The sequence below is a fragment of the Pseudomonas sp. TH31 genome (assembly GCF_016650815.1).
Taxonomy (GTDB): Bacteria; Pseudomonadota; Gammaproteobacteria; order Pseudomonadales; family Pseudomonadaceae; genus Aquipseudomonas.
The window spans coordinates 365,513-423,183 of the sequence record NZ_JAEKEZ010000038.1; the positions used below are offsets into that span (position 1 = coordinate 365,513).

At 55.9% G+C, this 57,671-nt stretch carries 47 protein-coding genes and 14 pseudogenes (1 of these 61 cut by a window edge); 15 read left to right on the top strand and 46 right to left on the bottom strand.

Annotated features, from left to right (window positions below):
• Window positions 1-159: 159 nt before the first annotated feature.
• From JFV26_RS35100 to JFV26_RS32125, 10 genes and pseudogenes are all read right to left on the bottom strand, one after another.
• Window positions 160-282, bottom strand: a pseudogene (locus JFV26_RS35100) (hypothetical protein); the annotation flags it as partial.
• Window positions 283-423: 141 nt separating this feature from the next.
• Window positions 424-546, bottom strand: a pseudogene (locus tag JFV26_RS35105) (hypothetical protein); the annotation flags it as partial.
• Window positions 547-687: 141 nt separating this feature from the next.
• Window positions 688-810, bottom strand: a pseudogene (locus JFV26_RS35110) (hypothetical protein); the annotation flags it as partial.
• Window positions 811-951: 141 nt separating this feature from the next.
• Window positions 952-1,074 (bottom strand): annotated as a pseudogene (locus JFV26_RS35115) (hypothetical protein); the annotation flags it as partial.
• A 141-nt stretch (window positions 1,075-1,215) separates the two neighbouring features.
• A pseudogene (locus JFV26_RS35120) lies at window positions 1,216-1,338 on the bottom strand (hypothetical protein); the annotation flags it as partial.
• 141 nt (window positions 1,339-1,479) lie between these two features.
• Window positions 1,480-1,602, bottom strand: a pseudogene (locus JFV26_RS35125) (hypothetical protein); the annotation flags it as partial.
• 141 nt (window positions 1,603-1,743) lie between these two features.
• Window positions 1,744-1,866 (bottom strand): annotated as a pseudogene (locus tag JFV26_RS35130) (hypothetical protein); the annotation flags it as partial.
• 147 nt (window positions 1,867-2,013) lie between these two features.
• Window positions 2,014-3,515: pseudogene (nhaB, locus tag JFV26_RS32115) on the bottom strand (sodium/proton antiporter NhaB).
• Between the two features lie 72 nt (window positions 3,516-3,587).
• On the bottom strand, window positions 3,588-4,877 hold the full coding sequence (locus tag JFV26_RS32120) for a hypothetical protein (protein WP_201197547.1): 1,290 nt from the start codon (window positions 4,875-4,877) through the stop codon (window positions 3,588-3,590).
• 273 nt (window positions 4,878-5,150) lie between these two features.
• Window positions 5,151-5,417, bottom strand: a complete 267-nt coding sequence (locus JFV26_RS32125; protein ID WP_201197548.1) for a hypothetical protein — start codon at window positions 5,415-5,417, stop codon at window positions 5,151-5,153.
• Window positions 5,418-5,758: 341 nt separating this feature from the next.
• On the opposite strand from JFV26_RS32125, the gene JFV26_RS32130 reads away from it, so the two are divergent.
• Complete coding sequence (locus JFV26_RS32130; protein WP_201197549.1) at window positions 5,759-7,084, top strand: sigma-54 dependent transcriptional regulator; 1,326 nt, start codon at window positions 5,759-5,761, stop codon at window positions 7,082-7,084.
• 150 nt (window positions 7,085-7,234) lie between these two features.
• On the opposite strand, the gene JFV26_RS32135 is transcribed toward JFV26_RS32130, so the two are convergent.
• The 9 genes and pseudogenes from JFV26_RS32135 to JFV26_RS32175 all read right to left on the bottom strand — a co-directional run bounded on the left by JFV26_RS32135 (window position 7,235) and on the right by JFV26_RS32175 (window position 15,416).
• Window positions 7,235-8,545 (bottom strand): hypothetical protein, encoded by a 1,311-nt coding sequence (locus JFV26_RS32135; RefSeq protein ID WP_201197550.1) that lies wholly within the window; start codon window positions 8,543-8,545, stop codon window positions 7,235-7,237.
• Window positions 8,546-8,627: 82 nt separating this feature from the next.
• Window positions 8,628-9,365, bottom strand: a complete 738-nt coding sequence (locus tag JFV26_RS32140) for a hypothetical protein (RefSeq protein ID WP_201197551.1) — start codon at window positions 9,363-9,365, stop codon at window positions 8,628-8,630.
• Window positions 9,366-9,409: 44 nt separating this feature from the next.
• Complete coding sequence (locus JFV26_RS32145; protein WP_201197552.1) at window positions 9,410-10,090, bottom strand: C39 family peptidase; 681 nt, start codon at window positions 10,088-10,090, stop codon at window positions 9,410-9,412.
• Between the two features lie 65 nt (window positions 10,091-10,155).
• Window positions 10,156-11,118, bottom strand: coding sequence for a heme utilization protein (locus tag JFV26_RS32150; RefSeq protein WP_201197553.1), 963 nt, complete (start codon window positions 11,116-11,118; stop codon window positions 10,156-10,158).
• 61 nt (window positions 11,119-11,179) lie between these two features.
• Entirely contained in the window at window positions 11,180-11,758 is a 579-nt protein-coding gene (locus JFV26_RS32155; protein WP_201197554.1) for an adhesin, read from the bottom strand.
• The gene (locus tag JFV26_RS32160) at window positions 11,755-12,219 is read right to left on the bottom strand and encodes a hypothetical protein (protein WP_201197555.1); all 465 of its coding nucleotides are present in this window, start codon (window positions 12,217-12,219) and stop codon (window positions 11,755-11,757) included. The genes JFV26_RS32155 and JFV26_RS32160 overlap by 4 nt, the downstream gene beginning before the upstream one ends.
• Window positions 12,220-12,578: 359 nt before the next feature.
• Window positions 12,579-13,102, bottom strand: a pseudogene (locus JFV26_RS32165) (AAA family ATPase).
• Window positions 13,099-13,662, bottom strand: a complete 564-nt coding sequence (gene pnuC, locus JFV26_RS32170; protein WP_201197556.1) for a nicotinamide riboside transporter PnuC — start codon at window positions 13,660-13,662, stop codon at window positions 13,099-13,101. The pseudogene JFV26_RS32165 and the gene pnuC overlap by 4 nt, the downstream one beginning before the upstream one ends.
• 119 nt (window positions 13,663-13,781) lie before the next feature.
• A complete protein-coding gene (locus tag JFV26_RS32175; protein ID WP_201197557.1) occupies window positions 13,782-15,416 on the bottom strand; it encodes a methyl-accepting chemotaxis protein in 1,635 nt (544 codons plus the stop codon).
• Window positions 15,417-15,707: 291 nt separating this feature from the next.
• Between JFV26_RS32175 and JFV26_RS32180 the strand changes: the two genes are divergently transcribed.
• Together JFV26_RS32180 and JFV26_RS32185 are read left to right on the top strand one after the other, a co-directional pair.
• Window positions 15,708-16,538 carry an undecaprenyl-diphosphate phosphatase gene (locus JFV26_RS32180; protein WP_201197558.1) on the top strand — a complete coding sequence of 277 codons (831 nt, stop codon included), beginning with the start codon at window positions 15,708-15,710 and terminating at the stop codon, window positions 16,536-16,538.
• The gene (locus JFV26_RS32185; protein WP_201197559.1) at window positions 16,535-16,963 is read left to right on the top strand and encodes a DUF1294 domain-containing protein; all 429 of its coding nucleotides are present in this window, start codon (window positions 16,535-16,537) and stop codon (window positions 16,961-16,963) included. Before JFV26_RS32180 ends, JFV26_RS32185 begins: the two co-directional genes overlap by 4 nt.
• A gap of 777 nt (window positions 16,964-17,740) precedes the next feature.
• Here the strand turns inward: JFV26_RS32185 and JFV26_RS32190 are convergent.
• Together JFV26_RS32190 and JFV26_RS32195 are read right to left on the bottom strand one after the other, a co-directional pair.
• Window positions 17,741-18,103, bottom strand: coding sequence for an MmcQ/YjbR family DNA-binding protein (locus tag JFV26_RS32190; protein WP_201197560.1), 363 nt, complete (start codon window positions 18,101-18,103; stop codon window positions 17,741-17,743).
• Window positions 18,100-19,007: pseudogene (locus JFV26_RS32195) on the bottom strand (LysR substrate-binding domain-containing protein). The gene JFV26_RS32190 and the pseudogene JFV26_RS32195 overlap by 4 nt, the downstream one beginning before the upstream one ends.
• 131 nt (window positions 19,008-19,138) lie before the next feature.
• On the opposite strand from JFV26_RS32195, the gene JFV26_RS32200 reads away from it, so the two are divergent.
• Window positions 19,139-19,750: an FMN-dependent NADH-azoreductase gene (locus JFV26_RS32200; protein WP_201197561.1), complete on the top strand. Its 612-nt coding sequence runs from the start codon at window positions 19,139-19,141 to the stop codon at window positions 19,748-19,750.
• A gap of 278 nt (window positions 19,751-20,028) precedes the next feature.
• Window positions 20,029-21,066 carry an alpha/beta hydrolase family protein gene (locus JFV26_RS32205; RefSeq protein ID WP_201197562.1) on the top strand — a complete coding sequence of 346 codons (1,038 nt, stop codon included), beginning with the start codon at window positions 20,029-20,031 and terminating at the stop codon, window positions 21,064-21,066.
• Between the two features lie 96 nt (window positions 21,067-21,162).
• Here JFV26_RS32205 and JFV26_RS32210 read toward each other — a convergent pair whose 3' ends face one another.
• Together JFV26_RS32210 and JFV26_RS32215 are read right to left on the bottom strand one after the other, a co-directional pair.
• A complete protein-coding gene (locus JFV26_RS32210; RefSeq protein ID WP_201197563.1) occupies window positions 21,163-22,350 on the bottom strand; it encodes an MFS transporter in 1,188 nt (395 codons plus the stop codon).
• 335 nt (window positions 22,351-22,685) lie between these two features.
• Window positions 22,686-24,274, bottom strand: a pseudogene (locus JFV26_RS32215) (ABC-F family ATPase).
• A gap of 483 nt (window positions 24,275-24,757) precedes the next feature.
• Here JFV26_RS32215 and lpxO point away from each other — a divergent pair.
• A complete protein-coding gene (gene lpxO / locus JFV26_RS32220; RefSeq protein WP_201197564.1) occupies window positions 24,758-25,657 on the top strand; it encodes a lipid A hydroxylase LpxO in 900 nt (299 codons plus the stop codon).
• A gap of 113 nt (window positions 25,658-25,770) precedes the next feature.
• Here lpxO and ligD read toward each other — a convergent pair.
• Window positions 25,771-28,279 (bottom strand): annotated as a pseudogene (gene ligD / locus JFV26_RS32225) (DNA ligase D).
• A 35-nt stretch (window positions 28,280-28,314) separates the two neighbouring features.
• Window positions 28,315-29,205: a non-homologous end joining protein Ku gene (gene ku, locus JFV26_RS32230; protein ID WP_201197565.1), complete on the bottom strand. Its 891-nt coding sequence runs from the start codon at window positions 29,203-29,205 to the stop codon at window positions 28,315-28,317.
• Window positions 29,206-29,390: 185 nt separating this feature from the next.
• On the opposite strand from ku, the gene JFV26_RS32235 reads away from it, so the two are divergent.
• Entirely contained in the window at window positions 29,391-29,714 is a 324-nt protein-coding gene (locus JFV26_RS32235) for a hypothetical protein (protein WP_201197566.1), read from the top strand.
• 66 nt (window positions 29,715-29,780) lie between these two features.
• Window positions 29,781-30,932, top strand: a complete 1,152-nt coding sequence (locus JFV26_RS32240; protein ID WP_201197567.1) for a PQQ-dependent sugar dehydrogenase — start codon at window positions 29,781-29,783, stop codon at window positions 30,930-30,932.
• A gap of 134 nt (window positions 30,933-31,066) precedes the next feature.
• Here the strand turns inward: JFV26_RS32240 and rimI are convergent, their stop codons facing one another.
• Window positions 31,067-32,164 (bottom strand): ribosomal protein S18-alanine N-acetyltransferase, encoded by a 1,098-nt coding sequence (gene rimI, locus JFV26_RS32245; protein WP_201197568.1) that lies wholly within the window; start codon window positions 32,162-32,164, stop codon window positions 31,067-31,069.
• A 92-nt stretch (window positions 32,165-32,256) separates the two neighbouring features.
• Between rimI and JFV26_RS32250 the strand changes: the two are divergent.
• From JFV26_RS32250 to JFV26_RS32255, 3 genes and pseudogenes are all read left to right on the top strand, one after another.
• Window positions 32,257-33,356: pseudogene (locus JFV26_RS32250) on the top strand (RimK family protein).
• A complete protein-coding gene (locus JFV26_RS33970) occupies window positions 33,353-33,829 on the top strand; it encodes an ATP-grasp domain-containing protein (protein WP_342215507.1) in 477 nt (158 codons plus the stop codon). The pseudogene JFV26_RS32250 and the gene JFV26_RS33970 overlap by 4 nt, the downstream one beginning before the upstream one ends.
• Before the next feature lie 7 nt (window positions 33,830-33,836).
• Window positions 33,837-34,759 (top strand): annotated as a pseudogene (locus tag JFV26_RS32255) (magnesium transporter CorA family protein).
• Window positions 34,760-34,831: 72 nt separating this feature from the next.
• Here JFV26_RS32255 and JFV26_RS32260 read toward each other — a convergent pair.
• Window positions 34,832-35,167, bottom strand: coding sequence for a DUF2834 domain-containing protein (locus JFV26_RS32260; RefSeq protein ID WP_201197569.1), 336 nt, complete (start codon window positions 35,165-35,167; stop codon window positions 34,832-34,834).
• Window positions 35,168-35,514: 347 nt separating this feature from the next.
• Here JFV26_RS32260 and ilvA point away from each other — a divergent pair, with 347 nt between their 5' ends.
• Window positions 35,515-36,531, top strand: coding sequence for a threonine ammonia-lyase, biosynthetic (gene ilvA, locus JFV26_RS32265; RefSeq protein WP_201197570.1), 1,017 nt, complete (start codon window positions 35,515-35,517; stop codon window positions 36,529-36,531).
• A gap of 6 nt (window positions 36,532-36,537) precedes the next feature.
• Here ilvA and JFV26_RS32270 read toward each other — a convergent pair whose 3' ends face one another.
• Both JFV26_RS32270 and eco read right to left on the bottom strand, forming a co-directional pair.
• Window positions 36,538-36,843, bottom strand: coding sequence for an NIPSNAP family protein (locus JFV26_RS32270; protein ID WP_201197571.1), 306 nt, complete (start codon window positions 36,841-36,843; stop codon window positions 36,538-36,540).
• A 186-nt stretch (window positions 36,844-37,029) separates the two neighbouring features.
• A complete protein-coding gene (eco, locus tag JFV26_RS32275) occupies window positions 37,030-37,512 on the bottom strand; it encodes a serine protease inhibitor ecotin (RefSeq protein ID WP_201197572.1) in 483 nt (160 codons plus the stop codon).
• A gap of 384 nt (window positions 37,513-37,896) precedes the next feature.
• Here eco and JFV26_RS32280 point away from each other — a divergent pair, with 384 nt between their 5' ends.
• A complete protein-coding gene (locus JFV26_RS32280; protein ID WP_201197573.1) occupies window positions 37,897-38,166 on the top strand; it encodes a DUF1652 domain-containing protein in 270 nt (89 codons plus the stop codon).
• Here JFV26_RS32280 and JFV26_RS32285 read toward each other — a convergent pair.
• Together JFV26_RS32285 and JFV26_RS32290 are read right to left on the bottom strand one after the other, a co-directional pair.
• Complete coding sequence (locus JFV26_RS32285; protein ID WP_201197574.1) at window positions 38,163-38,558, bottom strand: hypothetical protein; 396 nt, start codon at window positions 38,556-38,558, stop codon at window positions 38,163-38,165. The genes JFV26_RS32280 and JFV26_RS32285 overlap by 4 nt on opposite strands.
• Before the next feature lie 91 nt (window positions 38,559-38,649).
• Window positions 38,650-38,919: a DUF2790 domain-containing protein gene (locus tag JFV26_RS32290; RefSeq protein WP_201197575.1), complete on the bottom strand. Its 270-nt coding sequence runs from the start codon at window positions 38,917-38,919 to the stop codon at window positions 38,650-38,652.
• A 366-nt stretch (window positions 38,920-39,285) separates the two neighbouring features.
• Here JFV26_RS32290 and JFV26_RS32295 point away from each other — a divergent pair, with 366 nt between their 5' ends.
• Window positions 39,286-39,570, top strand: coding sequence for a hypothetical protein (locus JFV26_RS32295; protein WP_201197576.1), 285 nt, complete (start codon window positions 39,286-39,288; stop codon window positions 39,568-39,570).
• Between the two features lie 110 nt (window positions 39,571-39,680).
• Here JFV26_RS32295 and JFV26_RS32300 read toward each other — a convergent pair whose 3' ends face one another.
• From JFV26_RS32300 to JFV26_RS32360, 15 genes are all read right to left on the bottom strand, one after another.
• Window positions 39,681-40,661, bottom strand: coding sequence for a sel1 repeat family protein (locus tag JFV26_RS32300; protein ID WP_201197704.1), 981 nt, complete (start codon window positions 40,659-40,661; stop codon window positions 39,681-39,683).
• Window positions 40,661-41,695 carry a tetratricopeptide repeat protein gene (locus tag JFV26_RS32305; protein WP_242487962.1) on the bottom strand — a complete coding sequence of 345 codons (1,035 nt, stop codon included), beginning with the start codon at window positions 41,693-41,695 and terminating at the stop codon, window positions 40,661-40,663. The genes JFV26_RS32300 and JFV26_RS32305 overlap by 1 nt, the downstream gene beginning before the upstream one ends.
• The gene (locus JFV26_RS32310; RefSeq protein ID WP_242487963.1) at window positions 41,641-42,675 is read right to left on the bottom strand and encodes a tetratricopeptide repeat protein; all 1,035 of its coding nucleotides are present in this window, start codon (window positions 42,673-42,675) and stop codon (window positions 41,641-41,643) included. The genes JFV26_RS32305 and JFV26_RS32310 overlap by 55 nt, the downstream gene beginning before the upstream one ends.
• Complete coding sequence (locus JFV26_RS32315; protein WP_201197707.1) at window positions 42,621-43,601, bottom strand: tetratricopeptide repeat protein; 981 nt, start codon at window positions 43,599-43,601, stop codon at window positions 42,621-42,623. Before JFV26_RS32315 ends, JFV26_RS32310 begins: the two co-directional genes overlap by 55 nt.
• Before the next feature lie 154 nt (window positions 43,602-43,755).
• Complete coding sequence (locus JFV26_RS32320; protein WP_201197708.1) at window positions 43,756-44,724, bottom strand: tetratricopeptide repeat protein; 969 nt, start codon at window positions 44,722-44,724, stop codon at window positions 43,756-43,758.
• Window positions 44,725-44,826: 102 nt separating this feature from the next.
• Window positions 44,827-45,378 carry a tetratricopeptide repeat protein gene (locus tag JFV26_RS33975; protein ID WP_242487964.1) on the bottom strand — a complete coding sequence of 184 codons (552 nt, stop codon included), beginning with the start codon at window positions 45,376-45,378 and terminating at the stop codon, window positions 44,827-44,829.
• Between the two features lie 53 nt (window positions 45,379-45,431).
• Window positions 45,432-45,869, bottom strand: a complete 438-nt coding sequence (locus JFV26_RS33980) for a hypothetical protein (RefSeq protein WP_242487965.1) — start codon at window positions 45,867-45,869, stop codon at window positions 45,432-45,434.
• A gap of 2 nt (window positions 45,870-45,871) precedes the next feature.
• On the bottom strand, window positions 45,872-46,891 hold the full coding sequence (locus JFV26_RS32330; RefSeq protein WP_342215509.1) for a tetratricopeptide repeat protein: 1,020 nt from the start codon (window positions 46,889-46,891) through the stop codon (window positions 45,872-45,874).
• 35 nt (window positions 46,892-46,926) lie between these two features.
• A complete protein-coding gene (locus JFV26_RS32335; protein WP_201197577.1) occupies window positions 46,927-47,892 on the bottom strand; it encodes a sel1 repeat family protein in 966 nt (321 codons plus the stop codon).
• 5 nt (window positions 47,893-47,897) lie between these two features.
• Window positions 47,898-48,842, bottom strand: coding sequence for a tetratricopeptide repeat protein (locus tag JFV26_RS32340; RefSeq protein ID WP_242487966.1), 945 nt, complete (start codon window positions 48,840-48,842; stop codon window positions 47,898-47,900).
• Between the two features lie 41 nt (window positions 48,843-48,883).
• Window positions 48,884-49,867, bottom strand: a complete 984-nt coding sequence (locus JFV26_RS32345) for a tetratricopeptide repeat protein (RefSeq protein WP_201197579.1) — start codon at window positions 49,865-49,867, stop codon at window positions 48,884-48,886.
• A gap of 12 nt (window positions 49,868-49,879) precedes the next feature.
• On the bottom strand, window positions 49,880-51,922 hold the full coding sequence (locus JFV26_RS33985) for a hypothetical protein (protein WP_242487967.1): 2,043 nt from the start codon (window positions 51,920-51,922) through the stop codon (window positions 49,880-49,882).
• On the bottom strand, window positions 51,880-53,223 hold the full coding sequence (locus tag JFV26_RS33990; RefSeq protein WP_242487968.1) for a hypothetical protein: 1,344 nt from the start codon (window positions 53,221-53,223) through the stop codon (window positions 51,880-51,882). The genes JFV26_RS33985 and JFV26_RS33990 overlap by 43 nt, the downstream gene beginning before the upstream one ends.
• 29 nt (window positions 53,224-53,252) lie before the next feature.
• Window positions 53,253-54,119 (bottom strand): DUF4123 domain-containing protein, encoded by an 867-nt coding sequence (locus JFV26_RS32355; protein WP_201197580.1) that lies wholly within the window; start codon window positions 54,117-54,119, stop codon window positions 53,253-53,255.
• Window positions 54,110-56,158, bottom strand: coding sequence for a type VI secretion system Vgr family protein (locus JFV26_RS32360; RefSeq protein ID WP_201197581.1), 2,049 nt, complete (start codon window positions 56,156-56,158; stop codon window positions 54,110-54,112). Before JFV26_RS32360 ends, JFV26_RS32355 begins: the two co-directional genes overlap by 10 nt.
• A gap of 373 nt (window positions 56,159-56,531) precedes the next feature.
• Here JFV26_RS32360 and JFV26_RS32365 point away from each other — a divergent pair, with 373 nt between their 5' ends.
• Window positions 56,532-57,671: the 5' portion of an OprD family porin gene (locus tag JFV26_RS32365; protein WP_201197582.1), read on the top strand. 162 nt of this gene lie beyond the right edge of the window; the window shows 1,140 of its 1,302 coding nt (coding positions 1-1,140); it begins with the start codon at window positions 56,532-56,534; its stop codon lies off the right edge, out of view.

Below are 57,671 nucleotides of genomic sequence, written 5' to 3' on the forward strand. Positions count from 1 at the left end.
CAGGCGATCGAGCGATACATCCTTCCTCGCTGATAGAGATCGCTCCTCATGCACTGATCCCTATGTAGGAGCTGCCGAAGGCTGCGATCTTTGATCTTGATCTTTAAAAACAAGATCAAAAGATCGCAGCCTTCGGCAGCGCCTACAGATCGTTCGGGGTTACAGCCAGAAACTCACTGCGTACCAGCCCAGCGAGCCCATCACCACGGTGTATGGCAACGCCATCCACACCATCCGCCCGTAAGACAAGCGAATCAGCGGTGCAATCGCCGAACACCGAAGATGGCGCGGCGCAGGCGATTGAGCGATACATCCTCGGGCACTGAGTCCTGAGTAGGAGCTGCCGAAGGCTGCGATCTTTTGATCTTTAAAAACAAGATCGAAAGATCGCAGCCTTCGGCAGCTCCTACAGGTCGTTCGGGGTTACAGCCAGAAACTCACTGCGTACCAGCCCAGCGAGCCCATCACCACGGTGTACGGCAACGCCATCCACACCATCCGCCCGTAAGACAGGCGAATCAGCGGTGCAATCGCCGAACACCGAAGATGGCGCGGCGCAGGCGATTGAGCGATACATCCTCGGGCACTGAGTCCTGAGTAGGAGCTGCCGAAGGCTGCGATCTTTTGATCTTTAAAAACAAGATCGAAAGATCGCAGCCTTCGGCAGCTCCTACAGGTCGTTCGGGGTTACAGCCAGAAACTCACTGCGTACCAGCCCAGCGAGCCCATCACCATGGTGTACGGCAACGCCATCCACACCATCCGCCCGTAAGACAGGCGAATCAGCGGTGCAATCGCCGAACACCGAAGATGGCGCGGCGCAGGCGATTGAGCGATACATCCTCGGGCACTGAGTCCTGAGTAGGAGCTGCCGAAGGCTGCGATCTTTTGATCTTTAAAAACAAGATCGAAAGATCGCAGCCTTCGGCAGCTCCTACAGGTCGTTCGGGGTTACAGCCAGAAACTCACTGCGTACCAGCCCAGCGAGCCCATCACCATGGTGTACGGCAACGCCATCCACACCATCCGCCCGTAAGACAGGCGAATCAGCGGTGCAATCGCCGAACACCGAAGACGGTGCGGCGCAGGCGATTGAGCGATACATCCTCGGGCACTGAGTCCTGAGTAGGAGCTGCCGAAGGCTGCGATCTTTTGATCTTTAAAAACAAGATCGAAAGATCGCAGCCTTCGGCAGCTCCTACAGATCGTTCGGGGTTACAGCCAGAAACTCACTGCGTACCAGCCCAGCGAGCCCATCACCATGGTGTACGGCAACGCCATCCACACCATCCGCCCGTAAGACAGGCGAATCAGCGGTGCAATCGCCGAACACCGAAGATGGCGCGGCGCAGGCGATTGAGCGATACATCCTCGGGCACTGAGTCCTGAGTAGGAGCTGCCGAAGGCTGCGATCTTTTGATCTTTAAAAACAAGATCGAAAGATCGCAGCCTTCGGCAGCTCCTACAGGTCGTTCGGGGTTACAGCCAGAAACTCACTGCGTACCAGCCCAGCGAGCCCATCACCACGGTGTATGGCAACGCCATCCACACCATCCGCCCGTAAGACAAGCGAATCAGCGGTGCAATCGCCGAACACCGAAGATGGCGCGGCGCAGGCGATTGAGCGATACATCCTCGGGCACTGAGTCCTGAGTAGGAGCTGCCGAAGGCTGCGATCTTTTGATCTTTAAAAACAAGATCGAAAGATCGCAGCCTTCGGCAGCTCCTACAGGTCGTTCGGGGTTACAGCCAGAAACTCACTGCGTACCAGCCCAGCGAGCCCATCACCACGGTGTATGGCAACGCCATCCACACCATCCGCCCGTAAGACAAGCGAATCAGCGGTGCAATCGCCGAACACCGAAGATGGCGCGGCGCAGGCGATTGAGCGATACATCCTCGGGCACTGAGTCCTGAGTAGGAGCTGCCGAAGGCTGCGATCTTTTGATCTTGATCTTTAAAAACAAGATCAAAAGATCGCAGCCTTCGGCAGCGCCTACAGATCGTTCGGGGTTACAGCCAAAAACTCACTGCGTACCAGCCCAGCGAGCCCATCACCACGGTGTACGGCAACGCCATCCACACCATCCGCCCGTAAGACAGGCGAATCAGCGGTGCAATCGCCGAGGTCAGCAGAAACAGAAACGCCGCCTGACCATTGGGTGTCGCCACGCTCGGAAGGTTGGTCCCGGTATTGATGGCAATCGCCAGCGTCTCGAAATGCTCGCGGCTCATATGGCCGGAGATGAACGCCTGTTTCACTTCAGTGATGTAAATGGTGGCTACGAACACGTTGTCGCTGATCGCCGACAACAGCCCGTTGGCCATAAACAGCATGCCCGGTTGTTGATCGGCCGGCAGGGCCAGCACCCACTGAATCAACGGCGTGAACAGTTGCTGATCGTGTATCACCGCCACCACCGCGAAAAACACCACCAGTAACGCCGTGAACGGCATGGCGTCTTTAAACGCACTGCCGATGTGATGCTCCTCGGTGATACCGGTAAATGCGCTGATCAACACAATCACCATCAAACCGATCAGCCCGACTTCAGCGATGTGAAACGCCAGCCCGGCAATCAGGATCAACGCGGCCGCGCCCTGTACCAGCAGCGCTGCACGTTGGCGCGAAGTGCGTCCGGCATTGTCTTCGGCTGCATAGTTGGCCAGAACCGCGCGTACGTTGTCCGGCAGCAGCGTGCCGTAGCCGAACCAGCGCAGTTTCTCCAGCAAGACGCAGGTCACAAGTCCCGCCGCCAGCACCGGCAGTGACACCGGGGCGACTTTCAGGAAGAACTCGGCGAAATGCCAACCCATCTCGTGGCCGATCAACAGGTTCTGCGGCTCGCCAACCAGGGTGCAGACACCGCCCAAGGCGGTACCCACGGCGCCATGCATCAGCAGGCTGCGCAGGAAGGCGCGGAACTGATTGAGGTCTTCATGATGGAGTGTCGGCAGATGCTGATCGTCGCTGAACTCACTGTGCTGACGCGGATCGTTGCCCGAGGCGACGCGGTGATACACCGAGTAAAAACCTACCGCGGCACTGATGATCACCGCTGTAACGGTCAATGCATCGAGAAACGCCGACAGAAACGCCGACAGGAAACAGAACATCAGCGCCAGCAATGCCTTGGAGCGCACCCCGAGCAACAGGCGCGAAAACAGAAAGAGCAGCAGGTCTTTCATGAAATAGATGCCGGCCACCATGAACATCAGCAGCAGGATTACCGGAAAGTTGTGCACCAGTTCGTCATAGAGCGCCTGGGGCGTGGTCATCTTCAGCAGCAGCGCTTCAATCAGCAGCAGGCCACCAGGCATCAGCGGATAGCACTTGAGCGCCATGGCCAGGGTGAAAATGAACTCCAGGACCAGCAACCAGCCGGCAGCCACCGGCCCCACCGTCCACAGCACCAGGGCGTTGAGGATCAGGAACCCGACAATGCTCGCCTTGTACCAGCGGGGGAGTGCCCGAGAAAGTTATGCGCGAACGCCTGGGCCATTGAACCGGACATCGGCTACTCCTTGTATTAAGAAGCGCGCAACTTGCCGTAAGCGACCTTGAAGTTCAAGTGCAGTACCGTGATCTAGCTCAGATACCGCGCCACAACTGCCCGGTAATTGCCGTCCAGTGAATACCCGCCGACGACGATCCTGCCGTCGCCCTGCACAGCCAGGGAGGTGGCGGTGTCCAGGCTGCGCCCAAAGCGAGTGCGGACCCAACCCATGCCATTGGCAAAACTGCGGTCCAGTTGCCCGTCTGGCCGGTATCGCGCCAGGATGAAATCGGCTTCGACGCCGCCGATCGTGGCCCCAGCTGCGAGCACGCCACCGTCGGGCTGGACCTGGGCGGCGGTCCATTGGCTGCCACTGTGGCCGATTTCCAGCAGTTGGGGCTGGCCACCGGTGCAATGAGCATCCGGTCGGCCATTGCTGTGTATTTTCAGGGACAGGCAATGCATCGGGTCGCGGCTGCTGCCAAAACACTGCAAGTCACCATTATCCTGCTGGACGATCTGGCTGACCTGGGCGCTCCGCTTGCGTACCTGGAAAGTCATGAAGCCATCGATGGCAAAGCTTGCGTCCAGTTTGCCATCGGCGTGGTAACGCGCCAGTAGCCCTTCCTCCGGGAAACTGATCGAGCCGCCCGCCAGGATGCGTCCGTCCCGTTGCACCATCAGGCTGCCGAGCCAGGTGTTCATCAGCAAATGCCTGACCACCACGAAACCGCGGCCGTTGAACTCGCGGTCCAGTGTGCCGTCAGTGTTGAGACGGATCAGCAGACCGACATGATCGGACAGTTCGAAATGATGATTGGCCAGCAGCAGGATGCGACCGTCTTTTTGCACACAAATATCGCAAGCTTCGGCGCCCGGCACTCCGGGTGGCAGCCAGTCGTCACGAAGGCCCTGGGACAGGTCGCCGGGCAGGCGCACGACTAATCGTCCATTGTCGCCAAAGTGTCGAGCCGGCTGGCCGGCGGGGTCGAAAAGCGCCAGTGCGGGCAAGGTCCGGTGAGCGTCTTCGTAATGCAGGCCAGCCAGCAGGATCGACCCGCAAGGCAGGACGTGCACCTTGCTGGCCATGGCTTCGAAACCCAGTGCGAACTGGCCGATCAGGCTGCCCTGGTTGCCAAAGGACAGATCCGCCGATCCATCCTCAAGCAGGCGGGCCAGGCCAAAGCGGCTGCCGCCATGGGTGCCGACCTTGGCCGCGACCAGCAAACGGCCCTGGGGGTCGATGGCGATACCGTTGGCCATGCTGGACGCGCTGCCGGCGAAATACACCTGGGCTTTGCCGCCGGCGGCAAAATCCGGATCGAGGTGCCCGGCTTGATTCAGGGTGACAGGGCGGGCGAAAGCGGTCTGAGTTTGCATGCACGCATCTCCTTGCCAGTCGACCCGATACCGGAAGCCGGGAGGGCGACTGCATGTGCGAAACATTCAATCCCTGAATGCCAGGTCGCACAACTGTCATTACTAACAGGCGGAGGGTCGCTTTGTGCCAGAACAGTGTCTTTTGGAACCACTGAAGAGGGTGCCAACAATCGAGCCTTTATAAAGCAAAGATCGCAGCCTTCGGCAGCGCCTACAGGGAAACGCTTATTCCAATGTAGGAGCTGCCGAAGGCTGCGATCTTTGGATCTTTAATTAATGCGGCATGGACCACTGTTGCAGCGTGTAGCCATCTTCGCTGAGTGCAGCACGAGCCTGTTCCAGCAGATGTTCAAGTTGTACCGGATCGGAATATGCGCTGCTCGGGATCTGCGCGCGGCCAATACGGTTATTGGTGCGGTCGATGACGCTCAGGCTGAGTTCGCCGTTACCGTCCTGTGGGGCCCAGGCCACGCATTGAAATGGCTTGAACGCGCGGTCGGCAATCAAAAGAGCTTCGTTGATACGGAGCGGGGCAGTCATGGGGTCTTCTCTCTGTTTGCCCAATCAAGTGATGTGCCGTCGGTTGGGCTTACCGTTCGGCTGGTTACTTGTACTGATGTCCTCAGTGGGGGTTGGGTCACACACAATCCAAAGAAAATTCAACTTTCTTTCATATACTCAGTATTCAGGCCGCTTTTGAAAGCGGGTTGAAAGGTTCGACTCGATAGGTAACTAACAAACTTCCTCTTATAACTAATTGGTTAAGACTCCTATAGTCAAACGATACAAGGCCCCGTCAAATTCTTGCTAATGTTACAGCCAGGTCTGCCAAACGACTGTTTTTAATAATATTTCCTTAAATTTGGCGCCAAGGAACAGTCATGATCGAAGCGCCTGCCCTACGACGTCTGTTAGTGGTTGATCCTTGTGACGATTGCCATCGTCTTTTGCCGGGTTTACGTTCTGTAGGTTGGGACGTTGACAGCTGTACGCTGGAAAACGCTGCCGATCGAACCTGCGATGTCGGCCTCTTGCGCTTGCAGCCTTTTCACCTGGAGCGACCGGAAGCGGTCAAGGAACTGATCAGCCGCAGCGGCACCGAATGGATCGCCGTGCTCAACCAGGAAGTCCTGCGACTGCAGAACGTCGGGGACTTTGTGTGCGAATGGTTTTTCGACTTCCATACCTTGCCGTTCGATGTCTCCCGGGTTCAGGTGACCCTGGGCCGGGCGTTCGGTATGGCGCGGTTGCGCGGGCAGGGTACGATTCACATTGATCAGCCTGAGCACGAGTTGCTCGGTGACAGCAAGCCGATTCGCGAACTACGCAAGCTGCTGAGCAAACTGGCGCCCACCGAGTCGCCGGTGTTGATCCGTGGCGAGAGCGGGACCGGCAAAGAGTTGGTTGCCCGCACCTTGCATCGACAATCTCAGCGCCACAGCAAACCCTTCGTGGCGATCAACTGCGGCGCGATTCCTGAACACTTGATCCAGTCCGAACTGTTTGGCCACGAGAAAGGCGCCTTCACCGGTGCGCATCAACGCAAGGTCGGGCGGATCGAAGCGGCGAATGGCGGCACGTTGTTTCTCGATGAAATCGGTGACCTGCCCCTGGAGTTGCAAGCCAATTTACTGCGCTTCCTGCAGGAAAAACACATTGAACGAGTCGGCGGCAGTCAGCCGATTCCGGTGGATGTGCGGGTGTTGGCGGCGACCCACGTTGACCTTGAGGCCGCTATCGAGAAGAAACGCTTTCGCGAAGACTTGTACTACCGCCTCAACGTACTGCAAGTGGTTACCGCGCCGTTACGTGAGCGTCATGGCGATCTGTCGATGCTGGCCAACCACTTTTCGCATTTCTACAGCCATGAAACCGGTCGGCGCCCTCGAAGCTTCAGCGAAGACGCGTTGATCGCCATGGGCAAGCATGACTGGCCGGGCAACGTTCGCGAATTGGCCAACCGGGTGCGCCGCGGGTTGGTGCTGGCGGAAGGACGGCAGATCGAGGCTCGGGATCTGGGGCTGATCAGCCAGCAGACGATCGCAGCCCCCATGGGCACGCTTGAAGACTACAAGACCCGCGCCGAACGCCAGGCGTTGTGCGATGTATTGAATCGCCACAGTGATAACTTGAGTGTGGCGGCGAGGGTCCTGGGTGTTTCCAGGCCGACGTTCTACCGGTTGTTGCACAAGCATCAGATTCGATAAACACAGCGCCCCGCTTTTCGTAGGAGCAGCGCTTGCTCGCGATGTCGGCCTCACCGCCGCCCGCTTTTTTCAACCGTACGCCCCTCCACAATCGCCCCAGCAAAAAGCCCCGCCGCGATAAATCTCGCAGCGGGGCTTTTTCGTTGTGGATCAGAAGTAGTACGGGAATTTCAGGCTGAAGGTGAAGTCCGGAGCATCGGGTGTCATGCCCAGGGACAGGTTGGGTACGATGGTCAGGTTAGGCGAGGCTGCGATGGTCATGCCGATATTGAAGTACCCGGCGTTGGCATCACTGGAAACAACCGACTGCCAATCCCCGCCGTCTGGCTTGAGCGAGCTCCTGCGCTGAACCAGGTCAGACATCGAGAACGACATACTCATCTTCTCGTTCAAGGCGAACGCGACGCCCATGCCCACTTGGAAACTGTCGCCGATCCTGACCTTGCCCGGGGTGGTCTGATTGACCGTGGAGCTGATATCGCTGAAAGACTCCTCCAGGTTGTGGGTATACGACAGGGTGCCGAACAGCACAGCCGGGTCGAAGGTTTTCACCAGCGAGATGCCAGGGGTAATCGACCAGACACCGTTACCGGTGGGCAGGCTTTCAGGCACAAACAAGTTGGTGTTGGTCGGCGACTGGACCAGCTTGATCCCGAACGGGTCCTTGCCGGTAGGTGCCTTGAGGCGCAAGGTGAAGACGGCATCCGGCAAGTTGGCCGATTCGTCGAGGAATTTGTAAGCCACCCCGGCGTTGATATCGCCGATGGTCGGGTCACGGCTGACGTCACCCTCGCTGGTCACGTTCGCTGCCCCGTTGTTGCCGCCACCGGATTGGTAGGTCGATTCGCGATAGACCACGGGCACGTTCAGGTCGAACTGCCAACGGTTGTTGTAGTTGTAACGGCCGGTGAGGTCCAGGGTATAGGTGTCAGCCTTGATCCGGTCCAGGTTGATGTTGCCGAGGAAAATCGAATCCAGCGCGAGGAAGCCGTTGAGGGTCAGCTGTCGGGTGTCGTAGTGTGAATAAGTCACACCGGTTTCAAGACTGAACTTGCCGCCGCCGAAGAAGCCGCTGGCTTCGTCATACAGGTTGGTCACGCTCTGCGCCGGCTGTGAATCGTCAGCCAGCGATTGACCGTAGGAGGCGCCGCTGCCTCCGGCTGCGCCCCCTGATGCAGCCGCTGCGCCGGTGCCGCGGTTGGCCACTTGCGTATTGCCTTTGAGGTCTGCTGGCGATTTGGCCAGGCGTTTGGGCTGCGGCGTTGCAGGTTGCTCCTCAACCTGGCGTACCCGTTGCTCAAGTATGGCCAGGGCCTTTTGCTGTGTTTCGTAGCGTTGTTTAAGGTCGAGAAGCTCCTGCTTCAACGCCGCAACATCCGCATCCGGCGCCGCTTGCAACATGGCGGCCGGAAAAAGTGTGCTCAAACATACGACTGCGCGCAGCGATGCCGATCGATACATGAAATAAGCCGTCCCTTTAAGCCCAATGATCGAAGTCAGCGTAGTTCAATATTTCGAAATGTGTAGTTCGTTGAGCAGCACTTTAGTTACGTAGCCCCTTGAGTTGATTGAGAGTCTGCGAAGCACCCGCCGCTGGGTTGAGGTTGTTGTTCATGACCACGTTGAGCAGGGTCTGGTTGTTCACCAGGTTGCTGCTACCCAGCAGCGTGGTGTTCTGCATCAAGCCGCTCTGGGCCACTTGTTGCAGGGCCGTGCCCTGATTGTTGCTGGCCTGAATGGCCATTTGCACACCGCCACTGATGCTGGTCACGGCGACGCTGCCGGCGCCGTTGCTGCCGCTGATGGTCTGACCACTCATCAACACCTGACCCTGGGCCGGCGCCAGCGCAGGTGCCGTGCTGGATTGAGTGACGTTGATACCAACGTTGTTGTTGGCCGTGTTGCTGTCGCCCGCTGCCCGGACACTCTGGGTGACACCTTGAGTCGAGCCGAGGCCGGCGCCACCGATCACGTTGCCGGTGCCCTGCGTCGGCGTGCTGCCGTTACCGGTTTTAGCGATGGTGGATACATAGAATTGAGGTTTGACGGTGGAGGACTGGATCTGCATCGAGGTGGCAGCCCCGATCAGGTCGCCGCTGGCGTTGCGCCAGGTGCTGCTCATGACGATGCCGAAGCTGATGATGCGCCCCGGCATGACAAAACGACCGCGCAGCTCACCGAGCTCCTGGTCGCTGATGGGGATGGGTTTGAATCCTTCATTGGCAAAGCTTGACGCACTTGCTGCCAGGCAGGCGGCGGCCAGCCAGTATGAGGTTTTCATCTGCTGCTCCCGGAGCGTCCTGCTCCATTTATCATTATTAGGCGCTAAAAGAAGTCGCTCTGAATGAAACCGAATTCCATCAGTTCCGCGTCTCTGACCGGGCTGAACTCATCGAGTTTATTCTTGGCGGTCAGGGGGGCCGGAGGGTCGAGCAAAACATTGGCTTTGTCGTAGCCAGGGCCGACGATGGCGAAAACGATGCCGTTCCAGCCTTTGACAAAGTCATCATGGGCGTAGCGTTTATGGCCAAGAACCGGGTCGCCGATGTACACCCATTCCTTGTCTGCCCGCTGCAATACCACGAAGTGCTTGTAGCCACGAATGTCCATCAGGACCACGACCGGAATCGAGACTGAACTCAGCTTTTCAGGCGGGATCTTGTATCCTCTGGCGCGCATGCCGATGCTTTCCACGTAGTGCTTCATGTCCAGCATGGAGAAACCCTGGGTACGAACCAGGTTCTGGTCAGCGTTGACCAGCATGCCTTTGATGATGTGGTCCTCATCGACGTCGAGCCAATAGGCCTGGCGTAACACGGTTGCCAGTGCGGCGGCGCCGCAACTGAAATCGGTTTTTTGCTCGACAATGTCGCTGAACTTGCGCTCACGAATACTTTGCACATGCTTATAGACCAGCATGCCGCCAGGAAGGGCGGCTACAGGCATTTGAGCGGCTTGACTGACACCGCACAGGCATAGCAGGAAGGTGAGGGCGGTCATACGCATGATCGATACGCCTATTTCCGGAGTGTGGAAAAGCCCCGTTGCCGGGGCTTTGTTGACGGTCCAGATTAATGGCTGACCGACGAGATCGACAGGCTGTTGGCTTGTTGGTTGCCGACACCGGACGAGACGTTTGCTCCCATGTTGCCCTGAGAGCCGTTCAGCGAATTGCTCAGGCTGGCGGTGTTGAGCACAGGAGCTGTCCAACCACTTGGGGTCAACACTTGCTGGGTGGTCACGCCGCCCAGTTCGAAAGCGCCCACTGCCGCGAAGGTAGAGGTGCTGTTGCCGCTGTTGCCGTGGTTGTTGCCGCGGTCGTTGCCATAACCACCATGATTGTCATGATTGTCAGCTTTGGTTTTGGCTACGCCCACTGCCACGAAGGCACCCGAACCTTTGAAAGTACCGGTGAGGGTGTCTTTCTTGAAGGTCTGAACGCCTTGGTTTTCTACCACCAGGCCAGTGGAAGACTGGCTGGATGCCGAGATAGCCTGAGACTGGCCATTCGTGCCCGAGGCAATTGCCATATTGTTTTTCTGTTGGTTGAAGTTGCCGGAAGTCGAGTTCAGGCCGATGTTGCCGGAGCTGTTGTTGCCGGAGCCTGAGATCGATGCGGTGTTAACCGTCGAGTTGTTGTTCACATAGTTGTTGTTGTTGACCTGGTTCACACTGGACAGGGAGCTCGCGCCGTTTGCGGTGCCGAAAATAAAGGCCTCGTCGGAAGCGATAGCGGCGGCGTTGTCTTGTTGGTTGCCGTCGCCGGCTGCAACGTTGGCGCCCATGTTGCCGCTGGAGCCGTTCAACGAATTGCTCATGGTGGCGTTGTTTTGGGTGGCCTGGTTGTTTACAACGTTGCTGTCACTGTTCTGTGCATCGATTGCGGAGGCACTGGCACCCGCGACGATTTGCGGTGGAGGAGGAGGGTAGTGGCCGTGATCGCCGCCCTGATTGCCACCGCCTGCTTGTGCTGCCATTGCCATCACTGCTGCCAGAGCGAAAACCAGTGGTTTAAGAGCCATTGTAGGTTTCATGGTGTTTCTCCGTGCTCATTAGTTGGTTAAGTGTTGGTACGTCTACTGCACTGCAATTGGGTCAGTTCGAGACCCGGATGCTCAGGGTGTTAGCTATCTGGTTTCCCACCCCGGCACTCTGGTTCACCTGAATCACTCCGCGGCTGCCGGTGAAGGCCTGGTCGCTGGTAACGACCTGGCGGCTGCCTTTTGAAGCGTCAGTTGCTCCTGAGCTGGTTGACGGCGTCACGTTCTGCTGGGAAAGGACGCTGTCGTCGATACTTTGCGGGCCTGTGCTGATGCTTATCCGCATTGCGTTGGCCATCTGGTTGTTGGCGCCAGCCGACTGGTTAACGCCCAGTACACCGCTGCCATTGCTGAAAGAGTTGCCACCGATGCTGGCGGTTGCGTTCATCCGTGGATCGGCGGGGGTATTGATGTTCTGGTTCACGAGGGTGCTCGCCGAGGCATTGTTGCCAATGGCGATGGCTCGGGCGTTGGTCTGCTGCGATTGATCGCCAGCCGCCTGGTTAACACCCAGGTTGCCGCTGTACTGGGCGCCGGAACTCTGAATGGTGGCGCTGTTGACCACCGGCACATTGGAGTCGGCCATGACGCCGGCACTGGCCAGCAGGGCGATGAAGATCAGGGAGAGTTTCATTTCACCCCTCCCAGATTGGTTAGAGGGGCGAGACCGGTGCTCATGCTGCGGTTTATGGTTCCAGAGATTGAAGCCCCGGCACCGGCCGTATTACCGCTGCCACCGCTGCCACCGCCCACGCCGGGTATGCTATTGGAACCGCTTACAACGTTCAGTCCCTGTGGGCTGGCCCCGTTGAAGTTGATCATGCTGCTGATTGAAGAACCGCTGGCAATGCCGGCAAAATCACTGTCACTCAGTTCCCCGTCGTGGGTCGCCCGGACGACGTTTGCCGAAGGGTTGGCACTGACAGTGGTCGGGTAGGGGTCTTTGCCGCCGTTACGACCTATAGGAATCGGTTGAACCTGACGCTGGATAACGATCACGCCATTGCCATCGGCCATGACTGGAAGACTGGTGAGGGCGCTGACGGCACACCCGATCAGCAGTACATTCGTCAAACCTTTGTTGAAAGTTCCCACGGCAGCAATTCCTTCTTCGTTGTGGGCTGGCTTCTGTCAGCGTTATGAAGGAGAGAGCGAAAGCTGTGCCGCTTTTTGATTGTTGTTTTATTTCAATGGGTTAGCGGAAAGTCCGAAAGTGGCGATGTTCGAACTGTTTCATGATTGAGACACTACTCAGTGCCTGCAATCGGCTGATGCAGTCCAAAAGCTCTAGAACAAGGGTTTGCGCCAAGGTGTATCAGAACCTTAACAAGTGCCATGACAGGACAATGAAGGGCGTTGAAACAGGGCTTTTTCAGGAGGGGAGGTGTTTCAGAAACGGACACTTTGGCCACAAAACAGCGGAAAACACTGGGGCTTTCGCCCCAAAGGCAAGGTCAGGAGCGGAGCAGCAGGGTGACGGCTTGCAGCGCTTGAACCCGGCGTTGCGCCCAGTTCCCTTGCAACACTTGAAACGGTTGTTGATGCTGTTCCAGCCAAACGTGGGTGGCATTGAAAAATGCTCGCCGCTCATCGAGCGAGGGCTGGCACCGCTGACCATCGTCCGTCCAGTCGACCTGCTCAGGCGACAGCAGCAAATGCAAGTCGTAGTGTCGAGCCAGCAGCGCCTGCTCGATCCAGGCCGGGCAGTCGCCGAACAGGGTCTGGCTCCAGAGAATGTTGCTCAACAAATGTGTATCCAGAATCAACAGGCGCGGCTGCCCGGCCCGGGCCTCGTCTTCCCATCGCAGTTGGCCACGGGAGATTTCGGGGATGTCGGCGAGGCAGGTGTCCCGGGATTTTGTTCGATGAACCAGCGCACGTATTCATCGACCAGCACACCGCCGAACTGCGTTTTGAGCTCGGCCGCCAACCAGCTCTTGCCGCTGGATTCGGGGCCGGTGAGTACCAGCACTTTCATGCGTGCAACGCCGGATCGGCGCGCCATTCACGCCAGCCCTGCACCGCGATCACGGTGAACAAACCGTAGAGGGTCGCGGTCAGGTACAGGCCTTTGTAAATGAACAGCCCGACAAAAATCACATCGAGGACGATCCACAACGGCCAGCATTGCACGCGCTTTTGCGCCATCCATAACTGCGCCACCAGGCTGAAACCGGTCAGCGCGGCATCGAGCCAGGGTTGGGCAGCGTCGGTCCAGTGAGCCATTGCCGCGCCCAGCAGCAGGCTGCCGATGGCACCGATGGCCAGCCCGAGCACTGTCGAGCGGGCATCCAGTTCACTGACTTGCCGGCCGTCATGGGCGTTGCCTGCGCGGGTCCACTGCCACCAGCCATAGAGTTGCAGCGCGGCGTAAATCACCTGCAGCAGCATGTCCGAATACAGCTTCACGTCGAAGAAGATCCAGGTGTAAAGCAGCACCATCACCAGCCCGATCGGCCAGCACCAGGGGTTCTGTTTGACCGTCAGCCAAACGGCAATCACGCCGAGGGCGGCCGCAAACAGTTCAAGCCCGGACATGGAGGTTCCTTGGGGGAAATCGAAGAGGGGGCGGATTGTAGCGGGAAGATCAAAAGATCGCAGCCTTCGGCGGCGCCCGCAGGCGCGTAGGAGCTGCCGAAGGCTGCGATCTTTTGGCTTTACACCCGAAACTGCTTGAGCAACCCGTTCAACTGCTCACTCAATTCCTTCAGGTGAACACTGGCCAAACTCGACTGCTCCGCCGCCAGTGCCGTGCTGTGGGACAGCCCGGCGGCCTGGGTGACGTTCTGGTTGATGTCTTCCACCACATGGGCCTGTTGCAGGGTGGCGCTGGCAATCGACGCATTCAGCCCGTTGAGGTTGCGCAGGGCCTGACCGATAGCGCTCAGGCTCGCACCGGCCAGCCCGGCCTGTTCGATGGTCAGTTGCGACGCCCGGCTGCTGTCGCCGATCACCTTGACCGCTGCTTCGGAGTGATTTTGCAGGCGTTCGATCATCGACTGGATCTCCGCCGTGGACTTCTGGGTACGCTGGGCCAGCAGACGCACCTCATCGGCCACCACCGCAAACCCACGACCTTGCTCGCCGGCCCGGGCGGCTTCGATGGCGGCGTTGAGTGCCAGCAGGTTGGTTTGTTCGGCAATCGAGCGGATCACTTCCAGCACGCTGCCAATCTGGGTGCTTTCGGCGGCGAGGGTGCGAATCACTTCGACCGCCTGATCAATGGTGCTGGAGAGTTTATCAATCTGCTGCAAGCTGCCATCGATGTTGACCTGGCCTTGCTGCGCCTGAGACTCGGCGTCGCGCATTTCGCTGGCTGCATGCTCAGCGTTCCTGGCCACATCCTGCACGCCGTAGGTCACTTCATTGATCGCGGTTGCCACCAGTTCCATTTGCTGGGACTGCTGCTGACTGCGTTGCTGAGCCTGCGCGGCGTCGTTACCCAAATCGCTGGACGACTGGCCCAGGGCGCTGGCAGAGGCCTGCAACTGGCTGATCACCTGGCGCAGCTTGGCGGTAAAGGCGTTGAAGTGCCGCGCCAGTTGCGTGACTTCGTCCTGGCCGTGGGTGTCGAGGCTGCGGGTCAGGTCGCTTTCGCCGCTGGCAATGTTGGCCATGGCGTTCACCGCTTCTTGTAATGGACGCACGATGCTGCGGGCAATCAGGATCACCAGCAGCGCCATGATCAGGGCAATCGCCATGCCGATAAACGACGCTTCCCAGACCTGGCCGTAGAACTCGGCCTGCATGTCATCGATGTACACGCCCGAACCGATCACCCAGCCCCAAGGCTCGAACAGTTTGACGTAGGAGGTTTTTTCTACCGGCGCACTGGCGCCCGGTTTCGGCCAACGGTAATCGACCATGCCGGCACCCTTGGCCTTGACGATGGCGACCATTTCATTGAACAGCGCAAAACCATCCGGGTCGCGGATCGTCGAAAGGTTCTGGCCTTCGAGTTTCGGGTTGGCCGGGTGCATGATCATCACCGGCGTCAGGTCGTTGATCCAGAAGTAGTCGTTCTGGTCGTAGCGCAGCCCGCGAACTACGGTCAGCGCCTGTTTTTGCGCAGCTTCGCGGCTGAGCGTGCCGGCGGTTTCCAGGTCGTGGTAATAGTTCAGAATGCCACTGGCGGTTTGCACCACATGCTGGGTTTTCTGCGCTTTGCCGTCGTACAGGTCATCGTGGATCTGTTTGAGCATCAACGCGCCCAGCGTCAGTAACATCACGATGGCCACGATCAAGATGAGCCACAAGCGTCGGCTGATCGACACACTGCGCAAGCTGTTCATAACGCGGTCACTCCGGATTCTTTTTCTTGTAATAAACGGTCGCCAGCATCCAACCACGCTTTCCCGGTCGGGACTATGCGACGCAAGTCCAATTACGCGACGGCGTTAATCAGGCATCTCTGATAGGATTTCGGCCTTGCACGGAAAAACCTGAATCCAAGTTGATTTTTCACGGGATTTTTACCGTCTGGTAGTGATCCTGTGTGCACCAGACTTCAGCTACGCTGAGCGCAGTGAACGTATTAAAAATATTAACGGGGCGGGCCTAGATGCAACGCCTTTGGGGGATAGATGGACCTTTGGACCGCCTTTCAGGCGCTGATTCTTGGAGTCGTAGAAGGGCTGACGGAGTTTTTGCCCATTTCGAGTACAGGGCACCAGATCATTGTTGCGGACTTGCTCAACTTTGGTGGTGAGCGCGCCATTGCATTCAACATCATTATCCAGTTAGGCGCGATCCTGGCCGTGGTCTGGGAGTTTCGTCGCAAAATCCTCGACGTGGTCACCGGTTTGCCGACCCAGCCGAGTGCACGTCGCTTTACCGCCAACCTGTTGATTGCCTTCATGCCGGCGGTGGTGCTGGGGGTGATTTTTTCCGATTTGATCCACGAGTATCTGTTCAACCCGATCACAGTCGCGGCCGCGTTGGTCGTCGGCGGGATCATCATGTTGTGGGCCGAGAAGCGTCAGCATGAAGTGCACGCCGAAACGGTCGATGACATCACCTGGCAGGACGCGCTGAAGGTCGGTTTCGCCCAGTGCCTGGCGATGATCCCCGGAACATCGCGTTCCGGTTCGACGATTATTGGCGGCCTGCTGTTCGGGTTGTCGCGTAAAACCGCGACCGAGTTCTCGTTCTTTCTGGCCATGCCGACCATGGTTGCCGCGGCGGTTTATTCAGGCTTCAAGTACCGTCATCTGTTCGTGCCGGCAGACTTTCCAGTGTTCGCCGTCGGCTTCATTACGGCGTTCATCTTCGCGATGATCGCGGTCAAGGCGCTGCTCAAGTTCATTGCCACCCACAGCTATGCGGCATTTGCCTGGTATCGGATTGCGTTCGGCCTGGTGATCCTGGCGACCTGGCAGTTTGGCTGGATCGATTGGGCTGCCGCCAAACCATGAGTGACTCCGGCGCGCGGAACAACCCCGGCCGCAAGTCCGGGGGCGAGGTCCAGCATCTTCGCCTGAAACTGCTGGTGTTCGCCGCTCTTTGTACGCTGCCGCTGTATGGAGCGTTGTCCTTATGGCTGCGCGGCGTTTCGTTGATTCCCCTGGCGGGTTACGGCGTGGTCAGCGTGCTGGCGTTTTTCCTGTACTGGGGCGACAAGCGCAAGGCCCGCGCCGACAACTGGCGCACGCCGGAAAACATCTTGCACGCGGTGGAACTGGCTGGTGGCTGGCCGGGCGCCTTGTTGGCTCAGCAAGTGTTCAGGCACAAGACCCGCAAAGTTTCGTTTCAATTGGTGTTCTGGCTGATCGTGCTGCTGCATCAGGTGCTCTGGATCGACCAGTTGTTCCTTGGTGCGCATCTTTTGGCCTTCTTTTAAACAGGGTGAAACACGCACCTAGTAGCAGCTGCCGAAGGCTGCGTTCGGTGCGGGCCGCGTTCGGACGAAGCCGTCGTGAAATCAGGCTGCTCGGTTCTGCAGTTGGACCGCATTCACCGGGTTTACGACTGCTGCGCAGCCGAACGCTGCCTCGCGGTGCTCGACAGCTGCTACGGGGCGCGTTACGGCAACATCAGCCCGGCCAGGCGATATGCACCTTGTAGCAGCTGCCGAAGGCTGCGTTCGGTGCGGGCCGCGTTCGGACGAAGCCGTCGTGAAATCAGGCTGCTCGGTTTTGCAGTTGGACCGTTTTCAGCGGGTTTGCGACTGCTGCGCAGCCGAACGCTGCCTCGCGGTGCTCGACAGCTGCTACGGGGGCGTTACGGCAACATCAGTCCGGCCAGGCGATATGCACCTTGTAGCAGCTGCCGAAGGCTGCGTTCGGTGCGGGCCGCGTTCGGACGAAGCCGTCGTGAAATCAGGCTGCTCGGTTTTGCAGTTGGACCGTTTTCAGCGGGTTTGCGACTGCTGCGCAGCCGAACGCTGCCTCGCGGTGCTCGACAGCTGCTACGGGGGGCGTTACGGCAACATCAGTCCGGCCAGGCGATATGCACCTTGTAGCAGCTGCCGAAGGCTGCGTTCGGAGCGGGCCGCGTTCGGACGAAGCCGTCGTGAAATCAGGCTGCTCGGTTCTGCAGTTGGACCGCATTCACCGGGTTTACGACTGCTGCGCAGCCGAACGCTGCCTCGCGGTGCTCGACAGCTGCTACGGGGGCGTTACGGCAGCAATAGTCCGACCTGGGTACGCTTGGGCAACTTGCTCACCACTAATTGGTGGGATCGTTGCAACAAGCCTTGCAGTTCTTCGGCGCCCAGCGGGTAGGGCGTCTGCATGATGATCCATTGCGCCCGGGCCAGGTACGGCGCCGGGTGAATGCCCGGTCGGTCGCAATGGCCGAGAAACAGATCCTTGTCGACTTTGAACGCCAGGGAATCGCCCCGCAGGTTCTGTAATGCGAACATCTTGTTGCCGGCAATCGAAAACACCCGCACACCGTCCCATTTGTAATCCTCCCGCGCTCCGGGCAGCGTCAGGCAAAACTGTGCGACATCCGCTTCGCTCATGCGTCCAGCCTTCATATCAAACGGTCCCCGCAGGCATTGAATGATTCGATCAAGTGGTCGAGCCAGGCACGGACGGCCGGCATCACCCCGCGGCGATGAGGGTAGACCGCTTGCAGCCAGCCGCCAGGCATTGACCAGTCGGGGAGCAACTGGACCAGTGAGCCGTCCGCCAACTCGGACTCGCAATACATCATCGGCAAAATCGTGAAACCCTGGCCGGCGAGGGCGCAGGCCCTGCGTACGATAAAGTCGTCAATGCCCAGCCGTGCTTCCAGTGCCAGGTCGCAACTTTTGCCCTGTTGATCGAGCATGCGGATATGCACCATGCGGTCGGGTTCAAGGGCGCCGAGTACCGGCAGGCCCTTGAGGTCTTCCGGGTGATTGACCTCGCGGCCGTGCAGGAAGGCCGGGCTGGCGACCATGAGCGTCTGCGCCTGGCGCAGACGCCGGGTGACCAGCAGCGGATCTTCATCCCCCAGCTCGCGGACGCGCAGGGCGACATCAACACCTTCGGTGACCAGATCAACCCGGCGGTTGACCAGCATGACCTCCAGCTGGACCTGCGGATACTTCTCCAGAAAGTCGCTGATGACCGTCGGCAACATTTGATTGGCCAAACCCACCGGACAAGATACCCGCAACCGCCCCAGGGTTCGCTGGACATGCTGGCCACCGCTTCGTCGGCCATCTCGGCCTCCAGCAACATTGCCTGGCAGTGACGCAGGTAACGCTCGCCCACGGCTGTCAACTTCAGTTGCCGGGTGGTGCGCTGCAGCAGGCGCGCGCCCAGGCGTTCTTCCAGTTCGGCGATACGCCGTGACAGCCGCGACTTGGGAATCCCCAGCAACCGGCCGGCCGCCGCGAAGCCGCCGGCTTCGACAACCTTGGCGAAATAGTAGAGGTCATTAAGGTCTTGCATGGGTTTGAGGCTCGACTGTTCTATCAGTGGGACGAACTATCGCATTGTTGCGGGCTAATCAGCTATTGGATTCATCTGTAGGATCACCTCCATCAGATCGCCCGGTGGCGATCCTCACCTGGAGATCACTTATGAAACTGTTGCATATCGATTCGAGCATTTTGGGTGACAATTCGGCTTCCCGTCAGCTGAGTGGTGAAGTGGTTAAAGCCTGGCAAGCCGCTGATGCTTCGGCCGTCGTGACTTACCGTGACCTGGCCGCCGATGCCATCAGCCATTTCTCTTCGACTACTTTGGTCGCTGCCGGCACGACCGCAGAACTGCGTAACGCCGCACAACAGCACGAAGCCGAACTGAGCGCCTCAACCCTGGCCGAGTTCCTCGCCGCAGATGCTGTGGTCATTGCCGCCCCGATGTACAACTTCACCATCCCGACCCAACTCAAGGCCTGGATCGACCGCATCGCCGTTGCCGGCCAGACATTCCGCTACACCGAAGCCGGCCCTGAAGGCCTGTGCGGTGGCAAGAAAGTCGTGATCGTTTCGACCTCCGGCGGCATGCACGTTGGTCAGGCGACCGGTGTGGCTCACGAAGACTACTTGAAAGTGCTGTTCGGTTTCCTGGGCATCACCGACATCGAGTTCGTCCGCGCCCATGGCCTGGCCTACGGTGATGAAGTACGTACCAAAGCCATGAGCGACGCGCACACGCAAATCAGCGAACAACTGTTTGCCGCTGCCTAAGATTCTTTCTTAAGGTTCTTTCGTAAGCATCGCGTAAAGAATACTAAACAGCTCGGGTATCCTCTGAAAAACTCTGTATTCTGATCATGGTAATGATCGGTTACAGAGTTTTTTTGTTTTTAACGATTTTTCATGTTGTGGCCCAGGTTATGCAGTCGAGGGTTAACGTCCCCGTTCTGCAACGACCTTGGTGGCCGCAAACACTGGCACAAGGCCGCGTACTCCGCCACTCGGAGCACTTCGGGCTTTTCAGTCAAGTAACAAGGGTGGGGCATCCCATGGTGCGTCTCTGTGCAGCGTTACTGATTTGCGTGCTCGGCAGCCTGAATACAGTGCAAGCCAGGCCTGCGCCGAATCTATATTCGAGCGTCGGCTATCACGAGATGACGTTCCTCGATCCGCTGGATCTGCAACCGATGCGCGCCATCGCTTTTTACCCGTCCAGCGAACTGGAGCACACCAGCAAACTGGAGGGCTATACCGTCGAGGCCGGTGCAGACACCAAAGTCGCCATCGGGCGCTTCCCGATGCTGATGCTGTCACATGGCAACGTCGGCACCCCGCTGGCCTTGCACGACCTCGCCACTTCGCTGGCCCGCAAGGGTTTTGTGGTGGTGGCGGTGATCCATCCTGGCGACAATTCCAAAGATCACAGCCGTCTCGGCACGCTGAGCAATCTCTACGGGCGGCCGCTGCAAATTTCCGAAGCCATTACCGCCACGTTGGGTGACCCGATGCTGGCGCCTTTTGTCGACGCCGATCAGGTGGGTGTTATCGGCTACTCGGCGGGCGGCGAAACCGCGTTGATCCTGTCCGGCGCTACACCGGACCTGGATCGGCTGCGGCGCTATTGCCAGCAACGCCCGGATGACCGAGATGCCTGCAACACCAAGGGCGAGCTGATTGTCGACCGTGATGATTTGGTGCCAGTGGCCGACCCGCGCGTGCATGCCTTGCTGCTGATGGCGCCGCTGAGTCTCAAGTTCGGCCGTCACACCCTGGCGGATGTGCACGTGCCAGTGCTGCTTTACAGCGGTGACGGCGACAAACTGGTGGCTTTCGACAAGAACGCCGCCGCGCTGGCGCGCAAACTGCCGATCGCGCCGGACTTCAAGTTGCTGGCAGGCGCTGGTCACTTCGTGTTCATGGCGCCTTGCAACGAAGAACAGATTATCGCCATGCCGGCGTTGTGTACCGATGCCGATGGCGTTGATCGCGAAGACATTCACCGCAACCTGGTCTCCGAAGCCGGACGTTTCTTTTCACATGCCTTGGCCAAACCGACGCGGGCGGGGATGCAGACGGCTGATCAATAAGGCTGACGCCATCCCCTGTAGGAGCAAGGCTTGCCCGCGATGGCGATCTCAAAGACGCCATCGCGGGCAAGCCTTGCTCCTACAGGATCGCGTGTGTCAGGCCAATGCGCGGCGTTTCAGTAGCAGCGTCAAACCGAGCCCGGTCACTGACAACAACGCCGCACTGAAGAAAATCCACGAATACCCCAGATTCAACGCCACTGCGCCCATCAACGGTCCGGCAATCGCCAGCGCCAGGTCAAAAAACACTGCATAAGCACTCAGTCCCGCGCCGCGACTGGAGTTCGGCACCTGTTTGATCGCCTCGACGCCCAGTGCCGGATACACCAGCGACAAACCAAACCCGGTCAACCCGGCGCCGATCAACGCGTAAGCGGTGGATGGTGCCATCCAAAGCATGACCAGCCCGACGGTTTCGATGGTCATGCAGGCAATGGCCGAGGTGAAACCGCCGAAACGGCTGATGGCCGAGATGAACAACAGTCGCGACAGAATGAAACAGACCCCGAACACCGTCAGGCAATACGCGGCGCCGGTCCAGCCACGGTTTAAGTAATACAAGGTAATGAAAGTGGTCAGGGTCCCGTAGCCGACGGACGCCAGGCTCAGGCTCGCCCCGAACGGGGCGATGCGCCCGAACACCGCCCAGAACGGCAAACGTTCGCCGCGAATTACCGGCACCGACGGCTTGTTGCGGATCAGCAACAGCGCCCCCAAGGCCAGCGTCGACAGGACAATCCCGAGGCTGGCGAACCCATACTCGGCAACCATCACCACCCCCAGCGGCGCACCAATGGCAATGGCGCCGTAGGACGCGATACCGTTCCAGGAAATCGAACGCGCCGTGTGCTCGGCGCCGACCTGGCCCATGCACCAACTGATGGTACCGACGCCGATCAAGCCTTGGGCGATCCCCAACAGCAGCCGGCCGGCGATCAGGATCAGCAGACTCAGCAGCGGGACGCTTTGCAGCAGCGTTGAAATCAACGTCAGCACGCCACTCAACACAATCCCCGACAAGCCGTAAACAATCGCCCGCTTGGTGCCGATGTTGTCCGACATCCGTCCGGCCATGGGGCGGCTGAGCAGGGTGGCCAGGTACTGGCAGCCAATGGTCAGGCCCGCGATGATCGCGCTGAAACCCAGCTGTTCATGGACATACCCCGGCAATACCGCAATCGGCAGGCCGATGCAGAGGAAGGCAATAAAGGTATAGAAGACAATGGAGACGATCTGCAGGGTGATCGCCATGGAGCTTTGCGGGGGCAGCTGCTGCGCAGACATGAGGGCTCGTTCGCGGGCGGCGGTAGGAGAACTGCATCATGGCTTGGGTCGGAAATAAAAGGAAGCAGGCTAACTATAAGATCAAAAGATCGCAGCCTTCGGCAGCTCCTACAGGGGTATGCATTCCATTGTAGGAGTTGCCGAAGGCTCGGGCCATGCAGGTGGAAACTGTGTTTGCCGATGTCGATACCGAGAAGCGTCATCGTGTTCATGAGAGATCCTCCGCCGAAAACGAGAAAAGCCCTGCAAGCGTAATCCTGCAGGGCTTCTCGGTCAGGCTGACCATCTCATTAAGCCCCGCCACCAGGACAGGGCTTTTAGTTTTCAGCCGCTACTTAGAACACGACGCCCTGACTACGCAGGTAATCGTCATAGGTGCCGCTAAAGTCGATCACGCCACTAGGGCTCAATTCGATAATGCGGGTGGCCAGGGACGATACGAACTCACGGTCGTGGCTGACGAAGATCAGCGTGCCCGGGTAGTTCTCCAGCGCCAGGTTCAGCGCCTCGATGGATTCCATGTCCAAGTGGTTGGTCGGTTCGTCCATGATCAGCACGTTCGGCTTCTGCAGGATCAGCTTGCCGAACAGCATGCGACCTTGCTCACCACCGGAGATGACCTTGACCGACTTCAGAATCTCGTCGTTGGAGAACAGCATCCGGCCGAGGGTGCCACGAACGATTTGCTCGCCGCCCTGGGTCCATTGGCCCATCCAGTCGAACAGGTTGCAGTCTTCTTCGAAGTCGTGCGCGTGGTCCTGGGCGTAGTAGCCCAGTTCGGCGGCGTCGGTCCACTTCACGGTGCCGGCATCCGGGGTCAGTTCATTGACCAGGGTGCGCAGCAGGGTGGTTTTACCGATACCGTTCGGGCCGATGATCGCCACGCGCTCGCCAGCTTCAACGACGAAGCTGAAATCCTTGAACAGCGGCTTGCCGTCGAAGCCTTTGGCCATGCGCTCGACGATGACCGCCTGACGGTGCAGCTTCTTGGTTTGTTCGAAACGGATGAACGGGCTCACACGGCTCGAAGGCTTGACCTCGGCCAGTTGGATCTTGTCGATCGCCTTGGCGCGGGAGGTCGCTTGCTTGGCTTTCGAGGCGTTGGCCGAGAAGCGGCTGACGAACGATTGCAGCTCGGAAATCTGCGCTTTCTTCTTGGCGTTGTCCGACAGCAGCTGCTCGCGGGACTGGGTCGCCACGGTCATGTATTCGTCGTAGTTGCCCGGGAACAGGCGCAGCTCGCCGTAGTCCAGGTCAGCCATGTGGGTGCACACGCTGTTCAGGAAGTGACGGTCGTGAGAGATGATGATCATCAGGCTGGAGCGCTGGGTCAGAATGTTTTCCAGCCAACGGATGGTGTTGATGTCCAAGTGGTTGGTCGGTTCGTCGAGCAACAGCACTTCAGGATCGGAGAACAGTGCCTGAGCCAGCAATACGCGCAGTTTCCAGCCTGGGGACACTTCGCTCATCGGGCCGAAGTGCTGCTCGATGCCGATACCCAGGCCCAGCAACAGTTCACCGGCCCGGATTCGGCGGTGTAGCCGTCCATTTCGGCGAACTCGGTTTCCAGCTCGGCCACAGCCATGCCGTCTTCTTCGGTCATTTCCGGCAGCGAGTAGATGCGATCGCGCTCGGCCTTGACCTTCCACAACTCTTCGTGACCCATGATCACGGTGTCGATCACGGTGAATTCTTCGTAGGCGAACTGGTCCTGGCGCAATTTACCCAGACGCACGTTCGGCTCGAGCATGACCTGGCCGCCGGACGGCTCGAGATCGTCACCGAGGATTTTCATGAAGGTCGACTTGCCGCAACCGTTGGCGCCGATCAGGCCGTAGCGGTTACCCGCTGCGAATTTGACCGAAACGTTCTCGAATAACGGCTTGGCGCCGAACTGCATCGTGATGTTAGCTGTAGAAATCAAAGGTTTTTCCTGCGAAGCATTCAGAGTAGCTAAGGGTGCGGCAGTACCGATTCAGTACCCGGTTCCGGTATTCAAACCACGGGAAATGCATCCCGGTCAGAAGCGGAAGGTCCATCTGGCAATAAGTGGACAGCAGCAATGGAGCGCTTGGCCCGAGTCGAAGTGCGCTGAGGCGGGATTCATTCCCGTCATCAACCAAGGGGGGCGCGTAATGTTTGGCGGCGATTGTACTGGTCTGGCTCTTTAAACGATAGGGCGTTGAGGCCGTACGGGTACTTTGGCTGCATCAGCGGACAGATTTTCACATCTGGATGCTAACTATTTGTTACAAGCCGTGGCTAAAATGCCATCTATCAACCCATGCCAATGACGGCAAGGGCTCAAGGACGTGCCACAGGGACCGCTGTTTCGTATTCAGACACTGTGCCAGACCGCTTGGCCGGCAAGGCGCAGATTGCTCACTTTTGACGTGTGACGATTGCCGTGAAAATCATCATTGCCGCTATATATGTTGTCTCCATCGCGTATGTTCATTTGCGCGGTCGCGTGCGCCACAGGCTGGGCCGCCAACTGAGCGACCACTCGACCTTTCTGGCGCCGATCAATTGCTTCCTTTATCTGTTTTCCAAAATCCCCAGCAAGCCGTACCTCAACCCGGCGGACTTTCCGGACCTGAGCCCGTTGCAGGCGAACTGGGAAGTAATCCGCGCCGAAGGCCAAAACCTGCTCAAGGCCGGGGAGATCAAGCGCTCGAACCAATACGACGACGTCGGTTTCAACTCGTTCTTCAAAAGCGGCTGGAAGCGTTTCTACCTGAAGTGGTACGGCGACAGCCATCCTTCGGCGCAAAAGCTCTGCCCGCGCACCACCGAACTGGTGCAAAGCATCGGCTCGATCAAGGCTGCGATGTTCGCCGAACTTCCACCAGGTTCCAAACTGGTGCGCCACCGCGATCCGTATGCCGGTTCCTACCGTTATCACCTGGGCCTGGACACACCGAATGATGCCGGTTGCTACATCAACGTCGATGGCCAGAACTACCACTGGCGTAATGGGGAGGCGGTGATGTTCGACGAAACGTTCATTCACTACGCCGAAAACACCACAGACCAGAACCGCGTCATCCTGTTCTGCGACGTCGAACGGCCGATGAAGTACCGCTGGGCGGCGGCGCTTAACGGCTGGTTCAGTCGTAATGTCATGGCCGCGGCGGGCGCGCCGAACGATGCGGGTGACAAGACGGGGGCGATCAACCGCTTGTTTACCAAAATCTACAAGGTTCGTTTGCGGGGCAAGGAGCTGAAAAAGCAAAACCGCACGCGTTACTACCTTGAGAAATGGGCGATTTTTGGTGGGTTGTTGGCGGTTTTCGTTCTGATCTGAGTTGTGCAGCGGGGCTGCTGGCTTCGCGGGCAAGCCTCGCTCCTACGGGGCCCGCAAACCCCCTGTAGGAGCGAGGCTTGCCCGCGAAGAGGCCATAACATTGACCGCACCTCTTACGGTTTCTTGCTGCCCAACTGCTTCCACATCTTCGCCGTAATCCTCTGCCGATGGGCATACCCCGCCCACGGATCACCTTTGAACCCCTCCAACCGCTCCAGCAAATTAGCCACGGTCCATTCCTGCGAACCGTGCAGGCTCGTCAACTCATCCCGCGCAATCGGCACCGACACCGGCAACCCTGGCCGCGCCCGAACCGAATACGCCGCCACCGTGCTGGCGCCTCGGGTATTGCGCAGGTAATCGACGAAGATCTTGCCGACCCGGTTTTTCGGGCCCATGGTCGCGGTGATCCGCTCCGGCAGTTGCTGCGCCATGAACTGGGCAATGGCTTTGGCGAAAGCCTTGACCGTCTCCCAGTCATCCTTGCGTGCCAGCGGCACGACAATGTGCATGCCTTTGCCGCCACTGGTTTTCAGAAATGCCTCCAGCCCCAGCTCATCGAGCACCGACAGGGTCAACTGAGTTGCTTCGACCATGCTTTTCCATGGCAACGCCGGGTCGGGGTCAAGGTCGAGAATAAACAGGTCCGGGGTTTCGATCCGGTCAGTGGTGGCGCCCCAGGTATGCAACTCGATTGCACCCATTTGCGCGGCCCCAATCAGTGCCGCGGTGCTGTCAATTTCCATCAGCCGCGCGTGGCCCGGGTCAAGTTCCGGATCCAGATGCCTGATGTTGGGAATGGCCAGGCGTTCAGCGTGTTTCTGGAAGAACTGTTCACCGCCAACACCTTCCGGCGCCCGCAACAGGGACACCGGCCGATTGCGCAGGAACGGCAAAATCCAGTCGCTGATGCGCTCGTAGAACTGCACCAGTTCCAGTTTCCGGGTGCCGCTGTCCTTGTCGATCACACGGTCGGGGTGAGTGATCTTGACCCCGGCGACGCTGCTGTCCGCGCTACGGGTTTTCTTTTCGCTGGCGGGTTTGCTCGCCTTTGGGGATTGTGGCTGCTCACGAACAATCTCTGTCGCCGGTTTATCAGTACGCATGGCAATGAAAGCGGCCTGGCGTACCGCACCTTCGCGAGTCCACTCGGCAAATTCGGCTTCGCATACCAGCGTCGGCTCGACCCAGTGAACGCCCCAGGCCTGAGCGGCGGTCAATGATTTACCCAACGGTGAAGTTTTACGTTCGATCTTCTGCAGTTGCCCATGAAACAGCTTCAGGTTGGCCTGATTGAATCCGGTACCGACACGTCCGGCGTAAACCAGCTCTTTATCGTCGTAAACGCCCAGCAGCAAAGCCCCGAAACCACTGCGCGAACCCTGTGGTTGCGTATAGCCAATGATCACAAATCCCTGGCGCAAACGGCATTTGAGTTTGATCCAGTCCGGGCTGCGCCTCGACACATAAGGGCTGCCGGCGCGTTTGCCGATGACGCCTTCCAGCGACAACGCACAGGCGCTTTCGACGATGTCTTGAGGGTTCGCCGTGAAGGCCTCGGAGAAGCGCACGATCTGCCGAGACTTGCGCCCAAGGGCTTTTTGCAGCGCGGCACGACGATCTTCCACCGGTAGCTCGCGTTGATCGGCATCGTGGAGGAACGGCGCGTCGAACACGAAATAAATGATGTCCACGGAGCGGCCGATCTCAAAGGCATTTTGCAGCCCCTGGAAGTCCGGAAAACCGTTGTCGTTCAGCACCACCACTTCGCCATCGAGCCAACTGCCGTCGAGCTTCATCTCGGCCAAAGCCTTGGCTTGCAACGGCAGTTTTGCGGTCCAGTCGTGGCCATTGCGGGTCAGCAGCCGCACTTGGCCGTTGTCGATGCGGGCGAGAATTCGATAGCCGTCGAACTTGATTTCATAGCGCCAGTCACCGGCCGGGACCTTGTCCACCAGCGTGGCCAGCTGTGGGGCGAGTTGCTCGGGAAGCGCGGTCGGTTCGGGCTTGACTGCTTTGGGTTTTTTTACGGTTTTCCTGGTGGTTTTGTCGCCGATGGTGGCATCACTCAACACGCTTTTTGGCAACTCGGCGACCACATCAAACTCACTGGCCGGGCGCGCCTGCTGGTCCCGCTCCTTGATCAGCAGCCATTGCTCCTTGTCGCCGCTGCCGCGCAGGTGAGTGCGCACCAGCGTCCAGTCACCGGAGAGTTTTTCGCCTATCAAGGTGAATTTGAGTTTACCGGCCTTGTAGGTTTCTTGCGGGTCGCCAATCGGTTGCCAGACGCCATGGTCCCAGACAATCACATCCCCGGCGCCGTACTGCCCTCGGGAATACGGCCCTCGAAGGTGCCGTAGCTGATGGGATGGTCTTCGACGTGCACTGCCAGGCGCTTTTGCGTTGGGTCGAGGCTTGGGCCTTTGGGTACCGCCCAGCTCTTCAGAGTACCGTCGAGCTCCAGGCGAAAATCGTAATGCAGGTTACGCGCATCGTGTTTCTGGATCACGAAACGCAGGGCCGAGGGTGCTTTTTGCCGCGCTTGGCAGGCGCTGATTCGGGCGGCTCCGAGCTGATCTCGACGTTACGTTTGCGCGTGTATTCACTCACCGATTTAGCCATGGCGGACTACCCTGTGCTGCGAGTGTCGCGGGCCGTCAGCCGCGAGAACTCTTAGTGGCTTTTTTCGCCGGAGCCGGTTTGGCAGCGGCTTTGCGCGGTTTGGCCGCCGGTTTACTGGTCGCCTTGGCGCCGAGGCTGCGTTTGAGCAGTTCGGTCAGGTCGATAACATCGGCGGTTTTACGTTCTTCTTCACCGCTGGTGCTCTCGACATCTTCGATCTTGCCTTCATGGGCCTTCTTCTCCACCAGCGCCATGATCTTGTCTTCGAAGCTGTCGTGGTAATCCTCGGGTTTCCAGTCGGCGCTCATGTCCTCGACCAGACGTTTGGCCATCTCCAGTTCGCCCTTGGCCAACTCGGGTTTGGTCACTTCACTGCCCAGCGCCAGTTCATCGAGGCTGCGCACTTGCGCCGGCCAGCGCAGCATCACCAACACCATGGCCGACTCCAGCGGCATTAGTGCCGCCAGATGCTGGCGGGTGTGCAGCACGACGTGGGCGAGGGCGACCTTGTTGGTTTTGCTCAGGGTTTCACGCAGCAGCGCATAGACCTTGCCGCCGCGTTTGTCCGGCGCCAGGTAGTAGGGGGTGTCGATGTTTTGCAACGGGATTTGTTCGCTGTCGACAAAGGCAAAGATGTCGATGGTCTGGGTCGACAGCGGGTGCGCCGAGCGGATTTCCTCTTCGCTGAGCACCACGTAACGGCCCTTTTCGTAGGCGACGCCTTTGACGATGTGCTCCTTGGTGACTTCTTTGCCGGTGACCTTGTTGACGCGTTTGTAGCCCACCGGGTCCATGCTGCGGCTGTCGAGCCAGTCGAAATCCACGCCTTGGGACGAGGTGGCCGACACCAGTGCCACCGGGATGTGTACCAAGCCGAAACTGATTGCGCCTTTCCAGATTGCCGGGCCATCGTCGTCTACTCGCAAGTGATGATCAGGTGACCTGTGGCCCTGCGCAAAAGTTTCAGCGGCGTGAGCCCCAGCCCAGCGGGGGGATCAGCGGTGCGGTAAACGGGTGTTACATCTATGAAGGAGCTTTCAGTTAACAAATCCGAACCTCGGGCGTAGCGTGGTATCGAAGACTCTATCCACGCGTACGTTGAGAGGCTCCCATGAACAGATTTGTGCTCGGTTGCACGGTGTTGGCCTTGAGCGGCTTGCTCGGCCAGGTGGCGCTGGCCCAGAGCCCGACCGGCAGCAGTAACAACAATCCCTACAACAGCCCGACTCACCGGGCCAACCCCAACAGCATGCAGGGCACGCAACCGAATGCCCCGGCCACTCGGCAGCCGACTTTCGCGCCGGTTCCGCGTCCGCCGACCGTGGAAAACGGCGGCATCGGCAACCGCTATCCCCAGGACAAAACAGCGCCTGGCGCGCCACCTAAATTCATTCCAAACCCACCGCCACGAGACTCGGACAGCAGCAACCGTTGAACGGCAGGACTGAGGTTCTGTCAGCCCTTCGAACGGCAACGCCGTTAATGAAAAAAGGAATCGTGCATGTTGCGTAAAACCCTCCTGGCCACCTTTTGCGCCAGCGTACTGATCAGCGCCGCGGCGCCCGTATTCGCGGCACCCACCCAGGAACTGAAAAGCGAACAAGGCACCCTCGAAGTCACGCCGATTACCAAAGGCCTGGAGCATCCGTGGGCCTTGGCGTTTCTCCCTGGTCGGCAAGGCATGTTGGTGACCGAACGTCCCGGCAACCTGCGTGTAGTCACCATCGATGGCAAACGCTCAGCACCGATCAGTGGCGTGCCCAAGGTCTGGGCCAAGGGGCAGGGCGGTTTGCTCGATGTGGTGCTGTCACCGGACTTCAAGCAGGATCGCCTGGTTTATCTGTCCTACGCCGAGGGCGGCGGTGAGGGCGACAAGGCTGGGACCGCGGTCGGCCGCGGACGTTTGTCCGACGACCTGACGACCCTCAAGGACTTCAAGGTGATCTTCCGCCAGGAGCCGAAACTCTCGGTCGGCAACCACTTCGGTTCGCGGCTGGTGTTCGACCGTGATGGGTATCTGTTCATCACCCTGGGCGAAAACAACGACCGCATGACCGCCCAGGACCTCGACAAGCTGCAGGGCAAGGTCGTGCGGATCTACCCGGACGGCAAGGTGCCGGATGACAATCCTTTTATCGGTCAGGACGGCGTGCGTCCGGAGATCTGGTCCTACGGCCATCGCAATCCGCAGGGCGCGGCGATCAACCCGTGGAACGGCACGTTGTGGGAAAACGAGCACGGTCCCAAGGGGGGCGACGAGATCAACGTGATCGAGCGTGGCAAGAACTACGGCTGGCCGCTGGCAACCAACGGCGTGAACTATTCAGGTGAGCCGATTCCGGAGTCCAAGGGCAAGACGGTTGAAGGCACCGTGCCGCCGCACCACGTTTGGGAAGTTTCTCCCGCTATCAGCGGCATGGCGTTCTATGACGCTGATCGGTTCAAGCCTTGGCAGCACAACGTGTTTATCGGTGCGCTGGCGAGCCAGGAACTGATCCGGTTGCAGTTCGATGGGGACAAAGTGGTGCATGAGGAGCGTTTGATGGGAGAGCTCAAGGCGCGGATTCGCGATGTGCGGCAGGGGCCGGATGGGTATTTGTATGTGCTGACGGATGAGAAGGATGGGGCGTTGTACAAGGTCGGGCTGAAGTAAGGTAAAGCGCAAAGATCGCAGCCTTCGGCAGCTCCTACAGGTGTACATCCGCCAGACCTCGGTCGAACGCGATCGGGGTAGGAGCTGGCGAAGCCTGCGATCTTTTGATCTTGCCTTTCCCGGCCCCGCTAAATTCAGTTGCGGGCATACAAAACAACCGCCGCCCTGAGCTTCCCCCGGCCAAAACTGCACATCTTCTCAAACTCCCCATGACTGACCGGCAAATGCTGGCAGTCCATCGGCTGGCGATGCTGGCTGTGGTCCACATCCGGGTCATGCAGGTAGACAAACTCCTCGTCGCAATCAGTGACCATCACCCAATGCGGCGCCTTGGAGCGCGTCAGCCGATAGCTACTGATCAACACCAGCGGTTGCCCGCCAGCGTCCAGCAACTGTGGCAGGTTCAGCGGCCCGCCAATCTCCCGTTCCACATCGGTGTCCTGCAACTGTGCGGTGAACTCTTGATGCACTAAGCGCATTACGTCCTTTTTATGCTCATCGCGTACCCCGTCGAGAAACAACGGCCCGGCCATGCTCAGTTGCAGCCGCACACGAAACCCGCGTCGCCATGCCGCCAACGCCAGCCCCTGCGGGCTGCAACCGCCGTGGCCCGAGGTCATGAATACCGTGGTCGCCTCGCGCCAGATTTGCAGTTCTTCGCGACGTTCCAGCAACCGGCCCTGTTGCAGCGCGCCCATCGCCATTAGCAAACAGGCCGGGCCGCAGGTGAAGTCGGTGGTCTGGCGGTACCACGGCACCTGGATACTGCGCGAGTCGCGGTGCTCAAGGATGCGTTTCTCCAGGCGCAGTGCGTCGGCGTGGTCCTCGTAGTAATCATGAATCAGCGCGAAACGCCTGTAGCCGTTGCGCTCATACAGGGCGATTGCAGCGGGGTTGTCGGTGCGCACTTCAAGCCGCAGGTAAGCGCAATCGTGCTCAAGGGCACAGGCCTCGATCCGCTCCAGCAACTGTTTGCCCAAGCCATTGCCCCGGGCATCGGAGGCAATGGCAATCGAATAGAGCCGCGCCAGAGACGTGCCTCGGTGGAACAGCACCACCGCGTAGCCGGCCAGTTGTTCCCCGTGTTGGGCGACCAGCAGCTCTCCATGAGCGCGAGTGATCATCCACTGAAAGCTGCGATGAGTGAGCCGATCCGTGGTGAAACATTGCTCTTCGAGTTTCAGCAACGCCGGTAAGTCTTCAACTACCGCCAAGCGAAAGACAGGATTCATATGACCACCGTAAAAGTTGCGTAACGAAACGGGACTTTCGAAAAAGTTCGTGCTTAATAGGAAAGGTCTTGTTCTCCAACGGATCAATCACTATGTCAGCGGTACAAGGTCATTGGCGCGAAGTATCCGAGCAAACTTTGCCGGCGGCAACTTATTTAAATGACGCGATCAGAACTTCAAGTCAGTTGATTATCATCGTCGAACGCAAGGAAGACTGGGCGTCGTACTTTCCCAGTGAAGACATCGTCACGGCCCAGGAATACCTGGAACAAACCCGTGACAACGAGCAGGGCAAGCGGGTCCAGGTGATCAACCTGTGCCGCAGCTACAAGTACCTGGGGCACGGTTATTACTGCTCGCTGCTGGCCGAGGCCCGGGGCACAAGGTCATTCCGTCGGTGCGGACCATCAGCGAACTGACCCGCAAATCGCTTTACGGCCTGGCGCTCGATGATCTGGATAAACCGCTGGAAAAAGCCCTCAGCAACCACCTTTACAGCGACACCGAAGGCTTTACGCTAACCCTTTATTTTGGCAAGACTAATATCGAGCCATTGCAGGATCTGGCGCGACAGTTGTTTGAAGTCTTCCCGTGTCCGATATTACTGGTTGAGTTTAGAAGAACTAACGGTTGGCACATCGAAGGTATAAAGTCCGGTGCCTTGCACAAGTTGCGCGAAGATCAGGAAGATCAGTTTGCCAACTCCCTGGACAGTTTCAGTCGCAAGATCTGGCGTGTGCCGCGCTCCCGGCGCCTGGCCCGTTATGACCTGGCGATCCTGCATGATCCGCAAGAAGCTTTGCCGCCGTCTAACGCCAAAGCCCTCGATAACTTCGTCCGGGTCGGCAAAACCCTGGGCATCGACGTCGAGCTGATCGAGCGCAAGGACTACGCCCGTATCGCCGAATACGACGGGCTGCTGATCCGCGAGACGACCAGCGTCGATAACCATACCTACCGCTTCGCCAAGAAAGCCGAGAGCGAAGGGCTGGTGGTGATGGACGACCCGGCGTCGATCCTGCGCTGCACCAACAAGGTCTACCTGACCGACTTGCTCAAAAGCCATCAATTGGGCATGCCCGCCACTGAAATCCTCTACAAGGAACGACCGGAAGACTTCGAACGGGTCGGCGAACGCTTGGGTTTTCCACTGGTGTTGAAGATTCCTGACGGCTGTTTCTCCCGGGCGTGATCAAGGTCGAGAGCCAGCAAGCCTTGCTCGAAGCCACCGCCGAACTGTTCGAACACTCGGTGCTGTTGCTGGCCCAGGAGTTTTTCTACACCGAGTACGACTGGCGCATCGGCGTGCTCAACCGCAAACCGATCTTTGCCTGCCAGTACTTCATGTCCAAGGGCCATTGGCAGATCTACAACCACAAGGCCAAGGGCTCGGACATCAACGGCGAATGCCGCACCCTGGCGGTCCACGAAGCGCCGCGTGCGGTGGTGGAGCTGGCGGTGAAGACCGCCAACCTGATCGGCGACGGGCTCTACGGCGTCGACCTCAAGCAGTCCGGCGACAAAGTGGTGGTGATCGAGGTCAACGACAACCCGAACATGGACGCCGGCATCGAAGACGCTTACTTGCAGGACGATTTGTACTCGCTGGTGCTGGAAGAGTTCGTCCGTCGACTGGAGCTAAAACGTCGCGGCCAGGCCTGGTGAGCGGCCGATGATCAAGAGCTTTCAACTGACCCACGGCGCCCTGCATGCAGTCGAACGGCTGGACGCCGAAGTGATGTTGTTCAGCAACCCCGATGCCGCCGAGCGGGACCTGCTGCACAGCCATTTCAAACTCGATGAACACGCCCTGGCCTCGGCCCTGGACCCCGACGAGGTGTCGCGCATCGAGTTTCACCCCGACAACCTGTTCCTGATCTGGAAGCGCCCGGAAAACTATTCCGGCGCCGGCAGCCTGGCCTTTGAAGTGTCGTCTTGCGGCTTGCTGTTCTCGCCGGGCCGCTTGCTGGTGATCGCCACCGACGATTCGCCGCTGCACGGGCTCGGCACCCGCCAACGGCTGAATACGCCGCTGGATGTATTGCTGGATTTGCTGTTCAACAACATCCATCACTACCTGGGCCACCTGAAGGTGATCAAACTGGTTGCCCGGAGTTGCAGCAAAAATTCAACGCCTCGATGGAAAACCAGCACCTGATCCAGATGTTCAACCTCAGCGAAAGCCTGATCTATTACATCAACGCGATCCACAGCAACGGCGCGGTGCTGACCCGGCTGCGCAACCACGCGGAAAAGGAGCACTTCAGCGCCGAGTCCATCAGCCTGATCGACGACCTGATCATCGAAAACAACCAGTGCTACAAACAGGCGGAAATCTATTCCACGGTGTTCTCCGGGTTGATCGACGCTCGGGGCAACCTGATGAATAACAGCATGAATAACCTGCTGCGCAAACTGACGTTGATCAACGTGGTGTTTTTGCCGTTGAACCTGATTGCGAGTATTGGCGGCATGTCCGAGTTCAGCATGATGACGTCCGGGACGCCGTGGTGGGTTTCTTATCCGTTGTTTTTGACGGCGATGATGTTGGGGGCAGGGGTGATGGTGCTTGGGCTGAGGCGGTTGGCCAAGTGACGGTGGTGGCTGTCAGGCCGCCATCGCGAGCAGGCTCGCGATGGCGATCTTAACGACACAAAAAATCCCGGATCAGACCTCTTGCGCTGATGGGGCAGAGACCTTGCGCTCCTGCAGCCCCCGAACCACCAAATACAACAACGGCCCGATCGACACGAAAATGGCGGTGAGCAAAAGATACGGAATTACGGACAACGCCGACCGCCCGCGCTTGCGCGTATCCCTGTACATCCAAACCCCCGCCAACGTCGCCAGCAGATACAAATCAATCACCACCTGCGCCGTATCCGGCCGCGACATCAGGCTGATGCCAAAATCGATCAACGACTGTTCCGCCGACAGCATCACCGAAACGGTGTAGCCAGCAAACGCAATCAGGGCAATCAGGGGCAGGGCGACAGACTTCATGGTTACCTTCCTTGGGGACAATGAGCAGAATAGCGAGCCTACAGAGGCCAGACAAAATTGACCATTGACTTGCCATCAGCGCCCGGCTAATTTCCAGTCATGACTTTCACCGTATTGCGCTGCCAGCCAAGCATTATTACCGCCATTCCTTATTTGGCGGGCTAGCTCACGACTGCAGCACCCAACCCGCCCTCGAGGCGGGTTTTTACTTTCTGTCTCCTGGGTCTTGAACCGGAACACGTCCGGCTCGTAGGAGCTGCCGAAGGCTGCGATCTTTTGATCTTTAAAAGCAAAAGATCGCAGCCTTCGGCAGCTCCTACGCCGGACGTGTACAACAGGAGATGAGCATGAACAGCAGCACTACCGCCCAGCAGAGCTTGCTTGAGCACTACGTGAAAAAGATTCTCGCCGCGCCGGTGTATGAACTGGCGGTGCGAACGCCCCTGCAACCGGCCCCGGCGCTGTCCGAGGCGCTGGGTAATCAGGTCCTGCTCAAGCGCGAAGACCTGCAACCGACCTTTTCCTTCAAGATCCGCGGCGCCTACAACAAGCTGGTGCAGCTCAGCGATGAGCAAAAGGCTCGTGGCGTGATCACCGCTTCAGCCGGCAACCATGCCCAAGGCGTGGCGCACGCGGCCCGTCAGTTGGGGATTGCCGCGACCATCGTCATGCCGTGCACGACGCCGGAGCTAAAGGTGCTCGGGGTGCGCAGCCGAGGCGCCGACGGGGTGCTGCATGGCGAGAGTTTTCCGTTCGCGCTGGAATACGCCCTGACCTTGGCGCAGCAAACCGGTCGTACCTTTGTCTCGCCGTTCGACGATCCGGATGTGATCGCCGGGCAGGGTACCGTCGCGATGGAAATCCTGCGCCAGCATCAAGGTCCGCTGGACGCGATCTTCGTCCCGGTGGGCGGCGGCGGGTTGATCGCCGGCATCGCCGCGTACGTGAAATACCTGCGGCCAGAAGTGCGGATCATCGGCGTCGAGTCGGAACATTCCGCATGCTTGCAGGCCGCATTGCAGGCCGGCGAACGGGTGATCCTGCCTTGCGTCGGCACCTTCGCCGACGGCGTGGCGGTGGCGCAGATCGGCGTTTATGGTTTTGAGGTTTGCCGGTTTTGTGTCGATGAAGTCATCACCGTCAGCAATGACGAACTCTGCGCGGCAATCAAGAACATCTACGACGACACCCGCTCGATCACCGAACCCTCTGGCGCATTGGCCGTGGCCGGGATCAAGAAGTACGTGGCCCAGACCGGCGTTCGGGGGCAGACCTTTGTGGCCATCGACTCGGGTGCCAACATCAATTTCGACAGCTTGCGCCATGTCGCCGAGCGCGCCGCTGTTTGCGGCGCCCCGGCGTGAGGAGCGTCAGGGCAGCATCGGGCGCAGGAAGGTGCGCTCGTAACTGACGATAAATTTTTTATCGAGCAGCAAGGCCACCAACGCCGTGCTTTGCGGATCGGTCATCGCGATGTGGCGGTAGCTTTCGTAGTCTGCCAGCGACGGAAAACTGAACAGGCAATAAGCAATATTGCTCGCGCCCTCGGACGGCAGGAAGTAGCCGTGATGAGTCCCGCCCAAGCGCTCGACGATAGCGAGCCAGGCTTTGGCGTAGGCTTCGAAGTCGCTCAGTTGGTAGGGATCGATTACATATTTGACGTGGCAGGTAATCAAAGGGCTGCTCCTGTGGCGAATGTCAGTCAGTTTGGCGCAGAACCCTGTGGGAGCGGGCTTGCTCGCGAAGGCGGCGCATCTGTCGCCATCAATGCTGGATGGGGCGGCCCCTTCGCGAGCAAGCCCGCCCCCACAAGGATTACGGTATTCAGTTATTTAGCCGGTCTACATAGCTCCTGTAGCGGCTTATTCCTGAACCGCGTTCTCGACCTTGCTCGACGCCGACCAGATCCGATAACGAACCTCAACATCCTTGGGCACATAAAGCACAATCGGCAGCTTGCTGTTATAGCGCAACATAAACCCGTCACCGACCACCGGCACGAAGTCCTTCTTCGTCTTGCCATCGGGGCAGCCCATCATCGTGCTCATCGGGCCGATGACTTTTTCCAGCCGATAAAACGGATAACCCCAACCCTCAAGATTCTTCTCTTCAAGCATCCCGCCCAAGCGCTGTTGGTTGCAATCCACGGTTAGCGTCTTGCCGGCCAGAATCTCTACCCGAAAGCCATCTTCCTGAGTCTGAGATGCCAGATGAATGACCTGACGGGTAAAACCGCTCTCGGCTTTGGGAAACGGCGCGACTTCTTCGAGTTTCGCCGCGTGCGCTGCGCACGACAGCCCGGCAACTATCAGCCCGACGGTATTGATTAAGGTCAATGAACCCATGATGCCTCCTTGCGTGTGAGTGGGGTCAGCGGATACTGAAATGTCCAGGTCGCATTTTTACCGCCGTGCGCGGCTTATGCAAACCTGTCGCCCGATCTTTGCAAATTGCAGGGCTCAAACAGTCCTTTCTTGCACATTGCATGAGGCACTTTGCTGGCACTTTCGTTAAACCTTTGATTTACCGACGAGGTGCAGAGCGAAATCCCGGGCATGTTTTATGCTGTAGCTGGTCTTAAGCTGACCGAGCGCACTTATGAGTCAGCGTAGCTACGAGAGAACGGTCAGGTAGTGGAGTAGTCAGCCCCGCATGGATGACAAACGGGTTATTCCAACACCGACCACATGTATGTTGATTGGCTATCTCACATTAAGGAGAGGGTTGCCATGTTTCTTTCTGCCCTGGAACTACGCAATATCATTGAAAGCAGTTTTTTACCGAAGCGCTGTCAATGCACGCTATCGCCTGACCTGTCGATGACCGTCAAGGTCTATGCCGACACACAAACCGATCAGCTCGATCTATTGGTGACCGGCATCAACGCCAGACGCTTGAATGGTTGTCGAGAAATCAACGACTTGATCGCCGAACTTCGTTCGGACATGCAGCACAGGGCGGCCGTTCAGCCTCTGCATCTGGACCGCAAAGCGTTTTAACCCGCGGTTTCAAGTTCTACCGAGACGCGCCGGGTCTGGAAAAACCCCAGGCCCAGCGCCAGTTCGACCCCGACCGCCAGCATAATGCCCGGCCCGGCATGGCCATTCAGCCATTCGACGAACCCCAGCGTCGCCAACCCCCAGCAGCCCACCGTGAAGCCTGTGCTCAGTGCATGGCGGCTGACGGACGGCGCCTCGTTGCGAACCAGATAAAACATCACCCCCAGCGCGGCGAACAACACCGCACAGCGCCGCGCGACAAATCCCGCCGCCGACGAATACTCAATGCTCCAGATCGCCAGCAGCCGATCCGGCAGCAAACCCCATATCAATGCCAGCAAGACACACAGCGCGGCGGTGAACGTCGACAACGTACGAAACGATAACTGCATGGCGAATCCTTGCGGCAGTGAGGGAGGCGACCAAAGCATAGCGCCAGAACCCTCACAGGCAAACCGCAACGTGCCGAATCAGAGCCTTCTGTCAGTTTTGGAAACTGCAGGCGTCAGACAATTTCTTGTAGGTGATTTCTTCAGGCTTGCCGGAGGCACTATCGATGTACTTCATATCAGCCTTGATGACTTTGCAGTCCGACGTCGAGGGCTCCGTCATGGCAATGACCTTGCCCACATGCAGCGGCATGCCGTAGCGATAAGGCACGGCTTGAGTCGAGGACGTATCGGCGGCCTGGGCCAGACCGGCGAATGCGGAGCAGGCGAGGGCGGTGGTCATCAGCAAAGTGCGCATGTTCATGGGAAATCTCCAGTGCAGATGGAAAATCAGCCCGACGTGAAACACGACGAACCTGCCGCACTGGGCATCAGAAAGAGTCTGAGGGCGTGCGGTCCAGTACAGGGTTGGACCGCGGGGTTAAGCGATGGTTAACACGGTGGAGTGCCACCTGTCGTGAGGGGGTTTCTGACAGAGGTTTCATGTGGGGGGAGAAAATTCGCTCTGCGGACTTCCATGTCTTCGTAGTGCGTTGCAAAGGCGGCTGGGTGCAGGATGCCTTCGGGTGAGCCGAGTTGACGGTATCGGTTGACCAAGCCTGTACACAGTTAGCCTGCCGTCGCTTGGTCACGGTGTTGGCGGTAATTTACTAATCCTCGTGTGATCACGATGCCAACGCTAAATGCCTTTCTCGATCGCTATCGCTCAACCAGAAGCAGCGTTACCGAATCAAACCCAATGGTCATCGACACCGAGGCCAATCCCAAAGACATTCTCGAAACCGCTCTAAAGTGGACCCGTGCCGGCAGCAATTTGCTGGAAACGCTTTATTGCCACTGCTTCAAGGACGGCGATGTTCAGGACATTCCGCACATTACCCATGCGCTGTGTATGTTGATGCAGGATGGGTGTGTTGCTCGGCAGCGGATGTTGGGGCGGAAGGCGCCGGTCTGACGCTACATGGTAAGGAAGGGAGGCAGTCTTTATAGCTGCTTCCTACTCCATAGCAACTGCTGACTTGTAGGGTTGTTCGCGTTCTGGTCAGAAGATACATAAACCAGCCTTCAGCGACTTAGCTTGTCAGGAAAAAATGACAGTGGTGCGTGAGTCGCCTTCCAGGTTTTTGCGAATTCTTTAGCCTCTGCTATTTGTTCAGGCGTCATCGTGTCGGAAATTTTTTGAAGTTTTCTTTCTGCCAAGTCCAGAATCCCACCACCACCGTCCAGTTCTCTTAGCGAATATATAAGCGCGTAACCTTTAATAATGTCGAATGGGAAACCGTATGTATCCGGTTGATGGGCAAGGTCTGACCCATAACCGTAAACGGTGGACGCATAGCCCGCCAAAGCTGCTTGTTCATTCCAATGCCGAAAGCCTTCGATATCGCCCTTTTCAAATAGGATAGCGGCATATTCCATCATAGATTTTGGATAACCGCTTTCGGCGGATGCCTTAAAGCATTTCTCTATAGCTTTAGCACGCCTCCATGGTAGGAAAAAGCCTTCACCTTCCTGATAACCTATCCCCATCCAATATTGAGCCAGTGCGTTACCCGCTACGGCTGATTTTTCAAGCCATTCTTCGTCAAAAGTAAGCTCGTACATGACATACATGGCCTCTGCGTCACCCTGGATCGCTTTCGGCATGGCCATATGTTTAGCTTGGTTTAACCATTCAATGGGTGGTTTTTGATCGGGAGGGCAGTCGTTTGAAAACGTGCAAAAATCCTTTTTACTGCGCCCTAACTGGATCATTGCATATAGATCACCCTGAGCCGCCGACGCTTCGTACCATTTTCGCGCCTCAGGATTCATATAATGTTTTTTCCTCCTGAGCGATTCGCCGAGATAATACTGAGCTTCATGATCTCCGGCTTCTGCAGCAATCCTGAGGAATGGGGCCGCTGAAATGGCTTTATATTGATTGTAGAGGATTATTCCTCTGGTCTTTGCTGCTTCTTGTTCTGTAGTGAGTTCGGCGAAGGCAGTATTTGCAAGCGCTGCAAACAGCAATGCACAAGCCGTTATTGCATTTTTAATTGAAATCAATGGCTCAGTTTTTCCGGGAAGAACGACAGAGGTGGATGTGTTTCTTTCCAAGATTCGGCGACTTTCTTCGCTTCGGCAATCTGTTCAGAAGTTATTTTTGAAGAGATTTTTTGCAGTTGGTCTTTTACATCAGCCTGCATGCCTCCGCCACCATCCAATTCTTTCAGCATGTAGATTAATGCGTAGCCTTTTACAGCGTCGAGAGGATATCCATATAAGTCTGGTTCGTGAGCCAAGTCCGAACCGTATTCAAATATTGTAGAAACATAACCGGTAAGGGCGGATTTTTCGTTCCATTTGCGGTAGCCGTCCATGTCATTTTTTTCGCCGAGAAATATTGCATACTCCCTCATTCCTTTTGGATATCCTCCCTCCGCAGATGCTTTAAACCACTTTTCAATAGACTCTTGACGCTGCCACGGCAGGAAAAAACCTTCCCCTTGTTTTTCCGTTATGCCCATCCAGTATTGTGCTATTGGATGCCCAGCATCAGCCGCTCTTTTCAGCCAATTTTTATCTACAGTCAATTCGTACATTATATACATTGACTCTGCGTCACCATTTTCCGCTTTTGGCTTGGCAATGTTTTGCGCTTGTTTTAACCACTCAATAGGTTGTTTTTGATCAGAGGGGCAGTCGTTAGAAATTTGACAGAGATCCTTTTCACTCCGCCCAAGCTGAATCATGGCATATAAATCACCTTGAGCAGCTGACGCCTCGTACCATTTACGTGCTTCAGGATTCATGTAGTGGTTTTTCCTCCTGAGCGATTCGCCTAGATAATACTGAGCTTCATGATCTCCGGCTTCTGCAGCAATACTGAGGAATGGGGTCGCTGAAATGGCTTTATATTGGTTGTAGAGGATTATTCCTCTGGTCTTTGCTGATTCTTGTGTTGTAGTAAGTTCGGCGAAGGCAGTATTTGCAAGCGCTGCAAACAGCAATGCACAAGCCGTTATTGCATTTTTAATTGAAATCAATGGCTCAGTTTTTCCGGGAAGAACGAAAGAGGTGGATGCGTAAGCTTCCATTTTTTCGCAAACTCATTCGCTTTTGAAATTTGCTCAGGCGTCATTTTTTCTTCTATCTCCGGCAGCTTAACTTCAAGGTAATCCCGAGCGCTGCCGCCACCATCAAGCTCCTTCAGAAGCGACACCAATCCGTAACCTTTTACCAAATCCAAAGGGTAACCGACCTTATCGGGAGTATGAGTCAAATAGGCGCCGTAGGTGCTTACAGCATTCTGGTCACCAGTTTTTGCTGCCTCCTCCAGCCAATGACGAACTCCCTCCATGTCACCTTCTTTATACAAGACCGCAACGTAAGCCATCATCGCTTTAGGGTAGCCACCCTCAGAAGAGGCTTTTAACCACTTGGTGATAGATTCTGAGCGTTTCCAGGGCAGCAAGAATACCCCGTTGCCTTCCTGCTCTCCGATTGCCATCCAGTATTGTGCGACAGCGTCGCCTGCATTTGCAGATTTTTCTAACCAGCCTTGGTCAATCGTAAGTTGATACATGATAAACATGGCTTCGGCATCGCCTTGCTCGGCTTTAGGCTTAGCTAAATGTTGTGCTTGGTTCAACCACTCAATAGGTTGTTTTTGATCAGAGGGGCAGTCGTTAGAAATTTGACAGAGATCCTTTTCACTCCGCCCAAGCTGAATCATGGCATATAAATCACCTTGAGCAGCTGACGCCTCGTACCATTTACGTGCTTCAGGATTCATGTAGTGGTTTTTCCTCCTGAGCGATTCGCCTAGATAATACTGAGCTTCATGATCTCCGGCTTCTGCAGCAATACTGAGGAATGGGGTCGCGGAAGTCGCTTTATATTGATTGTAGAGGGTTACTCCTCTTGTTTTTGCTGCTTCTTGTTCTGTAGTGAGTTCGGCGTACGCATCGTTTATTACTGCGATATAAAGCAGCGCTCTAATTAGTGTTTTTCGGATTGAAGTCAACGGCTTAGTTTTTCCGGAAAAAATGATAAAGGTGGGTGTGTAGCTTTCCATTTTTTCGCAAATTCAGTCGCTTCTGAAATTTGTTCAGGCTTCATCTTCGAGGCAATCTCTGGAAGAGTTTCATTTACGTAAACCTGAACGTCACCCCCTCCGTCAAGGTCTTTGAGTAGCGAAGTCAGCGCATAGCCTTTGACTAAATCTAATGGAAAATCGTAAAGCGAAGGAGAATGTGCCAAGTAGGCGCCGTAACTGCTGATGCCTGACTGATATCCAGCGTTAGCAGCTTCGGAAATCCAATGACGAGCTACCGCCAAATCGCCTTTGTCCTCAAATATAAACGCTGCATATTCCATCATCGCAGGAGGGTAACCTCCTTCTGCGGATAGTTTTAGCCAATTTCCAACTGCTTCATTCCGTTTCCACGGTAAGAAAAAACCGTCTCCTTGTCGAGTTCCGGTTGCCATCCAGTACTGAGCCAATGCGTATCCTGAGTTTGCAGATTTTTCTAACCATTCCTGTTTAAGTGTGAGTTCGTACATCAAATACATGGCTTCTGGGTTGCCGTGTTCTGCAGCGGGTGCAGTTAAATCAAGCGCGCTCTTCAACCATTGTGCTGGTGTGTTTTTGCTTTTTGGGCAGTTGTCCATCGCGGTGCACAGATCATTGCCACTTCGTCCGAGTTGTATCATCGCGTAAATGTTATTCTGGTTCGCGGCAGCTTCGTACCACTTCTGCGCGTCCTCGGTCATATATCTTTTGTTTTTACGAATTGCTTCCCCTAAATAATATTGAGACTCCTTATCATCTGCGTTCGCCGCAATTTGTAGAAAAGGAGTAGCAGAAATAGCTTTGTATTGATTGTAGAGTTCTAATCCTTTTATCTTAGCTTCTTTTTGTTGTTGGGTAAGCTGAGCTTCTACGGTCGCTGAAAATATCAGGGCTAGAAACCCGCACATCATAAAATTTATTAATTGCATTAGCTGCTCAGCATCTTCGGTCGGAAACCGAGGGAAGGCAGAGATTGTCACCAACCTTCCACTACTCGGTTTGATAAAGTCACTAGCGTCAATTATATTGAACTAGTTAGTGACGTGGCTTTATTAAGTGTCTAGAGATGAGTAAATTGCTCGCTCAATAACCAAGTTTGTCCGGATAAAATGAAAGTGGCGGATGAGAGTCTTTCCATTTTTTCGCAAATTCCGTAGCTTCGTCAATTTGTTCGGCGGTCATTTTTGCCGCTATTTTAGGTAACTTGTCATTGACGTTAGCGTCCATGCCGCCCCCGCCGTCCAACTCTTTCAGTAGGTAAATCAAAGCGTAGCCTTTTACTACATCGTATGGAAAACCATAGGTATCAGGTTCGTGGGCAAGATCTGACCCATACCCATATACAGTAGTTGCATAACTAATTAGCGCGGCTTGTTCGTTCCAATGACGGAATCCTTCTACGTCACCTTTTTCAAAAAGGATAGCGGCGTACTCCATCATGCCTTTGGGATTTCCCCCTTCGGCAGATGCTCTTGCCCAGTGTTCAACGGCTTCTGTGCGTTTCCAAGGCAGTAGAAATGAACCTTCACCTTCCTTATATCGGGTCGCCAATAGCCACTGGCCAAGTGCGTAGCCAGAGGCAGCGGACTTCTCAAGCCATTCAAATTCAGAGGTCGCTAGATACACAACGTATGCTGCTTCCGCATCACCTTTGCTCGCTTTCGATGCTGCTAGTTCTCTAGCTTGTGTCAGCCATTCCTCGCGCGTTTTTTTACCAAGAGGGCAATTGTTCATCGTTGCACATAGGTCGTTCGCTGCTCGAGCAAGTCTGAGCATTGCGTAGAGATTACCTTGGGAGCCAGCAGCTTCAAGCCATTTTTCAGCTTCAGGTGTGATGTATTGGCTTTTCTGACGAAGCTCTTCGGCTAGATAGAATTGCGCCTCAGCATCGCCTGCTTCAGCGGCGATACGTAACGCTGATTCGGAGGGCTTGTATTGATTAAAAAGCATAACCCCACGATTTTTGGCCGTTTGCTCAAAAGCTGTAAGATTTGCCCAAACAGCAGATGAGAAGCTCAGTGCTACCAAAGCCAATACTCGAAGGCCTGTCATCAATATTTGGTACTCACCGTCTCGATACGCGATTGCAATAACATAAGTTGAAAAACCCGTCCGGATAGTCTCTTCGAGATTCTGCAGATAACGATCATATATTTAGAGTCCGAGCTTGTCAGGAAAAAACGATAGTGGAGGATGGGTGGCTTTCCATTGTTGGGCAAATTTTTTGGCTTCTTCGATTTGCTCAGCGCTCATTTTTGCTGCTATTTCAGGGAGAACTTCGTCCACATAAGGTTTGATGTTCCCTCCACCATCAAGCTCGGTCAAAAGAGATGTCAGCGCATATCCCTTAATCAAATCTAGCGGGAAATCGTAAAGTGACGGTGCGTGCGCTAAATAGGCACCGTAGCTGCTCACACCTGACTCATATCCTGATTTTGCTGCTTCCTCAATCCAGTGACGTGCAACGCTGAGATCTCCTCCGTTTTCATAAAGATATGCTGAGTATTCGAGCATTCCTTTTGGAAAACCACTCTCAGCGGAAGCTTTCAACCAACGTCCGACGGCCTCTTGGCGCTGCCATGGTAAAAAAAATTTCTCTCCTTCCTTGTAACGGTTTGCCAGTAGCCACTGAGCTTGTGCGTAGCCAGCGTCGGCAGATTTTTCAAGCCAAACTAATTTCGTCGTCGCGAGATACATGATGTACATGGCTTCACCGTCGCCGGCGTTCGCTTTAGGTTCAGCTGTTTTCCATAAATACTCTAGCCATTCGCCTGGTTTCTTTGAACCTTTTGGGCAATTGTATATTGTACTGCAATGATCGTTTTTTGATGTTGCAAGTTGAAATATTGCGTAGTAATCACCTTGCGCCGCCGCTGCCTCATACCATTTTTGTGCATCTGCGGTGATGTGTTTTTTTGTTGGCGTAGCTCTTCTGCTAAGTAAAACTGAGCTTCTCTATCACCAGCTTCAGCCGCAATGCTGAGCGCAGGTGTCGCGACTTTGTATTGGTTGTAACGCTCCAGCCCCAAGCTTTTGGCTTGCTGCTGTAGAGGCGTTAGATTCGCAAAGGCATAGCAATTGATCATGATTAAAAAAGAAGCTGCTATTGCAGTATTTATCTTTACCGTATTTATGGGGCGCATCAACAGGCGCAATTGAGTGCTTGGATGCGCCTTTGAACCGGATTTCGAGCTCAACGTTATAGGCCTAGTTTTTCTGGATAGAAGGAAAGTGCAGGGTGTGTTGCTTTCCATTCTTTAGCAAAATTATCCGCCTCTTTAATTTGTTCGGGCGTCATCTTCTCAGCAATAAGAGGAAGCTTTCCTTCGACATAAACTTGGACGTTTCCACCTCCGTCTAACTCTTTAAGCAGCGATATCAATGCATATCCCTTTATAAGATCAACGGGGTATCCAACCTTGTCTGGAGTATGGGCAAAATAAGCGCCATAGCTACTTACAGCATCTTGATATCCAGTTTTAGCAGCAAGCTCAAGCCAATGACGAACGCCTTCCATGTCCCCACGCTCATACAAAATGGAAATATATTCGATCATTGCCTTTGGATATCCTCCTTCGGAAGACGCCTTCAGCCACTTTTCTTCTGCAGATTTACGATTCCAAGGTAGTAAGAAACTACCTTCCCCTTCAGAGTAGCGATTGGCCAGTAGCCACTGTGCGGGAGCGTAGCCTGCTTCTGCTGATTTTTCTAACCATGTTAGATCAGCTTTTGCGTTATACATTATTGCCATCGCTTCGGCATCGCCGTTCATCGCCCGAGGCTCTGCCGATTTTATCAATAACACTAACCAATCGGCAGGACTTCTAATTCCAGTAGGGCACTTATTTGCCGTCGCACATAGGTCTCCTTTAGCTGTGGCGAGCCGAAACATTGAGTAGTAGTCGCCTTGTGCAGCGGAGGCCTCGTACCACTTTTGAGCTTCGGTTGTCATTAGCTGTTTTTCTTTGTGTAGTTCTTCAGCTAAATAAAATTGTGCCTCTGCATCTCCAGCTTCAGCCGCAACGCGCAACTCCAGTTCCGAGTTTTTATGCTGGTTGAATAGCAAAATTCCTTTGGATTTTGCTACTTGCTCTTCTGTAGTAAGGTCGGCGTCTACATTGACTGACAAAAACATAGCAAACAACACCGTGACAAATGGTGTTTTCTTTCCATATCGAGGAAGAAAACTCTGTTTCCAGCTAAAGGCAAGATTCAGCACGTGGAAGCTCCCTGGCGTGAGCGGTAGAATGCGATTTAGAATTCAATTTTTTCAGGGTAAAAAGATAGCGGGGGATGCTCGTTTTTCCACTTTTGTGCGAATTTATTAGCTTGTTCAATTTCTTCGGCTGTCATGTTTTTTGCTATTAGCGGCAACGTTTCTTCTACATCACTCTGAGCCGTTCCCCCGCCATCAAGCTCTTTCAAAAGCGAAATTAATGCGTAGCCTTTTATTGGGTCCATCGTGAAACCTAATGTATTAGGCTCGACAGCCAAAAAATAACCATAGTTGTAAACGCCTGCCTCATATCCCGTCAAAGCTGCTTGCTCTACCCAATACCGAGCTTGTTCTAAATCCACTTTTTCTCGGTATATACCAAAAAGTTGCATCATTGCCTTGGGGTTTCCATTTTTTGCCGATGCCAAGAACCATTGTTCAACTGATTTCTGTCGTTTCCAAGGTAGCTGAGATCCTTCTCCTTGGCGTTCGCCAATCGCCATTCGATATTGTGCGACAGAACTTCCCGCGTGAGCAGATTGTTCTAGCAGTTTTCGGTCGGCAGTTAGTTCGTATAATATATATAACGACTCAGCATCTCCTTGATCCGCTTTTTCTTTCGCGACGGCTTCCGCTTTTGCCAACCATTCTTTTGGTGTCTTTTTCCCTTTAGGGCAGTTGTTCATGGCCTCACACAGGTTGCTGTTGCTTCTGCCAAGTCGAATCATTGCATACAGATCATCTTGTTCCGCAGCAGCCTCATACCATTTTCGGGCGTCTACTGTAATGTATTGTTTCTGCTGGCGTAATTCTTCTGCTAAATAAAACTGAGCTTCCTTGTCGCCAGTTTCTGCTGCGATAGTTAGTTCTGGTATGGCGATTTTGTATTGATTGTGTAGTATAAGGCCTTCATCTTTAGTCTCTCGTTGAGATTGTGAGAGTTGAGCGTGGGCATTGACTATGGACGTCGAAATCAACAGTGCACATACAAAAAATATTTTCACTAAAGTTACTGACCCAACTTGTCAGGAAAAAAAGATAGTGGTGGGTGTGAAGCTTTCCATTCAATAGCAAATTTTTCTGCTGCTTTGATCTGTTCAGGAGTCATATTTTCTGCAATTTCTGGAAGCAATTCTTCGACGTAAGCTTTAATATTTCCGCCGCCGTCCAGTTCCTTCAATAAGGAGGTAATAGCGTAGCCTTTGACTAGGTCTAGTTTAAAATCGAATAGTGCTGGAGCGTGGGCTAAATAAGCACCATAACTGCTCACGCCGCTTTTATATCCAAGTTTTGCGGCAGCTTCGATCCAATGGCGAGCGACTTCAAGATCACCATCATTTTCATGGAGATAGGCTGCATACTCCATCATTGCGCGCGGGTTGCCGCCCTCGGCAGACGCTTTAAACCAATGACCAACAGAATTATTACGCTTCCAGGGAAGTAAAAACCCTTCTCCTTGACGGTCTCCAATCGCCATCCAATATTGAGCAGTAGCGTTACCTGCATTCGCAGATTTCTCGAGCCAGTCACGATCCAAAGTCAACTCGTACATCAGATACATAGCTTCCGAATTGCCTTTTTCTGCCCCTGGCTTCGCTAGATTCAGTGCATTTTTCAACCACTGCGCAGGCGGCTTTTTCGCCGCGGGACAATTTTGCATTATTATGCAGATATCATCACCGCCACGCCCGAGTCGAATCATTGCGTAAAAATCGCCTTGTTCGGCGGCGGCTTCGTACCACCCCTGTGCATCAGCCGTCGTATATCTTTTGTTTTTCCTTAATGCTTCAGCCAGGTAATATTGAGCTTCAGCGTCTCCAGCCTCCGCCGCCATTGTTAAATGGGGGATTGCCGAAGTCGCCTTAAATTGGTTGTAAAGTACAATGCCTTGCGTTTTTGCGGTCTGTTGCTCAACAGTAAGCTCAGCGCCAAAACCTGAAAGAGGGGCGCTCATGAGGAGGGCGGTAAAAAAATACGCTCTCATAGTGTTAATTCTCATAGCTTGTCAGGGAAGAAGGATAGTGGGGGGTGAGAGTCTTTCCACTCCTTAGAAACTTTTTTTGCTTTTTCTATTTGCTCCGGACTCATTTTGTCGGAAATATTGGGAAGTACATAGTTCACATAGTCCGGCATTCCTCCGCCACCATCCAACTCAAGCAGTAGGTGAAGTAATGCATAAGATTTGATCGGGTCATAAGTGTATCCGAACTCGGATGATTCCTTTCCTATGTTCGATCCATATCCAAATATTGCCGTCGCGTAGCCAGTTTCTGCCGCTTTCTCGTTCCAAAATCTAAATCCTTGCAGGTCTTTTTTCTCCGCTAAAATTGCCCCGTATTCCAACATTCCTTGTGGGTAACCTCCTTCTGCGGATGATTTCATTAAACGTTCGACGACTTCTGCCCGACTGGATGGTAGTAGAAAAAAGCCTCGGCCTTCACGATAGCTGACCCCTAAAAAATATTGCGCAAATGCGTATCCTTTTTCAGCAGATTTTTCCAGCCATTTATCATCGCCAGTAACTATAAACATAAGATACATCGCTTCTGCGCTCCCTTTCGCAGCTTCGACGCCTGCAGTATCTATAGCCACTCTTCCCCATTCGCCAGGTTCTTTTCTACCTTTAGGACAGTTGCCCATAGCAACGCAGAGATCATTTTTCTCTCCCGCAAGTCTTATCATCGAGTATATATTGCCTTGGAGCGCCGATGCTTCATACGCGCTTAGTGCCTCAGGTGTCATATATTTTTTATTTTTGCGAATCGCTTCGCCGAGATAATATTGGGCCTCGTGATCGCCAGCATCTGCAGCAATTTTTAGCTGTGGTGTCGCGGATATAGCTTTGAACTGATTGTACAGTTCTATTCCCTTGTTTTTGGCTGTTAGCTGGTCTTGAGAAAGCTCTGCTTGCACATTAGTGCTAAAAAATACAATACAAAGCAAAAAGCTAAGGGCGGATTTCAATTTTTTTGATTTCAATTAGTGAGATCCTTAAGTGCCGATATATTTCATGGTGCTGAAAGGAAGGTAACTATTTTCATGGAGGTCGAGCTTGCAGGATCCATCAAGACGTTGCCCAAGTTTTTTGACATTATCCTTGTACATAGCTCTATCGATATCACCATCTTGCCGTGACAGACGTAATACGGCATTTGCCATGAAGATATCTAATTTGTGTTTGTTTTCGCAGTATGCTTGCCCATGATTTTTCTCTTTGGTGCCAAATTTGTTCATGGACTTACACGCGTCTTCGAATTGCTGTTGAGCCAAGAGCAATGTCCCGGTTTTTTGAGAGTTCGTTGTTATCCAGCTGATTATTCTATTGATGGCTCTTTGTTGCAGTAGACAAGCTTGATCTCGGCTGTATTCCTTTTTCACATCTTTAGAAGTGCCACCGCTATTGCTAATTGTAGTCACGTTGAAGCCTTTCGGATCCGATATCAGTGTCATAAGAATTGGTCCTAACGCCTCCGGTGTTGCTTCCACGAACCACTGTCTCAATTCATCTTGGTTTTCGTACTCAATGATGGTGTGGGCTATAGCTCCACCCTTACCAGCACTGGTCATCGCTTCATAGAGATTCATGATGGCATTTATACCCATCATGTAGACCATAGCGACATCAAGCCCAATTGCACCCAACGCATTCAAATTGGAAGCCTGCTCAGCCGCCTCCGGAGTAATCCAACTAATCGAAGCTCCCTTAGCCTTATACACCTCACGCCGATAGATATTAATAAGTTCGACAACAGCCTCATAACCCACCTCAAATTTGAAACCACCACTTGCACCCGGCCCGAGCACAACGGTTGCTTTCAAATTTAGGATGAATTTGCCCTTATCCAACGATATCTGAGCGTTGCCCTGCAAACCCGCGCCATACGCGGCGCCTGCGGAGCCACTGAGGTTGGCAAGCGTCAGCCATTGGCTGGCGCTAGTAGCCTCTTTGCTGTTGTTAACGCCGGTTGAGGGGGCTGAACGCAACGCAGCCAGAGCTTTTGGTGGCGCCCAGTTCAAGGCCCCCGTCAGTTCGATGCCTGCTTGTACACCCGCGAACAAATTGAAGTTGGCTTTCATGCCATTTTCAATTTGTACGTTGGCTGCTTTGCCCGTCATGACTTGGCCTGAGGATTTGGTCTCGACTTTAGTCATCTCGCCCTTGGATTTGTATTCAAGGTCTGGAGTAGGGCTGGTATCGCCATTGGCGGCTTTGGTTTTGATGGTTTCTTCGTGGGTCGCTCTTTCGGCCTTCGCTTCCGCATCTTCTCGTTGCACCGGTTTGACAGGGCTGAGTGTCGCCCCATATTTGGCGTTGCCGTTTATCGGGGACAGTTCAATGCTACCGGCGAGCATGAGCGACGCGCCGGCGTATCCCCATGCCCGGGCGCCGAAGTGGAAGGACATGCGGCCGAGGTTCAAGGTTTGAAGCTGAGGATTACCTTCAAGGTAGTAATCGATGGTTACGTCTTTGGCCTTCTCGCGCTCTGGCATGTCGACTTTCAGTAGTTCGACTTCACCGCGCGCCAGATCATAGCTCAGCGATGCGCTGACCGAGGTCTTGAAGCCCTCAGCGGCGGAAAAGGAGGGGCCTTCCGCCTTCACTTCGCCATGCAGTTTTTTCTGCGGCGGAGCCAGGCAGCGGACGAATTGAGCTTGCGGGCTATTGTCAAACAGCCTGACTTCGCCGCGAACGCTCTTTTTGAAGACGACCTGCTTGAGATGCTCGCCCCATTCCTTGCGCTTGCCGGCATCCTCAAGCTCAGTGACTTTGTAGCCACTGCTGTCCAGGAACTTGTAGAACTTGTCGACGTTAAACCAGCCTGTGGTGTCAAACCAATCGCCGACCTGGTCGCCGATTCTTAGCGCACCCTGGCTTTCCAGCCACTGCCCAAACACCTTCTGCGCGCTGTTTTTACTGGCACCGCCATCACCGTTCTTGGGAATACCTTCAATTTTTCCGACTTTTTTCGCCGCCTTTTCCATGTCTTCTTTTAGAAGTTTTGGCACCCCCGGATGTTTAGCAAACTGAGCCATCTTAGCGGCGTGCCGCTTGCGCTGAGTGTGCTGACCTCTCTAAGCGGAAAGCCATCCTTGACTAGGCGATCAATAGGTTGCGGCTCAAACTGTTCTGGTTCCCAGAGCAAGTGACGTCGAACAGTATCGGCAGCGACTTTTTGCTTGGCTTTTTCGTGCAAGCCTTGTTTTACGGTTTGTAACCGGTCCCACTCTGCGCGTTCGACGTCGACTAACCCGGCAGGTGCCTGGGCATTTTGGCCCGTCGCTTCGATCCAGTTTTTGTACTTTTCACGCAGCCGATTGTTGATCTCCGACTGCTGCTTTTCAGTGTCGAGGTACAACTTGAACTGTTCGATCCCGGTGGTGATGTCATCACCGCTGATCAGCGCGAACTCAGGCAAGGCAAGCCCGTATTCCGATACTTTGGCAATCGAATCGGTGTATTCGTGATAGGCGAACGACTTGGCTTCGCCGTGCTTCCAAGCCAGATAGGCGTAGGTATCACCTTCGCAGGTTTGGAGGCACTTCTGCAGTTCGTCACGCTTTTTCTTGTCTGTTTCCAGGAGCTTGGCGATATCTTCCTGCGCTTGTGGCGCAATTCCGCCCTCACTGATCAGTGCCTTGCGTTTTTCCAGGTAGTTTTGGACACGTGCGCGGGCTTCGATTGCCCCTGCAGAGAACAACGCCCCATTCTCATAGGTATTGCCTTTCTCTTTTGCAGCAGCGATGGCCAATTTCTTAAGCTCAAGATATTCACTACGTAACTTAATCAGTGCGCTGTAATCGTCGTGAATACGGTTTTGACCATCAATCTCTGACTGAAGTTGGTCGATGCGTGAGCGTTGAGTATCAGCTTTTGGCGCTTCGGCCTTTGGCGCCTCTTTTTCCTTTGCGAGTTTTACTTCTTTGCGGCTACGAAGGACCATTCCTGGGTCCATCTCGATATTAGGTTCCTGAGCTTCAATTTCCTCCATTCGCTGGCGCTGTTCGCCTTGGAGGAAAGTGCTGAGCTTTGGCTCAAGGAAATACTCCAGCAATCCGCTGTCGTCTAATCCCTTAATGCGCGCATCGCGGGACTTGCTCGGTGCAATCTGATTCTCCAGGGCGTGCATCGCCTCTTTCATCGAGGAGGCGGCGCGCTCGGGCAGTAGCCAAAACTCTTGCTCTTCAGTCGCATAAATTGCAGTGCCGAATGTATTGGAACAAGGCTTGGGGTGATCCTTGAGGCTCGTAGTGCACGCTTCTGTGAAGTCTTTTCTCTGCCCCAGATTTATGGGTGTTGGTCCGGGCGTTACCGCTGATTGATTGGTAGTTTCCATGGTGCTTCCGTTCTGTTATTGCGTCGGGTTCATTGGGGATTGGCGGATGCGATTTGCATCAGCTGTTCAACCTTGATGAACGACTCTTCCCTGGATTGCAGGATGGCCATGGCTTCTGGCCGGGTTTCAAGCAGCGGTCCTTCGACCACGGAGGCGAGCCTGAGCAAATGGTCACCTTCGTAGATGTTGTTTTTGAGCAAAAGGTCCAGGTTCTCGCTAATTTCATTGATTCGGTCGTCACCGGGCTTACCGAATGCTGCATATTGCTCATCGACCCAGTACAACCAACCCAGTCGCGCTTGAATCTTTGCGGCGTTGTCGGGGAGGTTGAACGCTGGCCCGTCTCCATGCCATTTCAGTTCAGTGTCAGCCGTCCACGAGAGCCAAGCGCCGCGCTCTTTGCCGAAGTGGCTGGGGGCAGGGCTGTAGACCGCTTGCCAAGGACCGAACAGTTGAATCGACGTGTCACCTGCGGTGTAGGCCAAAGCGGCCCAAAGGCTGGGCTTGTGATAGCTCAGCAGACTTTGGCCGCCGGAGCCGTCGTTGGCTTTCAGTAGCCAACGCGCATGCGCGAGGGCCTGACTGGCGTCCTCAGAGATAAGGGCAATTCCCGAGTGGTTTTCTTCGCACAGTCGCGTGGCTTCGGCTGCCAAGCGGCTACCCCAAGGCGCGGTCAGCCACAACGGTCCTTCGTTGGCGATCTCGGCAAACTCAGTGCTGCTGAACAAGGCTTGAGCATTCATCGGTTCGCCGACACGATAGAGGCGAGACATTGCCTCAGGCTGGCGTCCACGATCGATGATGAAACACAGGGCCTGACTGGACTGTTCCCTGGGCAGCGATTCGAAACCATAACGAGGCGCGGCCAGCAGGGTGTTCATGGCGGTTACATGCATGTGCAATCCTTACGGCTGCAAGCGCCGTTGCTCTGTTTACCGCACAACGGCGTAATGCCCGACTCATTGAGACGGCTCGGGAGAGGGGCCTTGCCTGCGACATCCGCATCGGCCACTTTCATCGGCCCCGGCAACAACGGCGCAGCCGGCGTACCCGACCCCGGCCCACCACCGGAGTTAACCTTGACCTGTGCACCACTGAGGGTGACACCGCCAGCATCAATCTTCACAAAGCTCCCACCAGCCTTCGCCGTAAGCTCCATGCCGCCCTCGACCACCACCTTTTCCCCGGCGTTGTAGTGAATCTCGGTCCCGGCCTCGACAAACTGCGCCGTTCCCACCTTCACATGCTGAGTCACTGCAACGGTCAGGTGATCATCCGCCCGCGCTTCAGTCTTGCGATCAAGGTGGGTGATGCGGTGTTCTTCAACCTTGAATTCGCTGTAGGTATTCGCCTCAACGGTGTCGTGCCGTTCGTTGCCGATGCGAATCTTCTGGTCATGCTCAATGTTTTCATCCCAGTCCCGCTGGGCGTGCAGATAAATCTGTTCCGCACCTTTCTTGTCTTCGATCCGAAACTCGTTGTAGCCCTGGCCGCCCGGTGAGCTGAGGGTCTTGAAGGTGCTGCGGGTCTTGTTTGCCGGCAGGTCGTAGGGGACGACGTTTTCCTTGTGGTACAGGCAGCCGGTGACCAGCGGTTGGTCCGGGTCGCCTTCCATGAACGACACCAGCACTTCCATGCCGACGCGTGGGATGGCAATGCCGCCGTAAGCATTGCCGGCCCAGCCGGTGGCGACGCGCAGCCAGCAGGTGCTGTTGTCGTCGGACTGGCCGTCGCGGTCCCAGTGGAACTGGACTTTGACGCGGCCATATTGGTCGGTGTGGATTTCTTCGCCCTTGGGGCCGGTGACGATGGCGGTCTGGCTGCCGAGGACTTTGGGTTTCGGGTGTTCGAGGGCGGGGCGGAAGTGCGCGTCCCACGGGGTGGCGAGGAAGCGGTTGCGGTAGCCCTGGTGGAAATCGGTTTTGTTGTCGGTGACGTCGCTGGTGGTGTTTTCGCCGAGCACTTGCGGCTGTTTGCCTTCGTGGACGACTTCCAGCAGCAGCCAGAGGTCGTTCCATTCGGCGCGCGGGTGTTCGTTCAGGGCCAGGAAGTGGCCGCTGACCAGGGTCGGTTCGTCGCTTTTGCCTTCGGCGAGTGTGTAGTCGCTGCGATGGCGCTCCAGCGCGCGGGTGGCCAGTTGCTTGCCGCGTTCGCGGTCGGTAAAGCGACCGGGGTAGTCGTAGTCTTCCAGGTCCGGGGCGAATTCGGTTTTGGCCGCGCCTTCGGGGAGGATCCGTGGTTTCTCGAAGTCGTAGTCGCGGCGGCTGACGCGGGTGGTGCGGGTTTCCAGGCGCAGGTTGAAGCGCTTGATCACGGTTTTTTCGGCGGCCATGCCGGAGTCTTGCTGGTAGCTCACGGGTGACAGTTTACGGAACACCGTCTGGTCATCGCCGAACACCAGCTTGTGGCTGCTGGCCGAGTGCTGGAAGTGGAAGTGAATGCCTTCTTCTTCGCACAGGCGCTGGATGAAATGCAGGTCGGATTCGTCGTACTGCACGCAGTAATCGCGCTCGGGGTAGATCGCGCCGAGCTGGAAGCTGTAGGCGTCGGCGAGGATGCCGCGGGCTTCGAGGACCTGGCCGATGATCTTCGGCACGGTCAGGTGCTGGAAGATTTGCTGGTCGTGGTTGTGTCGCAGGTAGGCGAGTTGCGGTACCAGGCTGACGCTGTAGCGGGTCAGCTTCTTGCCGGAGTCGCCTTGCTCGATGCGATAGACCAGACCGTGGATGATGCCTTTGCCGGTGGCGCCGAAGGTCAGGCAGCCAGGCTTGTGCAGCAGCTCTTCGAGTTTCAGGTCGGAGCGGGCGCTGACCAGTTCGATGTCGAAACAGAACGGCTGGTTGAGGGCTTCGCGACCGACGAAACTGAGCACTTGGAGGTCGGTAGAAGCACCTTCCAGCGTGAGGGAAATATGGGTTGCGTTCGCGTCCAGCATGCCTTGAATTCCGTCCTTTGAATAAGCTGGGGCGGATGGTGCAGGATTAACCGGCCTCGTTCAAGGCGCAAATGCCCCAGGCGCGGACTGCTTAGGGCATAGGGAAAACCCTTGAGTAGAGGGTTTCGGCCAATGAACACGGGGCGTTCATCAACATGTTGGCAGGTTAAGGGTTGCCCTGGACGATGCCGGCACTCAAGAACTAACAGTCATTTTCAGACTAAAGTCGCCTTCATCGCATAACAGCCTTCTGCCATCATCGCCAGTCACCCCGTGTGTTCACTTCACTCTGGCCCGTCACCGGTCCAGGGCGGAAGCTATTTTTTTGGCTTATTGCGCCATGCGCAAACGCTGCACTGTTGGAGCTTTTTTCATGCGTCCCCCATTTTCCCTCATCACCGCGCGCCAGTCATTGGGCTTCGGCGCTGTAGTCCTGTGCGCCGGTTTTTCCGGGCCGCCTCAGGCCAGCGGTTTTATCGACGACACCACCGCGAAAATTGAATCGCGCACGGTGTATTTCAACCGCGACTTTCGTGATGGGCACACCAGCAACGAGCAGGGCGCTTCGAAGCGTGACGAGTCGGCCCAAGGTTTCATTCTCGACCTGCAATCGGGTTACACCGAGGGCACGGTCGGTTTCGGGATCGATGCACTGGGCATGCTCGGGCTCAAGCTCGATTCCAGCACCGACAACAGCAACAGCGGCTTGCTGCCGTCCAGCGGTGAAAACCCGCGCGGTTCAAAAGATCAGTACGCCAAGCTCGGCCTGACTGCCAAAGTGCGGGTGTCCCAAAGCGTGTTGAAGTACGGTGCTTTGCTTCCGGACGTGCCGCTGCTGAAATACAACGACGGTCGGTTGCTGCCAACCCTGTTCAACGGCGCAATGCTCACCTCCAGAGAAGTGAAAGACCTGACCTTCATGGCGGCGCGCCTGGACAAGTACACTGCCCGTGATTCGACGGATGCCCAGGACATCCGCGTGCACTGCAAGAACAAGCGTTACGCCTGCAATGTCACCGCCGACCATTTCGACATGTACGGCTTCGACTACAAGCTTAACGAACGCCTGACCGCCCAGTATCACTACGCCGAGCTGGAAGACATCTACCGTCAGCACTTCATTGGTTTGCTGGCGAACCAGCCATTGGGCGACGGCGTGTTGAAGGCGGATCTGCGAGTGCTGAAAAGCGCCGACAGCGGTGCCGCCCGAGCGGGTTCCATCGACAATCGCGCTTTAAGCGGCATGTTGTCATATTCACTCAGCGGTCATACGTTCAGCGCCGGTTGGCAGCGTATGAATGGCGCCAACTCGATGCCCTATCTGGATGGCACCAATCCGTATCTGGTCAACTACGTACAGGTCAACGACTTCGCCGCCGCGCAAGAGCGTTCGTGGCAGTTGCGTTACGACTATGACTTCAAGGCAATCGGCCTCAACGGGCTGAGTTTCCTGACCCGCTATGTGAATGGTGATCACATCAAGGTGTTGGGCAGCGATCAGGACGGGAAGGAG

Bases quoted from the DNA above. Each gene is read 5' to 3' on its own strand.
- JFV26_RS32120 (WP_201197547.1), bottom strand. From the start codon at position 4,877: ATGCAAACTCAGACCGCTTTCGCCCGCCCTGTCACCCTGAATCAAGCC.
- ilvA (WP_201197570.1), top strand. From the start codon at position 35,515: ATGAACAGCAGCACTACCGCCCAGCAGAGCTTGCTTGAGCACTACGTG.
- JFV26_RS32125 (WP_201197548.1), bottom strand. From the start codon at position 5,417: ATGACTGCCCCGCTCCGTATCAACGAAGCTCTTTTGATTGCCGACCGC.
- JFV26_RS33985 (WP_242487967.1), bottom strand. From the start codon at position 51,922: ATGGCTCAGTTTGCTAAACATCCGGGGGTGCCAAAACTTCTAAAAGAA.
- JFV26_RS32200 (WP_201197561.1), top strand. From the start codon at position 19,139: ATGAAACTGTTGCATATCGATTCGAGCATTTTGGGTGACAATTCGGCT.
- JFV26_RS32130 (WP_201197549.1), top strand. From the start codon at position 5,759: ATGATCGAAGCGCCTGCCCTACGACGTCTGTTAGTGGTTGATCCTTGT.
- JFV26_RS32150 (WP_201197553.1), bottom strand. From the start codon at position 11,118: ATGAAACCTACAATGGCTCTTAAACCACTGGTTTTCGCTCTGGCAGCA.
- pnuC (WP_201197556.1), bottom strand. From the start codon at position 13,662: ATGTCCGGGCTTGAACTGTTTGCGGCCGCCCTCGGCGTGATTGCCGTT.
- eco (WP_201197572.1), bottom strand. From the start codon at position 37,512: ATGGGTTCATTGACCTTAATCAATACCGTCGGGCTGATAGTTGCCGGG.
- JFV26_RS33990 (WP_242487968.1), bottom strand. From the start codon at position 53,223: ATGGAAACTACCAATCAATCAGCGGTAACGCCCGGACCAACACCCATA.
- JFV26_RS32190 (WP_201197560.1), bottom strand. From the start codon at position 18,103: ATGAAGGCTGGACGCATGAGCGAAGCGGATGTCGCACAGTTTTGCCTG.
- JFV26_RS32285 (WP_201197574.1), bottom strand. From the start codon at position 38,558: ATGCAGTTATCGTTTCGTACGTTGTCGACGTTCACCGCCGCGCTGTGT.
- JFV26_RS32360 (WP_201197581.1), bottom strand. From the start codon at position 56,158: ATGCTGGACGCGAACGCAACCCATATTTCCCTCACGCTGGAAGGTGCT.
- JFV26_RS32240 (WP_201197567.1), top strand. From the start codon at position 29,781: ATGTTGCGTAAAACCCTCCTGGCCACCTTTTGCGCCAGCGTACTGATC.
- JFV26_RS32135 (WP_201197550.1), bottom strand. From the start codon at position 8,545: ATGTATCGATCGGCATCGCTGCGCGCAGTCGTATGTTTGAGCACACTT.
- JFV26_RS32140 (WP_201197551.1), bottom strand. From the start codon at position 9,365: ATGAAAACCTCATACTGGCTGGCCGCCGCCTGCCTGGCAGCAAGTGCG.
- JFV26_RS32320 (WP_201197708.1), bottom strand. From the start codon at position 44,724: ATGACAGGCCTTCGAGTATTGGCTTTGGTAGCACTGAGCTTCTCATCT.
- JFV26_RS32295 (WP_201197576.1), top strand. From the start codon at position 39,286: ATGCCAACGCTAAATGCCTTTCTCGATCGCTATCGCTCAACCAGAAGC.
- JFV26_RS32205 (WP_201197562.1), top strand. From the start codon at position 20,029: ATGGTGCGTCTCTGTGCAGCGTTACTGATTTGCGTGCTCGGCAGCCTG.
- JFV26_RS32235 (WP_201197566.1), top strand. From the start codon at position 29,391: ATGAACAGATTTGTGCTCGGTTGCACGGTGTTGGCCTTGAGCGGCTTG.
- JFV26_RS32210 (WP_201197563.1), bottom strand. From the start codon at position 22,350: ATGTCTGCGCAGCAGCTGCCCCCGCAAAGCTCCATGGCGATCACCCTG.
- JFV26_RS32145 (WP_201197552.1), bottom strand. From the start codon at position 10,090: ATGCGTATGACCGCCCTCACCTTCCTGCTATGCCTGTGCGGTGTCAGT.
- JFV26_RS32260 (WP_201197569.1), bottom strand. From the start codon at position 35,167: ATGAAGTCTGTCGCCCTGCCCCTGATTGCCCTGATTGCGTTTGCTGGC.
- JFV26_RS32305 (WP_242487962.1), bottom strand. From the start codon at position 41,695: ATGGAAGCTTACGCATCCACCTCTTTCGTTCTTCCCGGAAAAACTGAG.
- JFV26_RS32185 (WP_201197559.1), top strand. From the start codon at position 16,535: ATGAGTGACTCCGGCGCGCGGAACAACCCCGGCCGCAAGTCCGGGGGC.
- JFV26_RS32155 (WP_201197554.1), bottom strand. From the start codon at position 11,758: ATGAAACTCTCCCTGATCTTCATCGCCCTGCTGGCCAGTGCCGGCGTC.
- rimI (WP_201197568.1), bottom strand. From the start codon at position 32,164: ATGAATCCTGTCTTTCGCTTGGCGGTAGTTGAAGACTTACCGGCGTTG.
- JFV26_RS32355 (WP_201197580.1), bottom strand. From the start codon at position 54,119: ATGCATGTAACCGCCATGAACACCCTGCTGGCCGCGCCTCGTTATGGT.
- JFV26_RS32310 (WP_242487963.1), bottom strand. From the start codon at position 42,675: ATGGAAAGCTACACACCCACCTTTATCATTTTTTCCGGAAAAACTAAG.
- JFV26_RS32175 (WP_201197557.1), bottom strand. From the start codon at position 15,416: ATGAACAGCTTGCGCAGTGTGTCGATCAGCCGACGCTTGTGGCTCATC.
- JFV26_RS33975 (WP_242487964.1), bottom strand. From the start codon at position 45,378: ATGTACATCATGTATCTCGCGACGACGAAATTAGTTTGGCTTGAAAAA.
- JFV26_RS32340 (WP_242487966.1), bottom strand. From the start codon at position 48,842: ATGAGCGCCCCTCTTTCAGGTTTTGGCGCTGAGCTTACTGTTGAGCAA.
- JFV26_RS32180 (WP_201197558.1), top strand. From the start codon at position 15,708: ATGGACCTTTGGACCGCCTTTCAGGCGCTGATTCTTGGAGTCGTAGAA.
- JFV26_RS32315 (WP_201197707.1), bottom strand. From the start codon at position 43,601: ATGCAATTAATAAATTTTATGATGTGCGGGTTTCTAGCCCTGATATTT.
- JFV26_RS32280 (WP_201197573.1), top strand. From the start codon at position 37,897: ATGTTTCTTTCTGCCCTGGAACTACGCAATATCATTGAAAGCAGTTTT.
- JFV26_RS32290 (WP_201197575.1), bottom strand. From the start codon at position 38,919: ATGAACATGCGCACTTTGCTGATGACCACCGCCCTCGCCTGCTCCGCA.